The sequence below is a fragment of the Microbulbifer mixtoriginis (SeqCode) genome, assembly GCF_052467235.1.
This window is the reverse complement of sequence record NZ_CP174305.1, coordinates 4,754,201-4,811,871: the sequence shown is the minus strand read 5'-3', so window position 1 is coordinate 4,811,871 and position 57,671 is coordinate 4,754,201. Positions and strand designations below refer to the sequence as shown.

Below are 57,671 nucleotides of genomic sequence, written 5' to 3'. Positions count from 1 at the left end.
AGCGCATATTACTGTGGGGCTTGCTCAATAGGTTTCAACGCACAATTTTCCAAAAATATGGCTTATGCTCAGAGCGACGACTTTGCTAAGGCTATGGAAGCTGCAGCTATTTCAGGAATTAGTTCTGCAGCCTTTTATGGGGTTGGGAGTCTTCACTTAGAAGGCGCTGCTAATATTGTTGCTCACGGTGTGGTCGGCGGTGTAATGGCGGAGCTTCAGGGGGGGAGTTTTGGGCATGGCTTTGCCGCAGCTGGATTCTCAGCATATGCAAGCAGTAAAGGTTGGACAGGCCCAGAAGGTATAGGCCCAACCGTTGATGGCGTTGTTGTTTCTGCAGTGGTGGGGGGGACTGCCTCGGTAATAAGTGGTGGTAAGTTTGCCAATGGTGCTGTAACCGGGGCGTTTAGCTATGTATTAAATAGTAGCTTACATGCAGATGCACCAGAAACTCCTCAAGAGAGGGTTAACAGGCTCGCGGAAGAAGTTTATAAAGATTTTCCGGAACTGCGAAGAGCCAATTTAATTGCGGTTGAAGATATTTCAGGATTGTTTCATGAAAATGACGGACAATATATGGGAGGGAGCGATATCCTGATAAAGTATAAAAGCTCTAGCGATGACTGGATTAAAAGCACAATTTTCCATGAATTACTCCATATGGATGAAGCTTTAACGGTAGCTAATGGTTCTAAGTGGGGTTACGCTGCTTATGAGTTTTATACTCATAAAGGCCATGATCCATGGATTAATTCAGCTGATATGCAATACAATAGTTATTTGTACAATCCTAGAGCCGTAAAACCAGATTTATCGAGCGCGCCATGGAGGTCTCAGGAATGAAAGGTTATTTATTTGGCGGCGGGCTCATTGTTCTGACCATTGCCTCAAGCTACCTTTTTTATGGTTATCAGGAGCAAGAATTTTACAGGAAAAAAAGGGTGCATTGTGAACTCTTTGAGATTTCAAAAATCTTAAATTCTTACTACGCGGAGCACAAAGTCTACCCTTTAGATGATGACTGGATAAATGAAATAAATTCAAACTTATATTCAGTGAAGTGTGGGCGTACTGTTCCAGTGGTAAATGGTGAAGTGTTGGATCCTTGGGGTGAGGCGTATAGGTTTGACATTTTTTCAAAAGGTAGAGTTGATATCTATTCTGAAAATCTAGAGGGCCTAAAAGTTAACCTCAAAAATGGTGGCGCTATTAAAAATGGTGCCACCCGTTAGTACAATGAATTCATAAATTATTGGTGAGGGCGTTCAAAACTCTGTGCCAGCCAAATAGTCTGATGTATTTCTCCAGTCGATCTGGGAAGTGGATCGTCAGCTGTGATAGTGTCAGATTCCAATTTTGAATTGGGTGCGTCCAGCGCTCGGATGCTTTTAGTATACCGGCGTACAGAAGTTTCAGTAAGCTATTTTCATTGGCAAAGACCCCTCGTCTTGGTCAATTTGCGGAATTGCTGATGTACGGCCTCGACCGCATTAGTAGTGTAGATAGGAGTACGGACGTATTCCGGGTATTTGAAGTAAGCCGTGAGGATTGACCATTTACCCCGTCACGACTATCACCTTCGGATACTTATCACGCCACTTGGCTTCCTGCTCGTCCTAAGGCACTTTCGGCGGCATTGGCATTTTCATTGAGTGTTGCCTTCTTATAGGTGTATCTGAAATAAACCATATAGGCCTTCTGGTTTTTGAAGCCGAATATTTAAGTGAGTTGCAGATCAGGTGGATGATGCAGTGCTAGGCTTGGTCTTGGGATAGATTCTCTCTAATATCCTTAGGGAAGCTCCATTGGCCATCAATACAAGTAATTGCTTTGCCCCCATGGTTGTTGAGAGCAATCAGGGCGCTCAGCCAGTGATGTACAGCTTGCTGCCAGACTGATAGAGCCCTTAGTAACTCTTTTTTGCCTTCGAGGTAGAGCCCAAGAATAGTATTAGTGGCCTTGCTAGGAGAACGACCATCCTTGATTGGTAGGAGATAGCATTGAGCCAGACAGTGGGAAAAACAGTCTCAAGGTCGTGCTTACAACGAGCTTGAAGTTCAGGGCGTAGCTTATAAGTAACGGCGTTAATGGTACCGTTGGGGAGCCCCATTTTATGGGTAGCGTAATATGTATGCGAATATTCTGGTAGCTGTTACCAAGAACAAGCAAAGCTGTGATCTTGCGATCCAGCTCGCCGATGGGCTGCGTTTGATGCTTCTTGTTCATTTGAGACTTGAAGGTTCCGGCGCGATCTCGCGGCGTCTGTAGCTAGAAGCTATAGACGGGGTTTATGGTTTTTGACGTGGGCCATCCTTACCTTCATAGCAGCTTTAAGGAGTTGTTTATTATGGATCATCTTCTTTTAGCGAATAGTGAGGAAATGACACATAACTCTGAGCATTGCCGGATTATCAAATAGTTCGCACTGCGATCTTTCATCACACCACCCGCTTTGCGGGTGGTTACTGATGGCAAAGCTTTACCTAAAACGAAGAATTTGTACGATAAGCTTCATCTAGTAGATGTTTTAAAGGAAGCTCTGGGATTGAGAATTCACCGCCATGTTCATCTTTTACTAGAATACTAATGAAATTTTCATCCCCTTCAGGACCAGAAGTGGTAGATATGTTGAGTTTGTATGGCGCAGCAAATTTAGCTTCATTGTTAGCCATAGGGATCGGGATATATAGCTTTGCTTCCCCGTTTCCAAACCATAGTGAATCAATAACGATGACACTCTCATGGTTGTTGTTTGGGTTCGCCGCTATCTTGTCGTTTAGTGATAATCTGAGCCTGTTCCCGTCGAGAGTAAGAATTTTAATATCAGTGACTTTTCCTGGGGTTACATCAACCAATCGACCTCCTACATGAAATAATGGCTGTCCTTGGTTTCCTGGTTGATTTGCACCGATAAAACTCTCTGCTTCGGATACAAAGCCGTCAATGTAAATATTCTGATCGCTAGAATTTTGAAAATCTACACCATGCACTTCAATGTTGAGTTGGCGGTATACCCAGGTGTTGCCAACTGTGGCCCGGTGTAATCCATTAGTGGAGTTGAAATTCCTTACGGATAATTTGGACGCATTGGGGAAGTTTACATCTAGCGAGGTTATCACAGCGGGAGATGAAGGATCTGCCTGATCAATGATCAGTGTTGCAGAGTTGGCTCCATTTAGGTCGAGGCCTGGATACTGTAATGAGGCATTAGATGAAGTAATATCTTGAATTTCGTATTTGAAGGTTTTTGCTTGTGCTTCAAAGGCAAGGAAGGCTGCAGAAATAGCTGCTGTTACTAAGGCATATTTAGGAAACATATCAATCTACTGCTTAATAATTGTATTTTTTCACCAAGTGATGCTGAAGGTCTAAATAGTGAGGTTATTGGCCTGCCCACTTGATGTGTTAAATGTCACACTTTGAAATAGTGTCTCTTGAAAAAAAGAGCCTTAAATCTTGAAGTGTGAAATAAGTTGTGAGAATTTTCAGTTTTTTCAGGCGATTGATCGCTTGAGGTAAAATATCTGAATTAATTTATCCCTCCGTGATTAAAATTATCCAATAATTTATGGAGAGCTTACAGTACGGTTTTAAATAAGTAAATAAAGCTGGTTTCAAGGTGTACACTGTATTTGGTACTGTAACTCCATATTTGTTAGTCTTTTGCTCTTTTAAGGTTCAATTATGATTAGATGAGCTTGAGTGAATATGCTTCGTTATTTTGGCAGAGTAGAAACGTGTATGAATATTCATGTGAGTGAGTTTGCTTTTTACTGTGAGTGGGTTTAGGTAGGGCCTAGCAATGTGGCTACGATGAGCCCCGTCCGTGTTGGCTCGCTTTTGGGTTTACGCTGTTTCGATGGATCTTCCATTACTCAGAGAGGCTTTGAAGAAATGGCCGAGATGGATCCAGTTAGAATGTTAAAAGTTGGCGCACCGGGCTACCCAGAAGTTGATTTTTAAATCACTGGCGGCGTTATTACTTTGGCATGGTAAGTAGCTAAGATTTTTCTTTGCAACTGTTCTATCACCAACAATCTTTTTCATGTTTGGTATAGATGCCTATAAAAAATTGTCAAAACCATATATGTAGGGTTAGTCCACGCTACTAGTATCTTGATACCCTCTATACCCTTCATAGGTAAGGCAATCCTACTTCCAATCACTTCTCATTCGCACATTTACCACTTCATCTGTACTATATCCGCGTTAAAAACAGCATGCAGTGTGACTGAGTTAATAATTCAGTTCACGCTGTCAGGATTGATAAGGAAAATAATGATGAAGCGTATTCCTGAGCCATTCCGGATTAAGATGGTTGAGCCGATCAAAATGACCACTCTGGCCGATAGAGAGAAGGCTCTGGCGGAAGCTGGCTTGAACCCTTTCTTACTGCGCAGTGATGATGTCTATATTGATCTGCTAACAGATTCTGGCACTGGGGCCATGAGCGATAACCAGTGGGCCGGTTTGATGTTGGGGGATGAGTCTTACGCAGGTAGCCGCAACTATTACAACCTGTGCCAAGCAGTGGAGCACTTTTTTGGTTATAAATTAACCGTTCCCGCCCACCAGGGCCGTGGTGCTGAACAGATCCTGTTTCCCGCTCTGATTGAGCGTATGCGCCAGGTACGTGGTGGTACGACACCAGTCTTTATCTCCAACTATCACTTCGATACCACCGCGGGCCATATTGAGTTGAATGGTGGCAAAGCGGTTAATGTGTTGGACAAGCGGGCCTTTGATACCTTAACGGCTTATGACTGGAAAGGTAATTTTGACCTGGATCTTTTGGTCGAGACCATTAAGGAGCATGGGGCGAATAATATTTGTGCAATTATCACCACGGTAACTTGCAATAGCTCGGGTGGCCAGCCAGTTTCCATGGCGAATATGCGCGCAGTATATGAGATAGCCGCGAAATACGATATTCCAGTAGTGATCGATTCGGCACGTTACTGTGAGAACGCCTACTTTATCAAGCAGCGCGAAGAAGGTTATCAGGACAAGTCGATCCTGGAGATTATTCGCGAGATGTATCAATACGGCGATATGCTGACCATGTCTGCCAAGAAAGATCCGATGGTGAATATTGGTGGCCTATGTTGTATCCGTGATCATGAGGAGCTTTTCCAGGCGGTGCGTACCCGCTGCGTACCTATGGAGGGCTTTGTAACCTACGGGGGCATGGCGGGGCGTGATATGGAAGCATTGGCGCGGGGTCTTTATGAGGCCGCCGATGAAAATTTCCTGCAATACCGCATCAGCCAAGTAGCCTACTTAGGTGAGCGTTTGCGCGAGGGTGGGGTGCCCATTCAGTCTCCAACAGGTGGCCATGCGGTGTTTGTCGATGCGGCTAAGATTCTGCCGCATATCCCACCAGAGCAATTCCCCGCACAAGTTTTAACTAACGCGCTGTATCTGGAAGCGGGTATCCGTGCGGTGGAAATTGGCTCCTTATTGTTGGGGCGTGACCCGGAAACCGGTGAACAGAAGAAGGCGGATTTGGAATTGATGCGCCTGACGATTCCGCGTCGTGTATATACCAATGATCATATGGACTATATCGCTGATGCGATTATAGAGCTGCAGAATCGAGCACATGAATTGAAGGGGCTGACTTTTGAATATGAGCCGCCAGTGTTGCGACACTTTACGGCTAGATTTAAGTCTCTGTAAGTAATGGATGGCTAGGGAAATTTCTTTTAGTTTTTTCTGCTGGGTCATTTACCTCCCTAAAAGGGCCCTTCGTGGGCCTTTTTTTGTTTTTGCCTGAAGTTCTGATCTGCTACCACGCGCTGGCTTTTTCTTTCCCTGTCCGTTGGCGATAAATGTACCCAGGTGCTAAAGGCTGCTCCCCAGTTTTCTAATGAGCCAAGGGCTCCTGGAGTGACGGGGCAGTCTGGCAGTACTGTTTGTGTGAGTGCCTGGGAGAGCCCCTTTGTTTTGTGACTTGTTAGTCTGTTTTTTATCTTGTATCCCCGGCAAAAATCCAATTTAATTAATCGCGTGATTAATTAAATTGGATTTCAAGTTGACTAACACCACACCCAGTCGTGGCCGTGGACGGCCCAGGGACCCGGAGCGTGAAAGGCAGGTACGCGAGTCCCTGATGCAATCTGCCCATAGACTTCTTCGTGAGAAAGCGTTTCGTGATATCTCAATTCGCGAGATCGCTCAGGGTGCTGGGGTAAATTCCGCCATGATCAGCTATCACTTTGACGGTAAAGAAGGGCTGATTATCGAGGTTATACGCGGTCAGTTTATGCAGAGTGGCCCGGCATTTCTCACTATGAGTCTGGGGGATAAGGAGCCCAGTCTAGAAACCCTGAGGGATGCAATGGCTCGTATTATCCGCCTTTATATCCGTGAGCCCTGGATACCTCGTTTTATTGTGGGGGAGGTGGCCTCCAAGCCTGGTCGAATGCGCGATTTATTCACCGATAGGCTGGCATCTGTACTGGGCCCTATGTTGCGGGAGCTCTTACAAGCGCTTCAATGCGCCGGCCACCTACGTCCAGATTTAGATATTAATCTTATGCCGATTTCTTTTGTCAGTTTGGTTGCATTCCCCTTTATTGCGGGGGATCCCTTCAAGGAGATTTTCTCTTTTAGGTTGGATGAAGAAACCAGCGATAAGTGGATTGACCACACCGTTAAGTTGCTGCTCCATGGAGTGGCCAACAACGCTATAGCCGAGTAACACGAATATTGGGAGATTGGTGGTGATGAAAAAGGTCCAACTACAGAAACTGATGAATCGCCGCCTGGCGCTTCCTATTCTTGTTGCCGTTGGTATTTCTCTTTCAATGGCATTGGTCATGAGTAAGAGCCCGCCCAACCACGATGTGCAGGATGCACTGATCACCCCGGTAAATGTTGTGTTGGTGCAAGAGCTGCCGCTACGTGCCCAAGCAGTAGCTTACGGTGAAGTGAAACCCAGCACCTTTCTTGAAGCCAATGCTGAGGTGAGTGGTCGGATAGTCTACACGGCGCCGGAGTTAGAGAGTGGAAATATTATTCCTGCCGGCACCCTGGTATTGAAAATTGATGATACTAGCTACCAATTAGCCTTGGCGCGGGCTGAAAGTGATTTGGCAGCTAACCGTGCTAATTTGCAGGAACTCAAGGTTGAGGAGGTCAATAGCCAACGCTCTTTGGAGATTGCCGAACGTACGTTGAAGCTGGGTGAGAAAGAGTTAGAGCGCAAGCAAACGTTAGTGGCCAAGGGCACGGTTTCTCGCTCAAGTGTGGATGTCGAAGAGCAAAATGTGCTGCGCCTGCGTCAGGAAGTGCAAAACCAAACCAGTCAGCTCTCCTTATTTCCAACGCGCCGCAAGGTAATCGAGGCCCAGATTGCGCGCTCTGAGGCTCAAGTGCGCGATAGTAAATACAGTCTGGAGCGTACCCGGGTAACCTTACCCTTCGATGCGCGTATTGGTGAGGTCCATGTAGAGGAAAATCAATATGTGGCAGGCAATGCGCGCTTATTCGATGCCAGTGGTCTGGATCAGGTGGAAATTGCCGCTGAGCTTCCCATGCTTCATGTGGCGCCACTGTTGCGTAATCTCAGGCCAGGCAGTGACCTTGTGCCAGCGCCAGAAGAGCTTCCCAAAATATTATTGGGCTTGGAGGCGCTCATCACTCTGGTTGGTGGGCCTGGAGACAATGAGTGGAAGGGCCAGGTCGTACGTCTGGGAGGGGCCCTCGATAGTACCAGTCGTACGCTTTCAGTAGTGGTTGCCGTAGACGATCCCTATGGCGAAGCCCTCGCCGGAAAAAAGCCGCCGCTGTTTCGAGGCATGTATGCTCGTGTGGAATTAATAGCACCCTCCGCTCCAGCCCTAGCCATTCCCCGCCGGGCCTTGCATGAGGGTAGGGTGTATCTGGTGGAGGATGGCAAGTTACGCCTGCGGCAGGTGCAGGTGGATTACCATCAGGGGGATACTACGGTGATTCGTGCAGGCTTGTTTCCCGGTGAGCAGGTTATTGTCACCGATGTGATACCGGCGATTGATGGCATGGACGTGTCTGTGAGCAGCGGCCAGCAGGCCGTGGTGGTGAATACTGGAGGTACACTGCAGTGATTCGTTTTTTTGCCGCACACCCCACCGCAGCGAACCTGTTAATGGTTGCACTCATGTTGAGCGGACTGTTTGTCCTACCCAGTATGAAGCGCGAAACCATGCCGGAAATCGATAAATTCGAAGTGCAGGTTTCCGTCCCCTATGCCGGTGCCGCCGCTGCTGAGGTCGAAGACAGTATTTGCCTTCCTTTGGAGGAGGCCACTGACGGTATCAGCTTTATTGATGAACGCCTGTGTGAAGCTAAGGATAATCTCGGGCTGATGACCCTGAAAATGCAGGAAGCTGGAGATATGAACCAGTTTGTTGCGGATGTGGAGTCTGCGGTTGATAGCATTGATTCGCTGCCAGCAGAGAGCGAGCGCCCGGTAGTCAAGGAAATGGGGCGCACTCAAGGCGTTGTCAGTATTGCTATCAGTGCCGATCTGCCATTGCCACAATTGAATCAATTGGCGGAACACTATCGCCGCGAATTACTGCGTGACCCAGCCATCCCTATAGTGCGTATCTCGGGCTTCTCAGATCATCAGCTGCAGATCGAAATATCCGATTACAACCTGCGCCAGTACGGGCTCAGTGTGATGGAGTTGGCCAATATTATTGATCAGCAAGCCATTGATATGCCTGCCGGCAAGGTATCCACACCTGATCGTGAATATCAGCTGCGTTTTACTGAAGAGCGCCGTAACGTAGAAGAGTTGGAAAATCTTGTAGTCCTTAAAGGCGAAGATGGCGCCGAAGTGCGCCTTGGCGATATCGCGAAAATTTATGATGGCTTTGAGCTGGCGGAGGACAAGATTATTTTCGATGGTCATCGCGCAGCCTTGCTCAATGTAGAAAAAAACAGTGTGGATGATAGCCTGCGTGTACTGGAAGCTGTGCGTGCTTTTGTCGATCGTGAAAGTGCGAAGTTGCCCGAGGGGATCAAGCTAACCCTTACCCAAGACAGCGCCTCCATCGTTGCCGATCGATTGCAAATGATTATCTCCAATGCCTGGCAGGGCCTGATTCTGGTCGCCCTAGCGCTGTATCTTTTCTTTAGTGGTCGCTATGTATTCTGGGTGGTGATGGGACTGCCGGTATCCTTTCTAGGCTCCTTTGCCCTGATCACCGCCATGGGCGTATCCATCAATATGATCAGCTTGGTAGGTTTACTGATTGCTATCGGTATTTTGATGGACGATGCCATAGTACTTTCAGAAAGTATTGCCAGCGAACATCGCGATGGTCGCTCCCCGTTAGAGGCTGTAGTGAATGGGACCAAGCGCGTTGCCCGTGGAGTCCTGTCTTCTTTTGCAACCACAGTGATGGTATTTGGTGGGCTGATCTTTATTAAAGGGGATATGGGGCAGGTGCTTAAAGTGCTGCCGATTGTCCTGATTTCAGTATTAATTGTTAGCTTGTTAGAAGCCTTCTTAATTTTGCCTGCACACTTGCGCCATGCGCTTGAACACAAAAGCCGAACACCCGCTTGGAAGAAGGCTTTTGCCAAACGCTTTGAAGGCTGGCGTGAGAGTGTGGGGCGTGCGGCAGATTGGGCCGTTAAATACCGTTACGCCTTTGTTGGTGGGGTACTCGGTCTATTTTTCTTGACTGTAAGTTTGTTGCCGGCTGGGATTGTGAAGTTTCAGGGGTTTCCAACTTTGGAGGGCGATTTGCTGCAAGCTCGCATCCTAATGCCTCAGGGTACCTCCTTGCAGGATATGGAAAAACTGGTCGATAAACAGTTAGATGCTCTTGATTTAGTAGCCGCTGAATTTTCTGAAAGGGAAAGCGCTCCTCTCGTCAATCACGCAAGTGTAACCTTTGGTGTCAATGGCGATGCCTTTGAAACTGGACCCCATGTGGCAACGATTAATGTCGACTTACTGGCTGCGGAAGGGCGTAAAACCAGTTTGGATGAATTACGCCATGCTTGGCGTGAGGCTGCAGGTGAAACTCCTGGTGCGATCGCGATTCTTTATAAAGAACCAGCCTTAGGTCCCGCGGGCCGTGCTATTCACATGCGCCTCAGCGGACTGGAGTTGGATCAGCTGAAAGAGGTTTCTATTCGCTTGCAGAATTGGCTGCGAGGATACGACGGTGTAGTGAATGTGGTGGATGACCTACGTCCAGGCAAGCCGCAATTAAACATAAAAATGCGTGAGGGTGCCTACGCATCTGGCCTGGATGCCAGTAATGTTGCCAACCAGTTACGTGCGGCTTATCAAGGAATGGAGATTGATGAGATTCAGTACCGGGGAGAAACCTATGAGATCCAAGTGCGTATGGATGCGGATTCCCGTGGAGCCCTGAGCCGTTTTGATGAACTGGTCATTATCCATCCTGTTACCAAGCAGCGCGTCCCTTTGATTGCCATTGCCGATGTTGAGATGAATCGCGATTACGCACGGATTCAGCGAATAGATGGTGAACGAGTAGTAAGTGTATTTGCCGACGTCTTCACTGAGAAAGCTAATGCGGGCCAGGTGCTTGGGGATACCCAAGAGAAATTTCTCGCTGAACTTAAAAAAGAATTTCCCGGTCTTCGTGTCGGTATGCAGGGAGAGATTAAGAACAGTGAAGTCACAGGTAAGTCCATCGGCAGCGCCTTGTTGGTCGGTGCTATTGGTATCTACCTGATATTATCTTTACAATTTCGCAGCTATGTAGAGCCCTTAATTGTATTGGTCGCCATTCCACTAGCGTTGATCGGCGTTATCTGGGGCCATCTAATTATGGGGCAGAATATGTCTATGCCAAGTATGATGGGCTTTGTCTCTCTTGCCGGTATTGTGGTGAATGACTCCATCCTATTGGTGGAATTTGTAAAACGGCGTGTACGCGAGGGTATGGATGTTCATAGCGCTGCAAGCCAAGCCAGTCGCGACCGCTTCCGCGCAATCTTCTTGACCTCCCTTACAACCATCGCTGGTCTTTTGCCCCTACTGTTTGAAACAAGCTTGCAAGCCCAGGTTTTGGTACCCCTGGTAACCAGTATTGTATTTGGAATCAGTAGCTCAACGGTGTTGATCCTTTTGGTGCTGCCGGCGCTTTATGGAATTTTGGAGGACTTTGGGTTTACGGAACCTCAAGAGGAAGTTGAGGGGAGGGAGCTATCTGGGGACGGAGTACTTGCTACCGGGTAAGAAAAAAGTGAGTCGACGCTTTCTAAATTCTAACATTGAGGTAGTCATTTGGTATTGGTGCACTTTTTAATTGGTGTTAGAGAATGCTTTCTTGTTATCGATGCATTTCAGACTTTAAGCTCTTTTATCTTCTTCGAAGTTATAAGGCTAGTTTTGTGCTCTTTAGCTTGTTACATTTTTCAAGTGATAAAGATTCTGTTTAGGTTGTTAGGCTAAAATTCAACAAGAAAGCGTCCAATTCTCTGTTTGACAAATCCGAAAGTGTTTGCAAAGGATAAGAGCATTTTGAATTTTACTCTTTGCTGCCAATTTACTCCGGCTGTCATCGCACGGCCTTCTTCGGTGACTCGTATCGCTTCGGCACCTTCTTTATGACGGAGGGAAGAATAACCCTCAACAGTTCCCTCGACAATTCTTCTAGCTAATTCTGCTGCGTCAGCGATACCTAAGTTCATGCCTCTCCCCCCTACCGGGGCATGGCAGTGTGCCGCGTCTCCAGCTAAGTGAATATTAGCTTTGGAGTAGGTTTCCGCCTGGCGAATCGAGATGCGAAAGGTGCCTTTTCGATGGAGCTTAATGACATCTATTGGTAAGGGCAAGGCTGCCAAGGCGTCTTCGTGGCTTGCTACGAGTCGATAGCGAATAGCTCCCATTGGCGCAACAACAACCACTATTCCAGGTGAGACTTGAACTAATGTTATTTTTCCCGGGTGTCGCCAATTTCTAACATCGACATCGGCGATTGACCAAAGTTGATTGAGATCAGTACCTGGGTATCTGATGTTAGATGATTCTCTAACAGCGCTTTTAATGCCATCGGCCCCTATAACTTTATCGAAATTTTCTTCTGATCCATCTGAAAATATAGAAAGAACGCTGTCTCCATTGTCCTTGAGATCGTTTAACTTTAAATTATATTTAATTGAGCCTCCCAGGTTTTTAAATACATCAACCATTATCGATTCGGTTCTATCTTGGGGTAATCCTAGAATTGTTGGAAAAAATGTACGCTCAGAATGGAGAGGCATTTCTAATACTAATGAGCTATTTCTATAAATTCGTAATCCATCCATTTCTACTCCTTCCTTTATTAGTCGTTCTGAAACTCCGGATGGTGAGAGTAGTTGGAGACTTTTTGGTGTTATGCCCACTGCTCGGCTTAATGTGGAGGCGCCTTCTCGCTTGTCAATAATAGTTGGAGTTATTCCACGTCTTGCTAATTCTATCGCGGCAGTTAAACCGGTGGGGCCAGCCCCAACAATTAATATCTTCAATTCATTAACTCCTGGCGTTTTAATTTACATTTGAGTGTAAGGATGCGTCTTGGTTGAGGGCTGGTAAATATAGTTTATTGGGGGGGTGATGTGCTTGCTATCTCTGGGTGGATAACTTGATGATTTTAAAAAAAATATATTACCTGGCATTCAATCGACATACCTTCCTGTAGCTTGGTCCAACAATAATAAAAGGATCAAATTTAAATGTTGAGGGGCGTTTCAGACTATTATCATTTATTTAGAGTGCTGTAGAAAATAGCATTGTTTTTTATTGTGAGTGCTATTGGTAGGGAGGGACTGCGAGTGAGCGATCTGAAGCTACAACTAAGAATGTAAAGAGTAGGTTTATGAACAAGCTAGTCGAATAAAATTTGGAGTATGGTGCCCCGAATATAAACTAGATGCTGCCCGCCTAGTAGTAGATCAAAGCTAGTAGTAGATCAAAGCTCTTCAATCCTTGAAGCGATCCTGTTGGTACAACAGCTATCCGACGTTGGGTGAAGTAATAAGAGGCAGAGTGTGGTGGAGAGACACCTACAAGTAAAGGGCTTATCACCGAGCAACAAAAAATCAAGGGGTGAGGCAAGTTTAGTGTGGTGACATTAGCTATATCTGGGCTGTTCAAAGCCGGTGTTATCTAGCTGCCGTTATAGATTTACATGCTCGCCGTATCGTTGGGTGGGCCCTCTCAGGGGAAACAGATACAGCATTAACTATAATGGCACTGGAAATGGCCTGGAAGCAGCGAGGAAGGCCCGATGGAGTTATGTTCCAGTCGTATCAAGGCGAAACAAAATCATTACCTGATGACTTACTACAATTGGTAGGGTCCGTACCAACACAATGATGGAATACCGCCTGCGAAGTGGAAGAAAAACTTTTACTTACTGTCCGGAAATAGTAGACCACTACATAAGTGCTCTTTTAAGTCTGTCATCACTCTTTAGCACTACTCAATTTAGTCGCTGAGCTTGCGCCCCTAAATATTTCATGTGTTGTAATTTTTATTAAGGGCCCCCTCTATTACCAGTCTTGATTAAAAATCAACCAAGGTCTGATAGGTACTTGTGACAACTTTAGAATTGACCTCATGCGACTCATGTCGCATACTTGCGCCAGATGTAGCGGAAATGCGATTAGCGTCACGAGAAGATAATAAATGAGAGAAGCCAAACCCTCCCCCTCAGAGCTTACTTTGCTAAAGGCACTCTGGAAGCAGAGTCCACTAAGTGCAAGAGAATTGCATGAAGAGGTGAAATCAGAACTCTGCTGGTCCTATTCATCCACCAGGAAAACGTTGGATAGAATGCGGGATAAGTCTTTTGTGATTCAGTCTGAAGTACACGGCATTCAAGTCTATAAGGCAGCTCTTGAAAAGGTCGAAACACTTGCACAATATGCCACAGACTTCGCCTCACGGGTTCTTGAGCTGGATGGTCCGCTTCCTATAGCTATGTTTGCTAACAGTAAATTAATGAATGACCAAGACCTGGAAGAGCTACAGGAAATGTTGAATGCCTGGCCTGAAGCAGACTGAATCGGGGAGGCTGTGAGATTATATGCAGGAATTACTATCCTCGTTGTCATTCTTTACGCCCAATCTTTTTGTTACATCCATATTTTCCGTAATTTGGGCATGCTTCATTTATATCACTGTAAGAGCAATAACCTCTCTGGCCAGTTTTAAGTCTAGGCGTGTTACTAGCTGGCGTAGCTTTTGGGTGTGTGTTTTATGTGTGATTAGTCTGCCATTTTTTCTTGCGCAATTTTTGGGTTTCTTTTCAACGGGCTTGGTGCCTGAATTTAGATATGATCTTACGCCTCCAGAGGCGGCTTTTAGTTATACAGTAATTGAAAGTGCTCAGCTGGAGAATAAAACACTAACTTTGAATTATATCGACATTCTAACGGGCTCCTGGATGATTTTGTATCTTGGTGGGGTATTACTAAGCTTGATAATGATGTTTAGAAGGCATAGTCGATTGGTTAAAATGCTGGATATTGCTAATGAGGTGGGCCTCAAGCGACAAGTTGTCAGTAATCTGCTAACCAGTAAACAGTCTGATTACCTGTCTAAAAAGAATGTAAAACTAATTGTTACAAAGGCCCAGTGCTCACCTTTCGTTTTTGGTTTGCTTAACTTGAGGCTCGTTTTGCCTGGTTATCTAATGTCGATGGATGCCAAGGAAAGACAATTAATTATGGAGCACGAATTAACCCATATAAGAAGGCGAGACCCTTTGCTTATCATGGTTGCCCATGTTTTGGTGAGTTTTTTATGGTTCATTCCATTTGTTAGGTGGGCTAAAGAGCAAATGTTATGGGCTATTGAGCTATCCTGCGACCGAGAAGTATTAAAATCCTCCGAAATAGGAAGTGGAAGAGTATATGCCCAGGCAATGCTACGAACATTACAGCAGTGCTCTGGGCAAGCCAGTTGTAAGGGTGTTGCTGCCTTTTCAGTATTTGAAGAGGCTAATCAGTTATCTTTTTTTAAAAAGAGGGTGGTGAATATCAGGGAGGCTGCTTGTGAAAGTTCTGAGCTTAATAGATTGGCTTCAGGGATCTTTAGGGGAGCACTTGTATTTTTTACCATATTTCTAATATTTTTTGGAGTTTTTGTAAATTCTAGCTTCTCAATCGCTAGCTCTAAAAAAGAAACATGGGCAGCCCCGGTTGAAGGTGCACGTATAAGCAGTCAATTTGGAGGTTTAGAGGAGTTCAGAAGGAAACCTCACCTTGGTACGGATTTCGCAGCTCCGCTAGGTTCGCCAATAGTTTCTGTTGCTAGTGGAATTGTTGTTGTTTCAACTGATCACTACAAACATAGAAATTACGGAAAGATAATTATTGTTGATCATGGAGATAATACACAGACACTTTACTCGCATTTAGATTCTCGGGAGGTGAGGGTAGGTGAAAATGTGAAAGCCGGGCAAAAGATTGGAACAGTTGGTGTTACAGGGAAAGTAACAGGTCCTCATCTTCATTTTGAGTTGATTGAGCAAGGTGAAAGAGTTGATCCGGAACATTTGCTTGCATTGTGGTTTGGTTGAGATATGAAAAAGTATTTAGTTGGAAATGCTGATTCTGAGAGAATACCGTTTTCTTTTGGCAGTATTACTCTTAAATTGATTTATATTCTAATGATGGTGCTGCTATACCCAAAGGTACTGCAGGCAAAGTCTTTTGATCAGGAAGAGAGTATCTTTAAGCTTAATGAAGATGTTCTGTCTATATTTTATTCGGCAAAAACGGATAGGTTCTATTTGAGGGTGGAAAATACTCAAATTGATGAGTCTGCAATGGGTGGTGTATCCCTTGTTGCCAATAAATATGACCGAATAAAGTCCGTATCGCTTGCTAAAAATCAGGGTTTGTTATCCTTGCTTATTGAAAACTCCGTTGGTCATAAGGATGCATATAGAGTCATACAGCTTTTATCTGAGCACTTTGATGTCAATGCAATACCAGTGGGGAAGGTTTTTCAATTAACTTTTGATGAGCAATCACGGTTTCAAAGTTTTGGGGTGAAATTGACATTTGCTGAGAGTCTAGAGATTAAGAAATCTAGTCAAAAACTCATCGTTATCAGGAAGAAAAACCCAACTACTTTGCAAAAACATTATGTGGAAGGTGAGATTGCAGGTAGCTTATATAAGTCTGGTCTACAGCTTGGTCTGAATAATGCGATACTGACTAAGCTGAATGAAATTTTAAGTTACGAGATAGATTTTCAGCGTGAGATTCGTTCAGGTGATCGCTTTTCCATCTTTTATAGTACTTTGCGGGATGATATAGAGGGTGATGAAGTTTTCAATGCAATACATGTTGCTAAGATTTCTCTAGAAAGTGATTCCGTTTCCCTTTATCGCTATGAAGATCGTGAGTCAGGCGTTGTTGATTACTTGGACCCTAGTGGAAAAAGCTCAAGAAGCTTCCTTATGAAGACTCCATTAAAGAATGCACGTCTATCATCATATTACGGCAGACGTAAACATCCAGTATTGGGGTATACAAGAATGCATAATGGCCTTGACTTTGGTGCTCCATCAGGTACACCAATACTTGCCGCTGGAGATGGCACTATAGAAAGGGCCTCTTACTTTGGTAGCTTTGGAAATTATATTCGCATTGCCCACAAATCGGGCATTCAAACTATTTATGCGCACCTTAAAGGTTATGCCAAGGGTATCAAGGCCGGTATGAAAGTGAAGCAAGGGCAGGTGATAGGTTATCTCGGGGCTACAGGTAGGGTTAAGGGGCGGCATTTACATTATGAAATTCATAAAAATGGTAAAGCAATAGATCCACTTAGATTAGATCTTCCTACTTCTGATCGTTTAACAGGAAAAAGTTTGGAACGTTTTTATGAATTTGTTGAGGCGGTAGATGAAACCTTAAGGGTCTACAAGGCACTTAAAAGCTGAAAAATTATTTATTTGTTTGAGCTAGGGGCCCAGTATAAATGATAGAGCATTTTTTCTATCTTATGTGGGTGGCAGAGCTTGAGCTTAGCTGTACTGCATGTTTGGTTCCGATAGTGATCGTTTATTAATAATGAGAGTAGGAAAGCAGAGGCCTGAGATTTACCTTTGAGTGAGATAATTGTCTCGGTTGGATATAAAAATCTAAACTCCTTACTTGTTGCCAGGTAATTTCTTATTTTCGCTTCGATGCCGCATGTCTCTCATATACCTGTGGTAATTAATGCTTTTATGATCTGATTGCTATTTGGGTAGGCAAATGTTTTTAGGGTATAAAAGTAAACTCTGAGGAGTAGGGTGTGTATAAGTTAAAATGTATTGTGGTCGTGTTATTCCTATATTCCGTTCCTGTGCTGGCTGAAGAGCTTGTTGTTCCCAAGCCTGGAGCTTTTGAGCTAGATAATTCTGAGGTTTTTACAATTCATTCAAAAATATTAGGGCGAACATATGATTTATACATTAAAACACCTGCTGGGTATTATGATGATTCTCAGAGTGATCGAACTTATCCCACCCTTTATCTAAATGATGGCCCTTATACTTTCAAAGTCGCTGCAGGTGTGACACATCTGAAAAGTATGAATAAGGCGATTGTAATCGGTATCTCTTTTGCGCAAGGGGAACTGGGACAGTTTAGTCGAGTGCGGGATCTTACCCCGGTGGTTGATAAAAGTTGGAGGCGCTACAAGACCGGCGGTGCTCCAGAATATCTTAGGTTTATTGAGGGAGAGGTTATCCCGTTTGTAGAGAAAAATTATCGTGCAAATCCTCTAAAAAGAATCTTGGCTGGTCAGTCTTTAGGCGGGTCATTTGGAGCCTGGGTATTGTTGAATAAGCCGGATCTGTTTTCCAGTTATATTCTCACTAGTCCATCGCTTTGGTATAAAAATGAAATGATTTTTGATGTTGAGGAGGCGTATTCAAAAAGGAATAAATCATTAAGTGCAAATGTTTACCTTGCAACTGGTGCTCTGGAGACTAAAGAAAACGGGGGGATGAATCATGACATGGTGGGCGGTCACAAGGCCTTTGTTGGGCGTTTGCGTTCACGAAATTATCAGGGTATGTCTCTCAATGATGAGGTGGTAAGCGGGGCTGATCACTATTCAACCTTTCCAATTGGCTTGGCAAAAGGTTTAAGGTGGCTTTATCAGGATCAGTGGAAGATGCACTAATGCATCACGACATTGAATTTAGGTAAGCTCTTTGATCATCTGCTCATAGTAAATAGGTGAAACCTAAGTGGTGGAGGGTACCTTGGTGTGTATATGAAGCTAGTCTTTTTATAGCATTTCGGTATACCAAATCTTAGGTGTACCTATGACTTCAGCTTCTTTTCGGGAGTCATGTAACTCGTTACTGTTCACGAATGCTTCAGCTTTCTCCTTGGAGGTGAATTCATGAATCACGGTCACATTATTGGGGCTGCCTATTTCTTGATACACTGATGTATTTGTACTGCCCATTTGCTTTAAAATTGGCATGAAGTCTATAAGGACTCCCTGCCATTTATCAAAATCTTTCACAGAGGCCTGCATAAAGAGGTAAACCATTAGATATTCCTCAAGCAGTGGTTGTTAGGGGTGTCTGGACTAACTATAGCATCGAACACTTCTCTTCGATGTGGTCAGTTAGAGGCCCGGCAAAAGAGAGCAGAACTTGCCTAACTCTTCGCCGGGTTATAGATGCAGGTGCCTTGATAAAGAATTTATCTTATAGCCAGATATTAGTTCATCACTCCAAGCTTACAGCCCTTGTTTTTGATCTTAACCCATTTACTTATAAAGTTAACTGGTGATGTGTAGGCTTCATAGATTACCGCTTGTCCCCAGGGAGTTACTGCACCTTGCATAGGTTTTGAATAGGAGAAGGCCCCCATTACCCAGGCACTCTTGGTAACGCAGTCTCCACTTGTGGGAAAGCTGGAGGTAAGAGTTGGGTTGTGGTTATAAACAAGATTGGTGGCGTTCAAGAGCTGTTGGGCTCTATTTACAACAGTTGCTACTTCGGTATTTGTAGCAGGGTGTACATAGATAGTGATGTCATTTGCTGAGCTTGGGTAGAACATAACATCATTTACAGTCCCATGGGTTTCACCAGTGGCAGAGTTTTGTGCCCAGGTTTGCCAGCTGCTGTCGCAGACTTCGTCCCAGCTCTGCAATCCGTTGGCGTCCACAACAAATGGTGATACATGTCCACCGCCTATGGTCTTCTTAAAATTACTAAATGACGTTAGGGTTTTACCTGCTTGTATCATTACACCTATACAACGCATATTGGCTTGAGGTACTCCCAGAGCGGTGCTCAGATCGGCGAGCATGTCATTGCAACTGGTAGCAGTAGTGCGGCTCCGGACTTGATTGGGCATAGCGTATTCTCCTTCAATATAGGGGGTTGTTTCTATTGGGTTCTTTTTAAGGTGGTTTTTTTAAGGCAAAACGAATTGATGTTGATTTAAATCCGTAGTTATTTTCAAAAGGAATGTTTAAGTGGCCACTTCTTTAGCATTACTTACAGTTAAGGTAAATTAAAAGAGAGTGGATTAAATAAAATCTTCTGGGAAAAGCCTTTTTTAATTTTTGCCTACAGTATTATTTGGTAAGTCTGTAGGCAATAAAGACCTTCGATTGTTATTGGTTTGCTTGTTTGTGTCTAATAGCACTAAATGGCTTTATCGGCTCTTTTGAAAAGAGTTATTGCTTTCAGAGACATTTCTTTCAGCAGTTCGATAAAACGTGTTGCTGTCATATTTCTTTCAGGGGAAATGTAATATTGCCCAGGGCCTTGTTCAGTAATTCTTAGGCCGTTTGGAGGGGTTGTTCCGGCAGGGAAGCGACAGACCCATCCGATGAGCGTTGATTGATTAATGCTCTCTTGGTCGAAGATTCTTATTCCTTTTCCGTTTGCAATAACGATGCTGATATTATTTAGAAAGGTAGTATCCAGATTAGATGTCAGCATATTGACATCCTCCTCTCTGGAATAACCAAATTTTGGTAAGGAATTGGAGTCAATATAGATTTCTCTGAGGGACATATCTTTCTCCCTTTTAAAACCAATTTGGCCATTGGTCAATAGCTGTTGATAGTTGCTAATTCAGAAGCTTTTTATCTTCTCTGCTTTTTTGAAAGCAGAAGTATTTTTTTTAATTTTTTTGCTTCTTGACTTGAATCATAACTGTGGCTTGGTGTCTGGCGCAACAAGTACGATTGTTTAACTGTTATATTTTATAAAATTCGATAATTGGCGAGTGTAAAGTTCACACTAGTTCACATTTTGTCGCCTTTTGTAACTCTGGGGGAGTTCAGCTCGCAAGTTAATCAAAAATTCCAGCTTATGAGGGTAATGGCTTTGATGGAGGCGTTGTTGGAGAAGGTTCTCTTGGGGTTGGGATTGGAGTTCTGGGTGGAGAAAAGGCTTAGTTTGTTATAACTCATTGTGCTGACATTTTGCGATGCTCGTTTTAAAACGAGATTTTACTGGTTGCTTAAAAATATGTTCTAGATAGGCTTGAAAAGCTTTAGAGTTAAATAATTAGTATTGGTTTTTTAGATTGTATCTGTTTCATCCCTTAGCGTGCGTCGTGCAGCCTTTAAAACATTAGAGCGAATAACTAATATGGATAAGAAGAAAACGCCGGAGAAAAAAAATCATCTAGCAGGCATTGACCGAAGAACTTTTACCAAGCGCGCCCTTCAAATGGGTTTGGCAGCAGGTGCTGTTGCTTCTGGGTTTGGCTCTGCATTTTCGGGTAGTTCAAATCAGTTTTATGATGTTTATGATTACGTAATTGTTGGTTCTGGTGCGGGAGGGGGTCCATTAGCGGCAAACCTGGCAAAGGCGGGCTTTTCGGTATTGGTGCTTGAGGCGGGGGCCAATGACCCTAGTGATGACACACATAATATTCCCGCTTGGCACCCTTTTGCGTCAGAAGACCGCAAGCTGAGCTGGGATTTCTTTATTAAGCATTACGCGGATTTTAATCAACAACAGCTGGATGATAAGTATATTCCAGGTAAAGGTGTTTTATATCCGCGGGCTAGTACTATAGGGGGCTGTACGACACACCATGCGCTGATTACTGTCTATCCCCATAACAATGACTTTGACCGTATTGCTCAAGCGACAGGAGATAGTTCTTGGGGCAGCAGCAATATGCGGCGATATTTTGAGCGGCTTGAGCGATGCCAATATGTTTCCCGTCCAATTTTTTCGAACCCCTCTCGCCATGGTTTTGATGGATGGCTTCCTACTAACAGAGGTAATCCGGCTTTGCTGTTGGAAGACCCGGCAATATTAAAAATCGTCAAGGCAGCATTGGCGAAATACGGACTGGAGGGAGCCCTTGAACAGATTATTTCTGGAAACCTACGCTTAGATATCAATCACTGGGATGTGGCCTCAGGAGAGGAGGGGCCTTTTATTGCCCCGATGGCTGCAGATAGCAGAAGTCGTCGCAAGAGCGTACGGGAGCACCTTTTGGATACCCAGAGTCGCTATCCAAACCTGTTACATATTCGCACCAATGCGCTGGCAACAAGGGTGATGTTTGAAGGTAAAACGGCTATTGGGGTGGAGTTTATGGAGGGGGCGAACCTCTATAAGGCTGACCCTTATCACGATGATGCCGGCTCCATTGGTACTATGCGGCAGGTGAGGGCGAGTAGGGAGGTGATTCTTTCGGGAGGGGCATTCAATAGTCCTCAGCTGCTGAAATTATCCGGAGTGGGGCCAAGCCAAGAGCTTTTTCATCACGGAATTGATCAGATAGTTGACTTGCCGGGTGTAGGTGAAAACCTGCAGGATCGTTACGAAGTCGGCATTGTTAGTGAGATGACTGAGGATTTGGCCCTTCTCAAGGATTGTACCTGGGGCGAGCAGGGTGACCCCTGTCTGAATCGATATCGCTACGGTTGGCTGAATAAAGGCCCCTACAGTGGCAATGGTCCAGTACTGTCTTTGGTGAAGCGCTCCCACCCCGACCTACCAGATCCTGATTTGTTTATTTTTGGAGCGCCCTCTGATTTCCACGGTTATTACCCCGGTTATTCTCAGGCGCTAAGGGACTACAAAGATCGCTTCTCCTGGATCGTACTTAAAGGTCATACTAATAATACGGCTGGGCGGGTAACTTTGCGCTCTGCCAATCCGCAGGACACTCCAGAGATTAACTTTCACTATTTTAATGAGGGTAGTGGTGATTACGAAAAAGACTTACAGGCGGTAGTCGAGGGTGTAAAAATATCCCGGGATATTATGTCGGCCCCTATCGTTGGCCAGCAGGTTGCCAGGGAGTTATTGCCCGGTGGAGATGTGCAGACCGATGAGCAAATCGGTCAGTTTGTTAAAAATCAGGCATGGGGTCACCACGCTTCGTGTTCCAATAAAATGGGGCCAGCCAGTGATCCAATGGCAGTAGTGGATAGTAAATTCCGGGTACATGGCACCAATAATTTACGAGTGGTGGATGCTTCGGTATTTCCACGTATTCCGGGCTTCTTTATCGTGGTGCCGGTGTATATGATTAGTGAAAAAGCTAGCGATGATATTATTGCGGCGGCAACGGGCCAGATTGCCTGATAGGGCCTTGCTAAATCCAGGTTGAAAAAGAAAAAGCCCCGCAGAGCGGGGCTTTTTAATTAGAACGAGATGTTCTTTGGTGTGCGCGGGAAGGGGATAACATCGCGGATGTTACCCATGCCAGTTACGTAAGACACGATGCGATCGAAGCCCAGACCAAAGCCTGCGTGAGGCACTGTGCCGTAGCGGCGCAGGTCGCGGTACCAGTCGAGGTGATCTTTGGGGATGTTCATTTCATCCATGCGCTCGTCGAGCTTCTCAAGGCGTTCTTCACGCTGGGCACCGCCGATAATTTCTCCGATACCCGGTGCCAGTACATCCATGGCGGCTACAGTTTTACCGTCATCGTTCATACGCATATAGAAGGCTTTGATATCCTTCGGATAGTTCAGAACAATCACTGGCTTTTTGAAGTGTTTCTCAGCCAGGTAGCGTTCGTGCTCAGAGGCCAAGTCTATGCCCCAGGAGACGGGGAATTCGAACTTCTCTTTACAGTTTTCCAGGATTTCGATGGCATCGGAGTAGTTGATGCGAGCAAAATCATTCTCGATGATGTTCTCCAGGCGGCTGATGGCCTCTTTATCGATGCGCTGGGCGAAGAAGGCCATATCGTCGGCACGTTCCTCCAGTACGGCTTTGAAGATGTACTTCAGCATTTGCTCAGATAGATCAGCGATATCGGCCAGATCGGCAAAAGCCACTTCCGGCTCTACCATCCAGAACTCGGCTAGGTGGCGAGTGGTGTTGGAGTTCTCTGCACGGAAGGTGGGGCCAAAGGTGTAAACCTTGGATAGGGCCAGACAGTAGCTCTCAACATTCAGCTGGCCAGATACGGTAAGGAAGCTCTCCTCGCCAAAAAAGTCCTTGCTGTAATCGATAGCGCCCTGCTCGTTGCGTGGCAGGTTTTCCATATCCAGAGTGCTGACCCGGAACATTTCGCCGGCGCCTTCACAGTCAGAGGCGGTGAGAATGGGCGTGTGTACGTAGTTAAAGCCGTTCTCATGGTAGAAGCGATGAATCGCCTGAGCGATACAGTTGCGAACTCGAGCCACCGCGCCGCTGACATTAGTACGGACGCGTAGATGCGCGTGTTCGCGTAGGTGCTCCATGGTGTGGCGCTTGGGGGACATTGGGTAGGTGTCCGGGTCTTCTACCCAGCCGACCACTTGAACTTCAGAAGCTAACAACTCGATCGATTGGCCCTTGCCTTCTGAAGGCTTGACGGTTCCAACAATATCCACTGCACAGCCGGTGGTCAGGCGCTGCACTTCAGACTGGTAATTGTGCAAATGATTCTCGGCAATGACCTGAATAGGGTCAAAGCAACTGCCGTCGTGTATTGCCAGGAAAGAAAGGCCGGCTTTGGAGTCGCGACGGGTTCTGATCCAGCCCTGTACGCGAACTTCTTCGCCCTCACGGCCGGTGGATTTTAATAGGCTATCTACGGATTCGACTTTTACTGTCATTTTCTATCGGTTTCTCGCTAGTCCTGAAGGTGGTGTTCTGCCGGCTTGCCTAAAAGCTGACCACGCCACCAAGGTGAAGTTACGGCGGGCATATTGACCTGTTGCTGAGGGGAAATCCAGTCCCTTGGCAATTTGGAAGCTTGCCGGGAGAGCGGGCCTATTTGGGTGGCGCCATTGAAAAGCATCAGGATTGTGTGGGTAAAGTACTTGGCGGCTTGCGGGAAGGAGGGAGTGGGGCCTGGATTCGATACCTGCCCCAAAATCGCACGGGCCTAACCGCGCGGCTTCTTCACCGTGTGCAGTACTGTGTCTCGCTCAAAGAAGACATAGAAGTCGTTGTATTCCCAGCGGGTGATAGCGGGCTCGCCGACGGGGCCCATAATACTGAGGGGCTCACCAAGGCGCGTGCTGATATCGTTTTTCTTCATGCCGCGAGCTTCACCAAAGGACAGCTCTGCGCCCTGGGAGCCCACAGGAATCTCCAGGGTTTTTGCCTGGGCGCCAAATGCCAAAAGAAGTGCCACGGTACCAGCGATCTGGGCCACTCCGTTGCGATTTCTGCTGAACATTTATTGTTCTCCGATTTAGGTGTTCGAATACGCCGGGCCATTAAAACAGAAAAAATGCCAAAACACTTGGACTTCTTCACGTTTTTATACCGAAGAAGGCGCCTTGTAGGGGAAAAAGGTCCGGGGAAGGAGGGTATGTGTGTGCTAGGCTGACCATTGGGCTTAGTCCTGTGGGCGGGCATGGATGCGACTCTCAAAAACCTTCTCAGTTCTGGGGCTATTGCTTGGCGCTATTCTCTTTGCTCTCTCTCTTACGCCCTCTCTGATTCCACGCACTGCCCTCATGCAAGGTGTTCTCGCCGGAACCTCCTTCACTTTTGGCTATGTGATTGGCTTGTTTATGCACTGGCTGTGGAATTACTTTGAGCTTCCCGATATTCCTCTCGGTCCCGGTGTGCGCAGAGTGCTTAAACGCTTAGCGCTGGTTGCCTGCATATGCCTGATCATTATTTTTCTTTGGCAGGGGGCGCACTGGCAGAACTCGGTGCGGGCCTTGATGGGTATGCAGCCGGTTACCGGGATCGGGCCCTTTACCGTGGGGTCAGTGGCCCTGCTGGTCTTTCTCACATTCTGTGTGATGGGTAAAGGGTTTCGCCGAGTCATTCATGCTGTTACCAAGTATCTATCCGTGCATATTCCTGAAAGGGTGGCTTTGCTCATTGGGTTGCTGGTGGCAGTGGCACTTTACTGGGGCATTCTAAATGGGGTGCTCCTGAAGGTAGGGGTGCATATTGTCTCGGTCATTTGGGAAAAACATGATCAGGCAATTGCAGAAGGGCTGAAGGCACCTGAGGACCCCAACAAGGTTGGCGGTGCGGACTCTCTATTAACTTGGAAAAGTGTCGGGCATCAGGGGCGTCGCTTTTTAACCCTTGGCCCCTCTGTGGAGGATATCCGTGAGGTTGCCGGGTTAGGCAAAGAGCCGATAAGGGTCTTTGTGGGTTTGCGGGCTGCAGAAACTCCATTGCAAAGAGCCTTCCTGGCACTTGCTGAACTAAAGCGCCTCAATGCATTCGATAGAGAGATATTGCTAATTGCGACACCCACTGGCGAAGGCTGGTTAGATCCTGGGGCTATAAACTCCCTGGAATTTCTTTATCGAGGGGATGTGGCTACCGTTGCTACCCAATACTCCTTTTTGCCAAGCCCGATTGCATTATTAACAGATAATCAATATGGGCTGGATTCCGCCAGGGCTTTGTTTAAGGTGATCTACGAATACTGGGAGGAACTGCCAGTTGAAACTCGCCCAAGGCTGTACCTCTTTGGCTTGAGTCTCGGTGCTCAGTTATCAGAAGCCTCCTTTGATTTTTATGACATTATTGATGACCCTATCGATGGCGTACTCTGGGCAGGGCCGCCATTTGGCACAGGCATCTGGCGCATCATCACGGATAGTCGCGACCCCGGAACCCCAGCCTGGCTACCGCAGTTTAAGGGGGGAGAGGTTGTTCGTTTTGGTAATCAATATGGCGGTTATTTAGGGCAGGAACCCTGGGGAAGCTTTCGAATCGCCTTTTTGCAGCACGCCAGTGATCCAATAGTCTTTTTTGATCTACGTTGGATGTTTCAAATGCCGGATTGGTTGGAGCGCCCACGAGGGCCGGATGTCTCTCCAGACCTCTACTGGTTTCCCATTGTGACCATGCTGCAACTACTGGCAGACCTAAACTTGGGGATTGCGCCACTGGGGTTCGGACACCGCTATGCACCTGAAGGGTATGTCCTCGCCTGGATGGCGTTAACCGAGCCGCCCGACTGGAGTGACGAGGAGTTAAAGCGTCTACGGGAAAAGCTCAGAACTTATCCAGTGCGTTGAGTGCGGTCTGCCGTAAGAAGGTACTCTTTCAAGATCAAAAACATTTCTGGCTGTTTATTGGGTTACATGGGGCTGTTCGGTGAGAAGTTGGCACAAGCCATTTTGATCTGGGGCTCAAGCTTATCGGCGGCATGAATGCAAAAATTAACCGCTTTCTCAATTTCAGGTTTACTGTTGGGCGCGATATTCTTCGCTCTGAGCCTCACTCCTTCTTTGATTCCTCGCAATGCTTATGTGCAGGGTATTCTTTCCGGTTTTTCATTCACCGTTGGATATTCACTGTCTGTGCTGGTCCGCTATGTTTGGAAGTATTTGGGGGTTCCCGATATCCCGCTAGACCATCGGCAGCGACAAATACTGAGGGGGCTGATAATTATTTTGGGTGTCAGCCTTATTTTAGTTTTTCTTAGGCAGGGGACGGAGTGGCAGAATTCAGTGCGCTCATTGATGGGCATGCCGGCAATTTCTGGCGTCGCCCCAATTACGATTGGTGTTGTTGCGCTCTGCGTATTCCTGCTCTTTAGATGGGCAGGCAAAGGCTTTCTCAGGGTGGTTTTGCGCGTATCTGCCCGTTTAGAAAAGACTATCCCGCCAAGGGTGGCAGCCCTTACTGGGCTGCTTGTCGCGTTGCTACTTTATTGGAGTGTGTTGAATGGAGTGTTGTTGCAGTCGGGCCTCTATGCAGTCTCACTTATCTATGAAAAGCTGGATCTGATTGTTGTTGCGAACTTGCCGCCTCCGCAAGATCCCAACAAGTCAGGTGGAGCGAACTCGCTACTTGCCTGGGATAGGTTGGGACATGAGGGGCGCCGATTTTTGTCTCTTGGGCCATCTGCGAAGGATATTCGGGAGGTTGCAGGGGAGGGCATGGACCCCATTAGAGTTTATGTGGGAGTACACTCAGCAGACACGCCACAGCAGCGTGCAGTTTTGGCACTTGAAGAGTTGAAGCGCGTAAAGGCGTTTGAGCGAGAAATTTTGCTGATTGCAACCCCGGTTGGGGATGGCTGGATCGACCCAGGGGCAGTGAATTCTCTTGAATTTCTGTACCGAGGAGATGTAGCTACAGTGGCCGTACAGTACTCGTATTTACCGGGCCCCATCGTATTGTTCACAGATGCTCAGTCGATCAGAACATCCGCTCGCATTCTGTTCAAGGTGATTTACGATTACTGGGAGGAGTTACCGGTAAACACTCGCCCTAGGCTTTATCTATACGGGCTAAGTTTAGGAGCCAAGCTCTCTGAAGACTCCTTTCAGTTCTACGATGTGATTGATAGCCCCATTAATGGGGCTCTTTGGGCTGGCCCTCCGTTTAGTATGCGGTCCTGGAGAATGATTACCGATAATCGTGATCCCGGCACCCCCGCTTGGCTCCCCCAGTTTAAGGGGGGAGAGGTGGTGCGCTTTGGAAATCAGTACGGTGGTTATTTGGGGCAGAAGCCCTGGGGTAGATTCCGTATCGCCTTCCTGCAGCATGCTAGTGATCCGATTGTCTTTTTTGACTTTCGCTGGGCGTTTCGCAGACCTGACTGGCTGGAGCGCCCCAGAGGGCCCGATGTGTCTCCGGATCTTCGCTGGTTCCCTGTTGTCACTATGTTGCAGCTGTTAGCGGACTTTAATGTAGGGGTCACACCACGGGATTTCGGACACCGCTATTCGGCAGCAGGATACACGCTCGCCTGGATTGCCTTGACCGAGCCTCCGGGTTGGAGCGAGGCAGAGCTGCAGCGCCTGCGGGCTAAGCTAAAAATTTTTCCCAAGCGCTGAAGTTGTCTAAATCCTTGGATTTCTTGACTATTTTCCGTTTAAATCGGCTCTATGTTAAAACCTGTCCCCCTTTTTATTGGCCTGAGATATGTGGCTGCCCGCCGCAGGCAGCAGTTCATTTCCTTTATTAATGGCTTCTCCCTGATTGGCATGGCGTTGGGCGTTCTTGCCTTGATCGTCGTGACTTCTGTGATGAACGGCTTCGATCGTGAGCTGAAAACGCGAATATTGAGCGTGGTTCCCCACGGTTTTATCGAGCGCGAAGGCGGCTTGCAAGAGTGGCAGGGCGTGGCTCAGAAGCTTGAACAGCAGCCCCATGTGGAGGCGGTGAGTCCCTTTGTAAAAGGGTTTGCCCTGTTGAGCGCCTACGGCGATAGCCACGGGGTCGAGTTCCAAGGTGTAGACCCCAAGGCCCTACGCGATGTCTCTGAAGTTGGCGAGCATATGGTGATGGGCAGCCTGGATGAGTTACAGCCCCGCAGTTACCAAATAGTGCTCGGCCGTATTCTCGCCCAGCAGCTCAATGTGCTGCCCGGCGAGTCTGTCACTCTGACCCTGCCCGAGGTGGCAGTAACTCCCGTTGGTATCTTCCCACGCACCAAACGCTTTACCGTCGCCGGAGTTTTCTCGGTAGGCGCCCAGGTGGACCAAAATGTGGCATTGATGAATGTAGAGGATGCAGCCCGATTAATGCGCATGTCTGGCAGGGTGCAGGGATTACAGCTGCGCTTTGACGATATGGATAATGCTCTGGGTAGGGTTGAGCCCTACGCCGCGGCCCTCGGGGAGGGTTTTAGTGGTGAGGATTGGAGCCATTCCCAGGGAAGCCTGTTTCAGGCCGTGAAGATGGAGAAGACGGTGGTCACTTTAATGTTGATGATCATCGTAGCTGTAGCGGCTTTTAATATTGTCTCCGCCTTGGTGCTGATGGTGGCGGACAAGCGCTCCGATATCGCCGTGCTCAGAACCCTGGGGCTCACTTCACGCCAAATAATGGCAGTGTTCGTTGTGCAGGGCAGCGCGATCGGGCTGATAGGCGCATTTACTGGCGCCTTGCTGGGTATCCTAATCGCGCTCAATCTCACAGAGATGGTGAGCTGGATGGAAAACCTTTTGGGCGCCAAGATTTTTGATCCGCGGGTATTTTTCGTGAGCTATTTGCCATCGGAGTTTCGTGTTGGCGATGCAGTGGTAGTCTTATCCGCCGCTATCTGTATGAGTTTATTAGCGACACTGCTGCCCGCATGGCGGGCGGCCCAAATCGAGCCAGCGGAAGCTTTGCGTTACGAGTAATTGTCATATAAATCATATAGATATGATCAGTATCTAAAGTGATTTCTTAGAATTTGGAAGCGGCAAATATTGATGAATAGTCGAGTGGAAATAGACACTGAGAAGGCGAGGCCGGCAACGGCTCCCGGTGATGCTGTCCTGGCCTGCCGCCAGCTGCGCAAGAGCTATCGCCAGGGCGGCAGAGATCTTGAGGTTCTGCGTGGTGTGGAGTTGCAAGTAGAGCGGGGTGAGAAGCTTGCCATCGTGGGGGCCTCGGGCTCCGGCAAATCCACCTTGCTCAACTTACTCGGCGGGTTGGATACGCCGAGTAGTGGAGAGGTTTGGGTGGCCGGCCAGAACCTGGCGACACTCAATGCCAATGAGCGCGGCTGGTTGCGTAATAGCAGTCTCGGTTTTGTTTACCAGTTTCACCACCTGCTCAATGAATTCAGTGCCCTGGAAAATGTGGCAATGCCACTGCTGATCGGTAAGCACAGTGTGGCCAATGCCCGGACCGAGGCCAAATCCATGCTGGAAGCGGTAGGCCTGGGTGAGAGGGTTGATCATAAGCCTTCGCAGCTCTCCGGGGGAGAACGCCAGCGTGTAGCGATTGCGAGGGCACTGGTGACTCGCCCTGCCTGTGTGCTGATGGATGAGCCCACCGGCAACCTGGATAGAACCACGGCAGGGGAGATTCACAAATTGATGGACCGACTCAACCAGGAGATGGGTATCAGCTTTGTGATTGTCACCCATGACCCGGACCTTGCCGCGGCCCTGGATCGCTGCTTGCACCTAGTGGATGGCGAGCTTCTCAGTGATTGGCACCAAGGTGATCATGTTTAAGCCACTCCCAGCCTTTATCGGCCTGCGCTATGCCGGAGCCCAGCGCCGCAGCGATGACTCCGTAGGCCTGGTGTCATTTATTTCCGGCCTGTCGATGATTGGTCTGATTCTCGGCGTTGCCTTGATGATCGTGGTGATGTCGGTAATGAATGGCTTCGATCGCGAGCTGCGTGAGCGTATTCTTGGCATCATGCCCCACGCGACTATCTATAACGCCACTGTGGCGGTGGATTGGCCTGCTCTGCGCGATCAATTGGCGGCGGATGCTGAGGTGGAGTCCGCGGCGGAAGTTTGGCAGGTGAACGCACTGGCTCGTCGTGGCAGCGAGGTTACACCACTGCTGGTGCAGGGGGTAAATCCGGACACCATCGTCAATGTATCGAATATTCATGATTTCCTCAGTCCTAATGCTTTTTCAGCCATGCTCGATGATTCCGAGCCGGGAGTAATTCTCGGGCGCGGAATCGCAGAAAAACTGGGGGTGGAGCAGGGCGATTACCTGTCTTTGATAGTGCCCAATAACGATGCGGCCTCGGGTAGCCGTCGCGCCGCACGTGTGGCCGGTTACAAGGTGGCGGAGGTCTTTCATTCTGGGACAGTTCTGGATCAATCGTTGGCCCTGGTTTCCTGGGAGCAGGCCCAGGGCCTGGCTGGCCAAAAGGGTGGCGCAGGCATCCAGTTACGTATGACCGAAATGCTGGAAGCCAACTGGATTATGCGGCGGCTGTTGAAAGACCTGCCTCGCGATGGCTATTACGGAACTGATTGGAGTCGCACCCACGGTAATCTCTACCAGGCGATCCAGATGTCCCGCAATCTGGTGGGGTTGCTGGTGCTGCTGATCATTGCCATTGCCGCTTTTAATGTGGTCTCGACTTTGGTGATGGTGGTAATCGACAAGCACTCGGATATCGCCATTCTGCGCACAATGGGCGCTAGCACACGGCAGATTCTCCTCACCTTTGTCAGTCAGGGGGCGTTAGTGGGATTAGTTGGCGCACTCGTTGGCGGTGTATTGGGGGTCCTGGCTTCACTGGCGGTCACCGATCTGGTGGCGGGCCTTGAATCCACATTAGGCATTCAGTTCCTTAAGTCCGATGTGTATCCGGTGGATTATCTGCCATCAGAACTATCTTGGGCAGATGTGGCTTTGGTAGTTGGTGCGGGCTTCCTGCTCAGTCTGCTGGCCACCCTCTATCCTGCGTTCCAGGCCAGTCGTGTGCAGCCTGCCGCGGCGCTGCGAAACGAATAGGCGGTTTTGATTGGTGCCGAGCAAGGCTTTCCATGTTTTGCGCAAACTGCTGCCGCTACCGGCGGCACTTACTGCCTGGGTCCTCGTTCTTGTGGCGAGCCTGAAATTTGAAAGCTGGCGGGTAATGACCTTCTGCCCGGATGGTATGCGCGAAGGATCTGTGTGCTATGCCGCAGGTTGGCAGGTCTTACCTCTATGGTTGATCTGCCTGGGCGCCATGATCTCTGCCTTTGTGGTGGTTTGGGTGGTGGCCTTAACCGCCGCAGGAAGTCGGGTTAAGGCTGCATCCATATCTTTTTTGCTAGGGACTTTTGTAGCCCTGGCATTGGGGGCTGTCACCGATTATGCCCTGCCAGCACTGCTGGCCATAGCAGCAGGCACTGCGGCTTTGGGTTGGGTCGACAAGTGTTTTGGAAGTGAGACTAGCTGCTGACCGCAGAGCGGCGCTCAATACGTAGCTTCCAGCGTTTTACTACATGCCAGCGCCATAAGGCGCGCATAGAAAAATAGGCAACAGTGGCAAAGAAAACCCCCGCCAGCACTGAGCCAAAAAACAGCGGCATCCAGATTTTCCCTACTTCTTCCGTCAACCACTCCCAAGAGAGCTCGATATCAAAGTCCACCGGGGGCGTGCCCAGAATCCATGCGCCCAGTTTGTAGGTGCTATAGAAGATTGCGGGCATGGTCACCGGATTACTGATCCACACCAAAATAATCGACAGCGGAAGATTGCAGCGCAGCCATAGAGCGAGCAGTGCGGCAATAATCATCTGTCCTGGCAAGGGCAGGAAGCTGGTGAACACGCCAACGGCAAAGGCGACTGAAACTGAGTGTCGGTTCAGGTGAAATAGGTTGGGGTCGTGGAGAAGAGTCCCCAGAAACTTGAGCCCATTCTTGGCTCGGATTTCTTCGGGGCTTGGCAGCCATCGCCTGATAATACTCTTCGGCATAACTCTATCTGAAACCTGGGTGCTGGCAGCCTTGTTAATGAGTGCTGTACCGGGGTTTGGAAAATTCGTTCGTCGGGATTTTTTCCCTACCCCAGATAAGCATAGAGCGCCCAGGGTGGTAGGGCATGCCGTATCTGGCGCGGGCGCTATTATGCCCACTTAGTGATGGCAAAACTACTACCGTGATAGAAGTCATTTTGCGCCATTAATTGTCAACAATTAGTCATAGGGATTCGAGTTGACGCCCAGGTCGGACTCATTTATGGTCTGCAATCCCAAAGAATTGTCGACAATGTTAAAGTCATATGGGTGTCACTGGAGCCAACAGCCCCTTGCGGGAGCCACATCAGAGCCTGGCTGAGCGCCTGTTTTTGACCTTGCGCGGTGAAATTGTGGAAGGTCGCATACCTGCAGGCAGCAAGATTAGTGAGCCGGAATTGGCCCGCCGCTTCAATGCCAGTCGCGGCAGTTTGCGTGAAGCCCTGATGCGTTTGGAGTCTCTGGGTTTGCTGGAGCGCCGGGTAAACATAGGTGCCCGTGTGGTGGAGCTGAGTGAGCGTGGTCTGCTGGAACTCTACGAAGTGCGCGAAGCTTTGGAGGGCATGGCCTGCCGCCTTGCCGCTGAGCAGCGCAACGAGGAAGACCTGTTGGAACTGCGCCAGATGTTGTCGCGCCACGAACAGCAGGAAGAGCTGCAAGCCGGTAAGGCGTATTTTCAGCCGGAGGGAGACTTCGACTTCCATTTCCGTATTGTGCAGGCCTCGAAGAATGATCTGCTGATCGACACCCTGTGCAACCGTCTTTATTACCGTGTTCGTATGTATCGCTACCAGCTGGGCATGGCCAGCCCCAGGGCACAGCGCGCTTTTCGCGAACACAGCCACATTATCGAAGCCATAGAAGCGGGGGATGGTGAATTGGCGGAGCTGTTGATGCGCCGACATATCCGTGCTTCCAGGCAGAATATTGAAAATAAACTGAGGTAGAGCATGAGCCAAAAGCCTTCCGCCGGCGCGCGTTTCCGCAGCGCCCTTGCCGAGAACCAACCGCTTCAAGTGGTTGGCACCATAAACGCCTATTCCGCCATTATGGCCGAGCGTATTGGCCACAAGGCGATTTACCTTTCCGGTGCTGGTGTTGCCAATGCCTCCTACGGCCTGCCGGATCTGGGTATGACCAGCCTAGACAATGTGCTAGAGGATGTGCGTCGTATTACTGCAGCCAGTGAGCTGCCGTTGCTGGTGGATATCGATACCGGCTGGGGTGGCGCTTTTAACATCGCCCGTACTGTCAAAGAAATGATTCGCGCCGGTGCCGCAGCGGTGCATATCGAAGATCAGGTGGCACAGAAGCGCTGTGGCCACCGCCCGAATAAAGAGATTGTTTCCAAGCAGGAGATGGTGGATCGCATCAAAGCTGCCGTGGATGCACGCACCGATGATGACTTCTTTATCATGGCCCGCACTGATGCCTTCGCCCAAGAAGGTTTGGATGCCGCTGTTGAACGCGCTCAGGCCTGTATCGAAGCTGGCGCAGACGGTATTTTTGCCGAAGCTGTCACCAAGTTGGAGCACTATCGCGCATTTAAAGACGCGCTGAACGTGCCGATTCTGGCGAATATCACCGAATTTGGTAAAACCGAGCTCTATAACGCCAAAGAGTTGGGCGAAGCCGGCGCAGATATCGTACTGTATCCGCTGTCGGCGTTCCGAGCTATGAACCGTGCGGCGGAGAATGTGTATACCAGCATTCTGCAAAATGGTGACCAGAAAGCGGTAGTGGATACCATGCAGACCCGCGAGGAGCTTTACGACTACCTCAATTATCACGTATTCGAGCAGAAGCTCGATGAGCTGTTCAAGAAGTAATTCACTTTATAAACCGTGTGAGATGCCGGGTTAGGTTGCTTGCATGGCGGTTTTCGGACGAACACAGAAACTGTGCCTACAAAGGGGAGATAAGGAAGATGGCAGAAAAAGCATTGAGTGGCGCCGGCTTGCGTGGCCAGGTAGCGGGTAAAACTGCGTTGTCCACGGTAGGTAAATCCGGCTCTGGCCTCACTTACCGCGGTTACGATATCAAAGACCTGGCCCAACACTGCGAGTTTGAAGAAGTTGCCTACCTGATTTTCTACGGAGAGCTGCCCACCAGCGACCAGTTGGCGGAATACAAGGCCTTATTAAAAGGTATGCGCGGTTTGCCGCAAGCACTGAAAGAAGTGCTGGAGCGTATTCCCGCCGATGCCCATCCGATGGACGTAATGCGTACTGGATGCTCCATGCTGGGCAACCTGGAAGGGGAAGAGTCCTTCGCGCAGCAGCTGGAAAAAGCCAACCGCTTACTGGCTGCTTTTCCCTCCATCATTTGCTACTGGTATCGTTTCACCCACGACAACGTGCGCATTGAAACGGATACCGACGATGACAGCATCGGCGGCCACTTCCTGCATATGCTGCGCGGTGAGAAACCCAATGCCCTGCATGAGCAGGTGATGAATGTTTCCCTGATCCTCTACGCAGAGCACGAGTTTAATGCGTCCACTTTCACTGCGCGTGTTTGTGCCTCTACTCTGTCTGATCTGTTTAGCTGCATTACCGGTGCCATCGGCACTCTGCGTGGCCCGCTGCATGGCGGCGCCAACGAGGCGGCAATGGAAATGATCGAGCGTTTTGCCAACCCGGATGAAGCAGAGAAAGAGCTGCTGGGTATGCTGGAGCGCAAAGAGAAAATCATGGGCTTCGGCCATGCGATTTATCGCGAATCCGATCCACGCAACGAGATCATCAAAGCCTGGTCTGAGAAACTGTCTGAAGATGTGGGCGATAAGGTCTTGTACCCGGTTTCCGTACGCTGCGAAGAAGTCATGTGGCGCGAGAAAAAGTTGTTCTGTAATGCCGACTTTTTCCATGCATCCGCTTATCACTTTATGGGAATTCCCACCAAATTGTTCACGCCGATTTTTGTAATGTCGCGTGTTACTGGCTGGGCTGCCCACGTATTTGAACAGCGTGCAGACAACCGCATTATTCGCCCGAGCGCTGAATATGTAGGTGTCGAACCGCGCGAAGTACCGCCTATCGCCGAGCGCGGTTAATTTTCATTTCACTATTGAAATGAGGCACACCCAGTGTGCCGGCTTCAGGTTGCCTTTTGGGGTAATCTGGAGCCGCTCTCGGAAGAGATACGATTTTAAAAAGATTCGACTGAACTGATTTACCTGCTATGAATACTGATTACCGCAAATCACTGCCCGGTACAGACCTCGATTATTTCGATACCCGCGCCGCGGTTGACGCGATCCAGCCCGGAGCCTATGCCAAACTGCCGTATACATCACGTATTTTGGCGGAAAACCTGGTGCGTCGCTGTGAGCCGGAAAAACTGACCGACTCCCTGAAGCAGATTATCGAGCGCAAACGCGAGCTGGACTTCCCCTGGTTCCCGGCGCGAGTGGTGTGCCACGATATTCTTGGTCAAACTGCGCTGGTAGACCTGGCCGGTCTGCGCGATGCCATTGCCGATAAAGGCGGTGATCCCGCCAAGGTAAATCCAGTTGTTCCCACCCAGTTGATTGTGGACCACTCCCTCGCGGTAGAGCACCCCGGATTTGAGAAGGATGCTTTTGAAAAAAATCGTGCGGTAGAGGAGCGTCGTAACGAAGACCGCTTCCACTTTATCAACTGGACCAAAACCGCATTTGAAAACGTCGATGTGATTCCCCCCGGCAACGGCATCATGCACCAGATCAACTTGGAGAAAATGTCTCCGGTGGTGCAGGTGCGTGAAGGCGTGGCCTTCCCGGATACTTGTGTTGGTACCGATAGTCACACGCCGATGGTCGATGCTCTGGGTGTGATTTCTGTGGGCGTTGGCGGCCTGGAAGCTGAAAGCGTAATGCTCGGCCGTGCCTCTTATATGCGTCTGCCGCATATTGTTGGAGTGGAACTCACCGGAAAGTTGCAGCCGGGTATTACCGGTACCGATTTGGTACTGGCTCTCACTGAATTCCTGCGCCGCGAGCGCGTGGTCGGAGCCTACCTGGAATTCTACGGTGAAGGGGCTTCCAACCTAACCCTGGGGGATCGCGCCACTATTTCCAATATGACTCCGGAGTATGGCGCGACTGCGGCCATGTTCTCTATCGATGAGCAAACCATCGACTATCTCAAACTCACCGGCCGCGATGATGAGCAGGTAGCTTTGGTAGAGAAGTTTGCCAAGGAAACGGGCCTCTGGTCCGATACCTTGAAGGATGCCGAATACGAGCGCGTACTTAAGTTCGACCTGGATACAGTGGGCCGTAACCTTGCTGGCCCCTCCAACCCTCACGCGCTGCTGCCGGCCTCGGAACTGGCAAATCGCGGTATCGCTAAGGCCTGGGAAGAGAAAGCTGGTGAGATGCCCGATGGTGCTGTGATTATCGCGGCGATTACCAGCTGCACCAATACCAGTAACCCGCGCAATATGATTGCCGCAGGCCTGATTGCCCGTAATGCGAACAAGCTCGGCCTGACCCGCAAGCCCTGGGTCAAGTCCTCCCTGGCACCGGGTTCCAAAACGGTAAAAATGTATCTGGAAGAGGCCGACCTGCTACCGGATCTGGAGCAGATGGGCTTCGGCGTAGTGGCTTTCGCCTGCACTACCTGTAACGGCATGAGCGGTGCCCTGGACCCGAAAATCCAGCAGGAAGTGATTGATCGCGATCTGTATGCTACTGCAGTCCTGTCAGGTAACCGCAACTTCGACGGTCGTATCCACCCCTATGCCAAACAGGCTTTCCTGGCTTCACCGCCGCTGGTCGTTGCCTACGCTATTGCCGGCACCATCCGTTTTGATATCGAAAAAGATGCGCTGGGATACGATGCCGATGGTAACCCGATTACCCTGAAAGATATCTGGCCCAGCGACGAAGAGATTGATGCGATCGTACGTCAGAGCGTGAAGCCACAGCAGTTCCGCGATGTGTATATTCCCATGTTCGAAGAGCGGGATGCCGCAGAAGAGCAGGGCCACGCACTCTACGACTGGCGCCCGATGAGTACCTATATTCGCCGTCCACCTTATTGGGAAGGTGCCCTGGCAGGCGAGCGCAGCTTGAAGGGCATGCGCCCGCTGGCGGTGCTGGGTGACAATATCACTACCGACCACTTGTCGCCGTCCAATGCCATTCTGGCCAGCAGTGCTGCCGGTGAATACTTGGCGAAGATGGGATTGCCGGAAGAGGACTTTAACTCCTACGCAACCCATCGTGGTGACCACCTCACTGCCCAGCGTGCAACTTTCGCCAACCCGAAGCTGCTCAACGAAATGGTTCGCGATGATAACGGCGAGATTCGCCAGGGCTCTCTGGCTCGTGTTGAGCCGGAAGGGCAGGTTACCCGTATGTGGGAGGCGATCGAGACTTATATGGATCGCAAGCAGCCGCTGATTATCATTGCTGGTGCCGACTATGGGCAGGGCTCTTCCCGTGATTGGGCCGCGAAAGGTGTGCGCCTGGCCGGCGTAGAAGCGATTGTGGCCGAAGGCTTCGAGCGTATTCACCGCACTAACCTGATCGGTATGGGCGTGTTGCCGCTAGAGTTTAAGCCGGGAACTACTCGCGAAACCCTGGGTATCGACGGTACCGAAAGTTTCGACGTAATCGGTGAGCGTACCCCCCATGCCACGCTGACTCTACTGATCCACCGCGCCAACGGTGAGACAGTTGAAGCTCCGGTAACCTGCCGCTTGGATACTGCAGAAGAGGTTTCCATTTATGAGGCTGGGGGTGTTTTGCAGCGCTTTGCGAAAGACTTCCTCGAAGCAGAGGCGACGGCTTAAATGTTGAAATTTGCTCCTCAAGTCAAAATCCCCGCGACTTATATGCGCGGGGGCACCAGTAAGGGCGTTTTCTTCCGTTTACAGGATCTACCCGAAGTTGCGCAGGTTCCAGGAGAGGCCCGTGATAATTTGCTGTTGAGGGTAATTGGCAGCCCGGACCCTTACGGAAAGCATACCGATGGGATGGGTGGAGCCACTTCGAGCACCAGCAAAACGGTGATCCTGTCTGCCTGTGATAAGTCCGATCACGATGTGAACTACCTGTTTGGCCAGGTTTCCATCGATAAGCCCATGGTCGATTGGAGTGGTAACTGCGGTAATCTCACTGCGGCTGTTGGAGCTTTTGCGATTAATAGCGGTTTTGTTGATGCTGCGCGAATTCCAGAAAATGGTATTTGTACAGTGCGCATTTGGCAGGCCAATATTGGCCAAACCATTATTGCCCGTGTGCCTATTACCAACGGTGAAGTGCAGGAAACCGGAGATTTCGAGCTGGATGGTGTAACTTTCCCGGCAGCCGAAGTGGAAATTGAGTTTATGGACCCCTCGGACGGCGAGGGTGCCATGCTTCCCACCGGTAATCCTGTCGATGATCTCGAAGTGCCCGGGATTGGTGTGCTCAAGGCGACCATGATCAATGCCGGTATCCCCACGATCTTCGTCAATGCGGAAGATATTGGCTATACCGGCACCGAGCTGCAGGATGCCATTAATGGCGATAGCAAGGCACTCGCCATGTTCGAGACCATCCGTGCCTACGGTGCAGTGAAGATGGGCCTGATTTCCTCTGTGGAGGAGGCCGCTGCCCGGCAACACACGCCGAAGATTGCCTTTGTCGCCAAGCCGCAGGACTACATTGCCTCCAGTGGAAAAAAGGTAGCGGCGCAAGATATTGATTTGCTCGTGCGAGCCCTCTCCATGGGTAAGCTGCACCACGCGATGATGGGTACTGCCGCCGTGGCTATAGGAACTGCAGCGGCTATTCCCGGCACCTTGGTAAACCTTGCCGCCGGTGGGGGGGATCGCAATTCCATCTGCTTTGGCCACCCTTCAGGCACATTGCGGGTTGGAGCCCATGCGAAAGTGGTTGATGGCCAGTGGGTTGCCACCAAAGCCATTATGAGCCGTAGTGCGCGCATCCTGATGGAAGGCTGGGTACGGGTGCCGGCTGGTTGTTTTTAAATATATGATTTTCCTCTTTACCGGGGTCTCCTTTTGAGGCTCCCGTATATCTCTATGTTTGTTTTTGAGTTGTTGGATAAGTGTTAAAACTGGTTGGTGTTGTTTTAATTTCTATATTTTTATGTCTATTATTAGCTTGTTCTCTCTCGGCTAGAAAAAGTCTCAGCCCGAAGGCGTTTCCTATTGGCGCAAATTATGAAAAATATCGGCACTTATGGGATAAGCCCGCGAAACCTCTTAAGCCTATTACTATTATTGAGTCTTTGGATAACCTGCCTGTCTATATAAAACATCCTGCGGAAAGCAACTCCCCTGATACTTATGTTGGTGTCCTTTGGGGAGCACATCCGATGGGTCAGTATCTTTATTACCTTGCTGGAGATATGTCGAAAACGAGTGACGGGCACTTAAATCTCAATGATAAAGAATTTACAACGCTTTCTTTAGTCGAAACCTCATTTGAAGATGATGTTATTAGGGTATACTTACATGATGGCATAGAGGCCCAAAAGCGTGCTGATGAAAACCCTATTACTGAGGGCAAGTTGCAAAACGGTAAGTGGCATAAAATAGAAGATTTATTTAATAGTTATACAGATAATGGTTATTTTAGAGCTGGGGATGCTTCTCTTAATGATATCTTCTCAGATGATATTCCTGGTGTCTCAAGGCTCGAATTCTATCGTTCCAATAGAGGTTATAAAATTGATCTAATTTATAACTATCTTCGAGAGCCAAAAAAAACTAGTGAATTTCGTAGGCTTTTGACTGTAAGAGTTGAACACTCTAGTAAAGAACCAAATTTCCGAGCTTTGGTCGCCCATTTTGAAACGATTGTGCATGAATATGGAAATATGCCGTATGTTCCTGTGTCAGGAAGCGTCCGAATGTAACTGCCAGGCATCGTAATATATGTAAGTTATGATTTGAACGAAGAATAATTACTCCTGGCGTTTGCAATAGCAATATGCCAACCATGTTTGAGGTCTTTCAATATACGTAAATAGTAAATGGTGCCTATTTATCTTTGCAAGACTGATTTTAACTTAACAGCCATATCTAGGTCTCACTAGATATCGGCTTTATTGCTCAGGGTTCGTACATTTAAGGCCTTCTTTTGATGTATGAATTCAGTGAGTAAGAAGGCATGATTGAAAATGAGTTCACAGTATTCGTAGAAATCAGGAGTCTGGTGAATAAGTCCTAAGGTGTTGTTACCTTCTTAATTTACAGGTCTTAGCTGCTGACAACTAATTGTGAATTAGTCCTCCTTATCCTAATCGCGATCCGCCCCATCGTATCTCAGTTTCACAGAACTCTCCTTTTTGAGATTTTAACCTAGCCGACGTACAGCCGACGGCCCGTAGGTAAGCCACGCATAACAATCAAACCGGCTTTCCTGTTGCAGCAGATTGGAGAGACATCAATGACAATTAAAAAACCACTTACCCTTGCGATTGCAATGGCCAATATAGCGGTGGCCTCAGCCTGGGCACAGGAAGCTAGTAATCAAGAAGATGACTGGGCGTTGGAAGAAGTCACTGTTACTGCGACGAAGCGCGAAACCAACCTGATGGAAACTCCAGTAGCCATTTCCGCTTTCACCCAGGAAGAGTTAGATCGTCAGGGTATTAAGAATGTAAAAGATCTGGGCAGTACAATTCCCAATGTGGATATCGGCTATGATGCTTCTCAGTCTTCACCAGTGATTTCTATGCGTGGTGTTCGCTCTACCAATACTACTGAGTTTGGTGATCCAGCTGTTGGCTTACACTTCGACGGTATTTATTCTTCGCGCCCCCAGTCTGCAATGGCAATGATGTTTGACTCTGAAAGGGTAGAAGCCATGCGTGGGCCTCAAGGTACTCTTTACGGGCGTAATTCTACTGTTGGTGCCATTAATGTTATTTCAAAAAGACCGGTAATTAATGAGTTCGAAGGTTCCGTGGGCGTTGAGCTTGGTCGCTGGAATCAAGAGCTGGTCAAAGGCGTTATCAATATTCCGGTTTCAGATACCTTTGCTCTGCGTGCGTCCTTTATGGATGAGACACGGGATTCCTACCTTACCGGGTTTTATGACGTTAACCAGTGGGATAATCGCTATATTGATGCTGACTCTGTAGGTGCGAGCGTTTTATCTGATGACGCTTCAAGAACCTTTATTCAAGCGAATAACGCTGAAGGAGCCACAGACTATCAGCTGGTTAGGGCGGATGCTGAAGATTTTTATGGGAATGTTGATCAGCAAGCGGTGCGTATAGGTGCGTTATGGGAACCGACTAACGATATTTCTTGGTATGCCGTAGCGGAACACTATCAGGATAGTAGTGCAGGCGGCATCAACACTATTGACTGTGAAAAGGCTGAGCAGCGCGAAGATGGAACAACTTGTGAAACCTACTACGGCTCCGGTGCTGATGAGTACACCGTAGCGGTGAATGTACCAGGTGAACTTGATCTCACCATGACTTCATTCCGTTCTAACTTCCGCTGGGATTTCAGCGATACCATGGCGTTTGTGTATAACACCGGGTATGCAGTTCAGGAACGAAGCAACCTGATTGATATTGATGCTGGTCGCAATACCTGGGATATGAGTATGAGCATTACAGACTCAGAAAATGTCTCTTACTCCCATGAGTTACAGTTGCAATCTACAGGTGATGGTCCCCTACAGTGGATTACAGGTTTGTTTTATTTCCACGAGACCACTGATCTGAATGGTTACTTCCTGGCCTCATTAGATAATGCCGTATTCTGGAGGCAGCCAGATAGAACTATAGAAGCCAGCGCAGTATTTGCTCAGGCTACCTATGACCTTACTGATACCCTCCACCTAACTGTTGGTGGTCGATATACGGAAGATGAGAAGAGTGATGTAGGTGGTAACAACCTGAGTTGCACTCGAGACTGGTCCACTGAATCAGATGAAGAGTATGGCTGCTTCCCTGCCTATTTACAGGGCACCTTTAATAGCTTCTCTACCAACCACTTTGCTGACAGCTCAATTTATACAATTGATACTTACAATGATGCCAGCAAGAGCTGGGATTCATCCGACTTTCGAATTGGTCTCGATTATGACCTGACAGATGAAGTCATGCTGTATGCATATGTTGCAAGTGGATTTAAGTCCGGTGGTTTGGGTGATGTTGTCATCCAATATGAGCAAGACCCGGACACGGCTGAGTACATCTACGATGATGAGGGAAATCGGGTTGTTCAACAGGTAATTGACACTAGCTATGATGAGGAGAAGGTCATTACTTGGGAGCTAGGAGCAAAAGGTACCTTCTTGGATGGTCGGCTAAATCTGGCTAGTACCTTCTTTTTCTCCGACTATAAGGATATGCAGCTAGCTGCACCTGATACTGCATACTCGTACTATGCGGTAGAGCGAGAAGGTGAGAACGCAGGTGAAATTACGACCGAGCCCGTCGTCATTTACCTTACTAAGAATGCTGCTAGCGCAGAGATTATGGGGCTAGAGTTAGAGTTTGACTGGGCCCCCTATCCGAATGGCCGAATCAGTGGTTTTGCTACCTGGATGCAAACAGAAATCACCTCTGATTTTCAGAACCGCTGGAATTTCAATAACCAAGCGTTATTCGAAATTTCGGATTACGGTTTAGCTCATGACAATACTAATGAAGAGCTCTTCCGAAATTTGAAGGGTAATGAGTTGCCTGTATCACCTGAATTCAGCTTCACAATCAATTATGATCACACCTTTGAGTTGGCCCACGGCGGTGCAATTATTCCGTTTATCGGTATCCACTGGGAAGATGAGTCTTACCTGACCTACTGGAATGTTGACAAGCACGACTTCCCCACTGGTGATGCTTCTGCTTTTGATGACAGTCGTGATTCCTTCTGGATGGTAAATGTTTCCGTGAAGTATGTAAGCCCGGACGATCAGTGGAACGTTGAAGCCTTTGGTAATAACCTGACTGATGAGATTGTTCCCTACTACGCTGATGGAAGTGATGGCCTCGTATCTGGGCCATTCTCCACTCCAATGAGCTACGGTGTACGCTTTAACTACAACTTCTAAGTAGCTACTGTTACTCCATAGTAAAAAGCCGGGTCAACTTAGATGGTCCGGCTTTTTTTATGGCTCGTGAGTGAAGTCAAAACTTCTCACGAGTACTTTAGCCCACATCAAGACATGCGTGTATCTTGGGGCTATGTAAACTGCTAGGTTCTGGTTTTACGCCAAATTATGCGAGTCAGATAAAATACCAATAGGGCGATAAGCATCCAGGGTAAAAGGTAGGCGATTGCAGTGATTGCTTCAGATAGCCCATCAGACAAATTTTCACCAAAATGAGATAGGGAGTCTAATATGGGACTCCAGAAAGAAGTATAAGATTTTGAGTGTAACTCAATTTCAACCACATCCATCTGAATTCGCTTGAGCAGTTTAGCTTTTTTACCTTGTGAATACTCAATATCAGATTGTACCGATGCTAACTTTTCAGCAACCTTTATTAGAGTATCAATGTCACTCGCAGATTTTTGTTCCAGTTCTATAAGTCTCGATTGATACTGGAGTAACATTTCAAGTCGTTTTTGGCTGTCGATAATGACATCCTGTAAATCTTCTGCTTTGGTTTCCCGCTGTATCACTCCTCCTTGCTTTGATGCCAGATCAATGATTTTATCGACTCCGGTGGGGTGTATTCTAAGGTGAATCCTTCCGTAGGGCTTTTCATCATTGCGGAGACTAGAATGCAATATAGTGCATTTTTTCTCCATCTCCTGTTGGCAAAGTAATTGGAGTTTGTGGAATACAGGTTCAACTTCTTCAGCAGGTAGTTCAGCTGTCAGGAAATGTTCGTAAGCAATATACTGATCTTGTCCACCTCGATTGCCCGCTGTGATAGGTTCCGAGAACCGGATATCTGCAACCCTGTTGCTGGTGGTATGGGCATTGGGACTGTATGAAGTTGTTGATCTATCACTGCTTGATTCTGAGCAGCCAGAGCTACTGCCCAATATAAGCAGGGCAAAGACGTAGTTAAAGAGTCTCATTTTGATCCCGTTTTTTTAGTTAATCCGAATAAATTCGAATCTAACATTGTCCGGTTTGCTTATAAAGATATGCGCCGCTGTACATGTTGTTTACTTGGAGTCATGCATTTGGGATTCATTAAGGGTCTCAACATTTATGTTATTCTCATATGGGGCTGAGTGTTTGTTCTAAATTTGTGTATTGATGGAAAATAGGTGATGTCGACAATAGAATTGGAAGAAAGGCGAAAGTTAGAGCTAATCGAAAAGATTAGGGGTTATTTGTCTAAAGAATTTGAGTTGGAGATTGGCAGTTTTGAAGCGGAGTTCTTTATTGATTTTCTTGCAAAGGAGATGGGGGCAGGGTTTTATAATCAAGGTCTACATGATGCTCAGGTAATAGTGTCCTCTAAATTGGAAGATATTTCTGATGCAATTTATGAAATAGAAAAGACTGTCGACTAGAAATATTGCCCCTATTGATGGCAATTTGATTCTATTGTTCTTGAGTTGTTCAGGGGTATTTTTTCTTGGGTTTTTCTGCTTGGATAAATAACATGGCTGCAAATACTAAGATTATTCCAGGTATAAAGTTGATAGAGAATTTCGTCATTTCCAATGCTGTAGCCAATGCCAGTACAAATACCGGATTCAAGAAGCTGTATGCTGCAACTTTGGTCGCCCCGATTCTTATTGTGCTAAATTGCAGTAGGAAAAAACTGATTAATGTTGTGAATAAGGCTAAATAGAATAGCCCTCCGTAAGTTTCGATAGGTATATTCCGCCATTCTATTTGGCTTAAACTTGGGAATGAAAGCAGTAATAACCAGAGGGCGCCAAATAGAATAACCCAGAATGTCATAACCTCTGTAGGCTCCCCTGAGTGGACTCTCTTGATCAGTGGATTATACAAGCTGAGCGATATAGCACCTAAGGTGAATATCCAATCCCCTCTATTTAGATCCAGCGTTATCGCTGTTGTAATACTCCCTTCAAATACAATCCAGGCCGCACCCAATGTTCCAAGGGTAAGACCGATGACTTTGCGGGCGCTGCTACGCTCACCATTGATGATCAAGGCAAAGACGGCAGTCATTGCAGGAACGGTTGTAAAAAGGGCGCCGGTATTTACTGCTGTGGTGTATTTGAGCGCTTCAAACATACACCAGAAAAAGATAACCAATGGGATGCTGAGTAGCGCATAACCCAGTAGCTTTTGGGGGTGTGGAAGCTGAAATCCATGCTTTAAGAATATGAAGGGCGCAAATAGCCCTGTTGCAATTAAGAACCGAATCATCATCAAGCAATCTGCCGGTAACGAATCGGCGATTAACGCACCAACAGGAAATGAGCCAGCGACAAGTAATGTGCAGGCTATCATCAAGCCGTGAACCCACCACAATGATGTGCCGCTGCTTGCCGTTGCTGTAGGGTGGATACCCCTTGAAAGTTCACGCATGACTCTTCCCTCAATAAAAGCGAGATCAGAGTAACTCGTTTCTGATAAACTGATAATCCATCAATTAAGATACATACTGTTGAGAAAAAGGAAACAGTAGTTTATGGAAAGTTTTGCAGCCATACCGGTATTTGTCACAGTGGCCGAAACCGGTGGCTTTTCACCGGCCGCCAAGTTGCTGGGGATATCCAAGTCTGCAGTTAGTAAACGGGTCAGTCAGCTGGAGGAGCAACTTGGGGTAAAACTATTGCATCGCACCACCCGCAAGCTGAGCTTGACAGAGGCGGGCGAGCATTTTTTTCAGCATGCCCGAATCGCTTATCAGGCCGCACAGGACGCTCAGGATGCAGTGACTCAGCTTCAAGGTGAGCCTCAGGGGCGCTTGCGAATCAATGCCCCAATGTCCTTTGGCAGGTTGCATTTGGCACCGCTTATCCCAGTGTTTCTCAAGCGCTATCCAAAAATCACGATTGATCTGGTGATGGACGATAAGGTGGTAGACCTGATTGGAGAGGGGTTTGATATCGCTATCCGTGGTGGTGACCTGCCTGATACCAGTTTGATTGCCCGCAAGCTGGCGCCTCTGCAAAGCGTGCTCTGTGCCTCTCCCGCGTACTTGGAAGAGTTCGGCAAACCGATAGAGCTTGAACAGTTAACAGAGCACAATTGTTTGATGTTTACTTATTCCAGGGATGTAAAAGAGTGGAATTTTATTCAGGATAACCATCTGCACACCATAGAAGTCAGGGGTAACTACCAGGTCAATAACAGTGAAGCGCTGCGGGAAGCCATTCTCCAGGGGCTTGGCATCGGCCGTCTGCCGACTTTTGTCGCAGGAGCAGATATCAAGAGTGGTCTCCTGGTGCCGTTGTTTGAAGAATATCAAATGCCGGCCAAGACTATTTATGCCGTATTTCCTGAGCGGCAGTATATGCCTGCCAAGGTACGGGCCTTTATAGACTTTGCCATTGAGTATTTTGGTGGCGACATTCCCTATTGGGATTGCTAGTTTGTTAACTTTTTCTCAACAATCATTTAACAAAAGAGCCCATTATCAAGCCAGGAGAAACCCAATAAGCTTTCTCTCATCGACATACACAAGATGATTAATTGTCAGAGGGAAATTATGGACCTGTTCACTGCTGTTGAAACTCGCCGTTCGGTAAAGCATTACGATGTATCTGAAAAGATGACATCAAGTGAGTTTAACCAGCTTATCCAAGCCACAATGTTATCGCCAACATCCTATAACATTCAGCATTGGAGATTCCTGCGAGTAACAGATTCCAGGCTTCGAAGCAGACTTAAGGATGCTGCCTGGGGTCAACAGCAAGTGGAAGATGCGTCTGAGCTGATTATTCTTTGTGCAGATATAAACGCTTGGAAAGATCGACCAGAACGCTATTGGGCTGATGCATCCAGAGAGGCGAGGGAACTTTTAGTCCCGATGCTAACTGATTTCTATAGAGATAAACCTCAATTGCAGCGAGATGAAGCAATAAGGAGCTGTGGCTTAGCGGCGCAAACCATGATGCTTGCGGCAAAAGCACTGGGCTATGACACCGGCGCACTGGTTGGGTTTGACTCAGATAAAGTGGCCGAGCTTATAAACCTGCCAGAAGGTTATCTGATCGGAATGATGATAGTCGTGGGTAAGGCTAGCAAAGCAGCGAATGGACGTGGTGGCCAGTTAGCATTGGGTGAAGTGTTATTTGAAAACCAATTTTGAGCATAACTTACATACCGTAGTTTAGTATTTATGCTTGCAATCTGTAGGCTGTTCTTGTGATCAATTATCCATATCTCCGCTAGTGGGATAATTGATCACAAGTGGATTAGAGCACAAAGTCAATTGGCGGTTATTGGGTGGGTAAAAAATGAATCGGGTAGTGAATTGTTATTCTTCGTGTGTCACTGGCACCGAAGTTAAATTCCTGAATCTTTGCCATTAACTGATCGGTAAACGGCTTGGAATCGAAGCTGGAGCTGGCCAATGCGATATTGGCGACTTCGCCACTAGGTTCAATATCGATAATAAATTCCGCGCCGCCTTCAAGGTCAGGGTCTTGTTTGCGCGCACTCAAGTATAAACGATAAAGCTGGCCTTTGTGTTTATCAAATACCTGCTGAATTTCTACTCTGCTACGCTCTCGCTTTTTCTTAACGGTTTTTTTAAGGGTGGCATCTGCTATGGCTGGTGGTTTTTTATCAGAGAAGCTGGCGTTTCCGCTTTGATCGACCCACTGATAAATTTCCGCGCTTGCAAGATTACTGGAGAGTGTGAGACTGATACAGAATAAGCTTTGATAAGTAAATCGGTTCATTTTTCCATTCATACTTCGATATTCTTGACCAAGTACTTAGTCTACTTTAGATGCTACCTCTAGGGGGAGATTAGCGTATTAATTGGTTAAACCTAAGGTTCGTGAATTTTCTGTAACAATTAATCGCCAGGCTTTACAAGGTATCTTTGTACAATTTTCCCATCTGCTTCGATCTCAGAATCCAATAATCCACCACATGCCTTAATTGTATTGGCAGAGGCGGGGTTGTCTTTGTGACAGTGAATGTGAATTGTCCCGGCTTTCATTTCCTGAAGCCACTGGATCGAGAGCTCCATCAGGCGTTTACCGTACCCTTTACCTCTATACTTGGGTCTGATCCCCAAACCAATGTGCCCACCGCAGTGGGTAACTCTATCGTTCAGGTAGTGGCGAATATTGGTGACGCCTACGATTTCAGTTTCATCAATAAGCCATAGTGTAGAACTTGGGACAAAGCCTTCCGGTAGGTTTTTACCCTGTGCAAAGTTAATGAGCTTTTGGATGAGAGCTTCGAAGTCCGCATGATCAAAATCCATAGGAAAGGGATAGCGCTCTTCATCACCCAACTCTTTTATATATTGCTGATAACTAGCCTCATAGATAGCTGAAGGGGGTACTAATTTCAAAGCAATGCCTGGGAATTCGAGTAATGAATAGGGTGAAAGCAAAATTTAGCCTATAAAAATTAGCTGTGTAATCTCTAAAGTATTCTTAAAACATTTGAGTTGGCAGAAGGGAGGATAGAGGGACGGATGTAAATGACTGCATCCCGGGCGCCCTATGCCAGGAATAGGACCCCAAGACGGTAAAAAAAAATTTTAAGCTGCCTGAAATTTCAACAAGACAGTACATCCTGTTTCTGACTGGGGAATATGTGCTGAGCCAATGGGGTTGTGAATAAATGATCCCTCGGGATGATCGTCTCTGCCATCATTAAAGATCCCTGAAATCACAAAAATTTGTTCTGCACCGTCAATATGTGTTTCCACACCTGGGTATCTGGCTCCAGGTAGAAACTCGAAGACAGACACCCAGCTTCCTGCTTCCTCTCTCCAAAGACTTCTCTCGAATATGCCGGGAGCAACCTCCCTGGCTTCAATATTCTTCCAGTGACTAGACGTGATGCCAGAAAAATTCACTTGATTCATAGCAGTACTCTTCCATCTTAAATAATAATATTTTGCGCGCAAAGTATTGTTGTTTAAGTTCGGGTTTACCGTCAAGTACTTTGCGCGCATAATATATAGATCTGTTCAGTGAGTAATCAAGATGACTCCAAAAGAGTTCAATCTCCAAGAGTTGGTGTGTTTTGCCTTATATTCGACAGCGAACTCTATGGTGCGTGAATACAGGCCGGAGCTTGATCAGTTTGATCTTACCTACCCGCAGTTTCTGGTGATGATGAGCCTTTGGAATGAAGACTCTGTTTTTATCAAAGAGCTAAGCCATCAGACTTACCTGGATGCAGGCACCTTGACTCAAGTTCTGAAACGCCTAGAGGCTAAAGGGTTTATCAAGAGGCAAAAGTCCAGCGTGGACGAGCGGGCAAAAGTGATTGTCCTCACCCCAAAAGGGCGCAATCTAAAGCAGAAAACCTCTCATATACTTGAAGATATGGCCTGCAAAGTTAGATTAACGACTGAAGAGCAACAGGACTTGACCTCACTGTGTCATAAAATTTTATCCCGGCTGAAAAAATAGGGTTGGACCTTATTCAATCGTCCATCACTTTGGCTTTGTTTGGAGCTGACTCATAACTTGGGTATTCAGGAGCCCTTGATGCACAAAGACTCGGTAGCGTTATCGCTTCCTTTTTCTGATTGACTTTAAGGTAAGCTATCGCCAGAAAAAGTTGTGCATCTGGTAGGCAGTAGTGGGGCTTTAGATCAATGGCTCTTTTTAAAACCGCTGTAGATTGTTTCCAATGATTTAATTCTTGGAGGCACATACCATAAGCGATGTAATATCTTGGGTCATTAGATGAGGCCGTTAACTGTGCATAAAGCTGAAGAGCTTGAGAAAGCTTCCCAGAAGTTTGGAGCTCACAAGCCCTGCGATAGCTTTTATCTCTGTCCATATTGATAGTGCTAAATTTAATCGTTAATTCCTACATATATTTCAATCCGATCCACATTCCCGCTCTCATCCAACACTGCAATTTGATGCTGACCACTCTGTGGTGAGAGTGCAAAATTTTGAGTGCCCAATGTTTCATCCTTGGGTTCGCCGTTGATAAACCAGTAGCGTTTCCCTTGTCCTCCTATCGCGCTGAGATTTATACGTGGTAAAGGAGCGCTGTTACCGGTAGGAAGGTATTGGTTACCATTGCTGGCACCGACAATTTTCAGTGGGGTACCTGTAGTTGCGGTTGGGGCGTTACATTCGGGCGCTGTCGGTGGGATTTGTTGGTTCCGAGTTTGGTTGGTGGGCAACCAGGACTCCAGCTCCTTTGGCCACAGGGCAAGGCTTCTCTTTGTAGCAGAGGAGTCCATACAGCTGGGTTTTACCCGCAAGCCCTGTTGGTTGGCAAAGAAGTGGTAAGTTTGTGCAGCACGTAAAGGTTCTCCTTTTGGGGGGAGGGTTCGGGGCGCCCGGCCCAGGATAAGCCAGGCATTGCGCTGTTGGTGGCAGAGTTCATCTTCGGTTAACGACTTCTGGCCCCCTAACGGCCAGCAGATTTCTGTTTGGATTATTGATTCGGGTCTTGCCAGGCGTTGCTGCTTGTTACCTGGTAGAGATGAAATCACTGCATTTAACAATGGCGTTGCACTGATGGAGCCGTAGTAGCCGGGGAGGGGGGTGCCGTCTGGGCGGCCTACCCAAATTCCTACGGTATAGCTGGGGGTTACACCGATCGCCCAAGCATCGCGGTAGCCGTAACTAGTGCCTGTTTTCCAGGCAATATCTGCTTTGCCTTACCAGATTGCGCCAGCGTCGTGAGCCACCACTGTTGGAAGCCAGTATTTCGAATGTGATCCAGGCGGCCTCTGCAGACATCAGGTACCGCTCTCGCAGTGGAGTTTCGGGTAAATAGCGGGGTGCTGCGGATAGCCCGCCGCGCGCTAGGGCTGCATAAAGTCCGGTGAGTTGGTCCAGGCGGGTGCCAACGCCACCTAAAATCATGGCTAGATTAGGTTTGCCGCCGCTGGGGAATTGCAGTGAGAGGCCGGCATTTTCCAGTGTTGCTGCAAATCGGCCGGGGCCGTAGTGCTCCAGCAATTGCACGGCTGGGACATTGAGAGAGCGCTGCAAAGCGGCAGTAGCACTGACCGGGCCGGAAAAACCACGGTGGAAATTCTCTGGGCGGTAATCTCCATAAATTCGCGGTGCATCACTGAGCAAGGAGGCGCTGTGGATCAGGTCTCCATCGATTGCCAGTCCATACAGAAATGGTTTGAGAGTAGAGCCGGGCGAGCGCGTGGCTCTCGCCATATCCACATAGCCATATCGACGTTTGTCACCGAAATGAGAGGCTCCCACATAGGCGCGGACAGATAAGTCGGAATTCTCCAACACTATAACGGCGGCAGAAGTTTTCTGCGGATAGCTCTCCATATAATCGCGCAGATAGTCCTCCAGTCCACGCTGAATATTGCCGTCAATGGTGGTGTTAATCACCTCTTGATCACTGATGCTTTCTACCAGCCAGCGGGATAAATGAGGGGCATTCTGTGGAAATTCCAGACGCTCCGCATAGACGTTTTCTAGCTGCGCGCGCTCGACCTCGTTTGCGCTCCAAACGCCGTAGACCTGTAACCGGGTCAGAACTTTATCCCGAGCTTTTTGTGCTCGATTTGGGTACCTGTCCGGTCGCAAGCGACTGGGCGCTTGGGGTAATACTGCCAGGAGTGCCGCTTCGGCGTGGGTGAGATCGGCGGAGGATTTACGCAGGTATAAACGGCTGGCGGCTTCCACGCCTTCAATATTGCCGCCGTAAGGTGCCAGATTGAGGTAGAGATCGAGAATTTCCCGCTTGCTGAAATGCCATTCCAATTGCAGGGCGCGCAACATTTGTTTGGTCTTACCGATTAAAGTCCTGTGATGTGGATCTAGCAGGCGCGCTACCTGCATGGTCAGGGTGGAGCCACCGGAGACCACATGTCCATTGCGAAGGTATTGGCTGGCCGCCCGAACGAGCGCAAAGGGATTTATGCCTGGGTGCTGATAAAAATGGCGATCCTCATAGGTGAGTAGTGCCTCGATAAATCGTGGCGCTACTTCATCTTGCGTGATGGGGTAACGCCACACGCCGCGATTATCAGCGAAGAAACGCAGTGGCTTACCATGGCGATCAGCCACTACCCGCGCAAAACCATGTGTTTCAGGCAAAGGTGGGGGGAAAATAGTATCCAGGGCCAACAATGTGACTAAAAGAAAGAAAGGTGAGATCAGCAGCACACGAAACATGCGGCTGCTGTTTTTCCATCGAGCTATTAGTGTGGCTAACAGTTTCAATGCTTGCCGATTACCTGTACTTGCGCCATTGGGTTCTTGCCAATGGAAAAGCGTTCAGGGTTATACATATCCTCCACAAAGGGAGGTGGTACCTGGTAGTGACCGGGAGTTACTGCTCGGGCGATATAAAAGAGATTGGTGGGTTTCCACTCAGATTGATCCAATGCTGCCACAAATCGATCATCGCGGAATTCCATGTGTTGTATATTGTCCTGGTCGTTCTGCCATTGGGCGATACTCTTACCGTCGAATTCAAGTTCATCCACTTTGACACTATCGGCGAGGTTCTGGTTTTCCAGCTCAAACCCTGCGGGTAGCAGGTCTACTGCGAGAAGATCGGGCAGGCGTCGGTCCGCGTCGATTTGCAGGCGCACCAGATAGAGTTCACCTTCCCGCACCTGAGTTGGTACTACACTTGAACCGTCTAGTTTGTGGTAGCTGCGCGTGATTTTAACGCCCTTATCCATCACCGCTGTAGGTGCCTGTTTGCTGTAACCATTAATGGTAATAGCAGCGAAGAGTTTTTCTATTTGGCTGGTTACCTCAAATACCTCTGCGGCTTCACGACCACGGAAGAGAGTATTGTGCGGATTATCATCATTCACTTCCCGTAAACCATCAATGGTTTTTAGTAAAGCAGACCAATTTTCACCGCCATTAAGCTGTAACTGAACGCCGGCCATAAATATACTGCCTCGTTCCTGCGTGCTTAGGTACTCCCATTCACGGAGCAGATTCACCATTTCAAACAGCATCTCTTCGGCTTTGTCGGTAGCCAAATTATGCTCCAGCAATAGGGAGATCATCTGTGCAGTATCGCGCAGGTTAGAGCCATAATCGCCGTAGTAACTAAGGCGCTTGCGCTCAATGGAAAGGGCTTTTTGTAAGGCCTCTTGAGACAGGGTGTTATCGCCCATGGCCTGGAGAGCAATTGCCATATGTAACTGTGGTAGAGGGGATCGGGTTAAGTCAGCACCGCTTTCGTAAAGGCTGCGCAATTGGCTGAGCGAGATTTTTTGCACTCGGGATAGCACATAGGCGGCATAGGAGCGGGCAGCATAAGCGTAAAAGTCAGGGTCACTACTGTAGCGCTGTTGATAAAAGCTACCGCGCTCGCGGGCATATTCCTGCAGGCGCTTGAGGGTGGACTCCAGGCGTGTGTTATCGAACACAATACCTTGATCACGAGCGCGCAGAAGTAAGTCGGCCACATAAGCGGTGAGCCATTGGTTCTCTGCTGATTCCGCACTCCACAGGCCAAAACCGCCGTTGCCTTTTTGCATACTGAAGATACGTTCGATACCTGCATCGATACGTCTCGCACGCTCGATTTCGTCCAGGGGTTCGATGCCCAATTTTTGTTGCTGTAGCGGCGTTGCCATCACCAGTGGATAAACACGGCTGGAAGTTTGCTCCAAGCAGCCATAGGGATAGCGAAGCAAATTTGCTAGGTGGTCCTGAAGTTGCAATTGCGGGCGGCTATCCAGGGATACTAATGTTTGTACCGTGTCCGGCATCAGGGAATCCAGAAAAGCCTTATCCGGGCTGAAACTCTCATCCTGCTCTAGAAGACGGCGCTGGGTATGCGTGGTGGCGGGCCAGGCTGGGCGAACACCCAGGCGCCACTGGCGTTCGATGGTGATACCCTGGCTATCTTCATCTAACGCACCATTTACTCTCAGTTGGAATTCGGCTTCACCAGTGGCCTCTTTAGCGGTAATGGGGAAGCGCAAAGTCTTGCGCTCGCCATCGGCCAGCTCTAACAGACGCTTTCCCATTTCCATATCCACAGCGCCCACAGACCGCATTTCCACAGTCAGTTTTTGCGTGCGGCCGCTCAGGTTGTTCAGGTCAAGCGCCAGTGTGCTGCGATCTCCGGGAGACATAAAACGGGGCAGGGCTGCTTGGGTGACTAATGGGGAGGCTACTATCAGTTCTCCTTCAGTACTGCCAAACCCCTCTTTACTGAATGACACCGCCATTAGGCGCAGGCTGCCATTGAATTCCGGCAGCTGAAGGGAAACTTTCGCTTTGCCTTGCTGATCGAATTTCACTGGCCCGGAAAATAGCGAAACGATCTGCACATCGGAATTGGGCTCTTCTCCACCACGCGCCAGTTCAGCATCTCCACCGAAACGTTGCTCCAACAGCTTGCCATTACCAGACTCAATAATTCGGTGATAGATATCGCGGACATCAACACTGTAGCGGCGCTGGCCGAAAAAGGCTTCAAAGGGATCTGGTGTTTCAAAGTGGGTGATATTGAGCACGCCCACATCTACCGCTGCCAAGGTGGTCCAGGCTGCGCCGCCATTTTTGCCGATGGAGTCCAGGTCCGTGATTACGGTGACTTCTATCTCTGAGCCGGGCAGGGCGCGTGCCGGGGCTTCCAGGCGCACAGGCAAGCGTCGGGCTTCCCGGTCCAGTGGCAAATGAGCCAGTCCGAAAGCGCGATTAGGGGCGATACGCTCATTCTTATCGGCCGGGCGTAGTGCAGTTACGGAAATATAGGTATCGTGACTGTCCCAGTCTGCTGAAATGGGAATTTCAACTTTGGTGCCCGATTTCTCTACCGATACACGCTCGGACCACAGCAATCGATCGCTCTCTACCAACACCAGCGCTTCACCGTCTGCCGGAGGCACTATAGTGAGCTGCGCTAAATCTCCAGGTGCGTATCTGGGTTTATCTAAAGATAAAGCCACGGTATCCGGGCGAGCCGCCTGGCCTTTCGCTACTTGGTCCTTACGCCACCAGTAATACCTGTCGCGCCCAGCATGGAAGCGCAGGCTGCTGGTGGATCCGCTATTAGTATCGGTAATTTCCAAACGGTAGTGGCCATATTCCACAGGCACCGTGAGTTTCAGGGGAGTCTCTTCATTAAATTGCAGTTGGCGGCTGAAAGATTCGAACTCGGCAGTGGAGTATTCATAGTGCCAACCCTGGCTAGCGGAGCACTCCCAAAAATATTGGCGATCCTCTGAGATTAATACCGCACTGAGATTGCGGCTTGTGACCGGTTCACCTAGTGCATCGGCTACAACAATTTCGAATTCCGGTCGGCTATTGGCCGAGGGATTCTCCTTGCCAAAGTTAGGGCGAATGCCGACTACTGGATGCTCGGGCCAAACCAGAACGGGATGTTGCCGAGTTACGGGGCGGCCGCCGGACTCGAACAGGCTCGAAACCAGATTAATTTTCAGCGGGCTCTTCGCGTGATTCCAACGGGATCGCAGCGGTAATTTGCCAAGCCCTTCAGCATCCAGCTCAATGGTGGACGCATTAAACTGGCGCGCGGGCAATCGCTCAGTGGCGTCCCCAAACAAAAACCCTTCCCATTGAGGGAAGGGTTCCCGGTAGTGGCTGACTTGTACCAGAGTTTCCAAGCGGTTGTTTGCGGCCGGAGCACCGTACAGATAGCTACCTTCAACTTCCAGTTCCAAGGCTTTATCGTGCCCCTGAACCAGGCTGCGCTCTTCACCATCCTGTAGTACCAACTTCATACGTTCCGGTAGAAACTCCTCCACCTTGAACGGGTAGCGCACTTTGCGTCCATCGGCCAACTCGACTTCCAGGCGCCAATCACCCGTCGAAGCATTTTGAGGTAGGGGAAGCAGCTTCTCGTAGTATCCCGGCGCGCTGGCGTGCCAAGTGAAAGTACGGGCACTGGTGTTATCGGGTTTAATCAAGTCCGCCTTGATCGGTAAGTCTTTTAAATAGCGCCCGTCGTAATTGCGTAGCAGGCCGCTAACTTGTATGGATTCTGTGGGACGGTACAAATCCCGGGGACCGTACATAAAGAACTCCATCGGCCTGGAAGGGCGTTGGCCCAGCTTGAAGTCCGATAGGTCCAGCGCCGGTTCGCGCAAATCTAACAGAGAGAAATGGCCTGTATCTGGGTCTCGCGCAACAAAGAAGCGCTGGGAGTCCTCCTGCTCCTGGCTGAGCAGAAAACGAACATGCCCTTCTTTGGAGGTCGTCTGCTGCTTGATCAGTCCTCCTTTGTTATCCAGTAGCTCCACCTGGATGCCTTTCAATGCTTGACCCTCATCCAGAGAGGAAACATAGAGGTCAATGCTTTCCGGGTAGTAACGGGCATGTAAGCCCAAGTTGGAAATAGAAAAGTGGGTGACATCGAAAAGATTGGTGTTGTATACACCGGCCGGCTGCATGACAGCAACATAAATGCCTGGCTGCTTTAATGGTTCAATATGGCCTATGGAGAGATCGAAGTCTCGCTGAACATATTTTTCTTGGGTTAGATCAAAATGTGCACTGTAGACTAACTCAGCAACATTGTTCAGAGCCCTTAACTGGTAGTAGTACTTCAGAGACTGATTGTTGACCAGACTAAGGAAGGCGGAATAGTGTTCAGGCTTCACTCTGTGAAAATGGATTTGCACCGCTTCAATGCTGACGGCAGTCACTGGTAAGCCAGGTGTTACCGTAACTGGAAATATACTGCCATTACTGGAGAAACTGATACTGGGTTCGATACGCCGAGTGTGAACTGTGTCCTTCTTTAACTTTCGTAACTCGAATCCATCCTTACTGGGCAGGCCGGGGTATATCGCTACACTGTAGCGTGTATTCGGCTTGATGTTGGTGAAGTAAAGGATCTTCTGGTTGTCAGATAAAACCCAGCCCCCATCGACATCTTCACCATTTTCCTGGGTGAGGGTTAGGTAGGAACCAAAATGGGCATTCCCCAGCAGTGGCTCAGAAAAGATCACCGTAATAGCTCGCGCATCTTTGTAGACCCGCTCACCTATATGGAGCACCGTAAGAGCACTTTCCGTTGAATCCGCAACCAGCGGCATCGTGTCGTTGTTGGAAGTAGCAGCCTGCGAAGGAGCTTCTTCACTGGACTTGCTTAGGGGTTTGGTATCGGAAGTTGTTGATCCAGTCTCACTACTAGCCT

Annotated in this window: 45 protein-coding genes and 2 pseudogenes (2 of these 47 running past the window's edge); 29 read left to right on the top strand and 18 right to left on the bottom strand. The window is 48.3% G+C overall.

The window, feature by feature from the left end:
* Positions 1-840, top strand: partial view of an RHS repeat-associated core domain-containing protein gene (locus ACJJIO_RS21020; RefSeq protein ID WP_444909726.1) — the 3' portion only. The gene continues 189 nt to the left of window position 1, outside the view; the window shows 840 of its 1,029 coding nt (coding positions 190-1,029); its start codon lies beyond the left edge, outside the window; its stop codon occupies positions 838-840.
* Positions 837-1,229: a hypothetical protein gene (locus tag ACJJIO_RS21015; RefSeq protein WP_444909725.1), complete on the top strand. Its 393-nt coding sequence runs from the start codon at positions 837-839 to the stop codon at positions 1,227-1,229. The genes ACJJIO_RS21020 and ACJJIO_RS21015 overlap by 4 nt, the downstream gene beginning before the upstream one ends.
* Before the next feature lie 10 nt (positions 1,230-1,239).
* On the opposite strand, the pseudogene ACJJIO_RS21010 reads toward ACJJIO_RS21015, so the two are convergent.
* Together ACJJIO_RS21010 and ACJJIO_RS21005 are read right to left on the bottom strand one after the other, a co-directional pair.
* Positions 1,240-2,265, bottom strand: a pseudogene (locus ACJJIO_RS21010) (IS256 family transposase); the annotation flags it as partial.
* Positions 2,266-2,480: 215 nt separating this feature from the next.
* Positions 2,481-3,314: a hypothetical protein gene (locus ACJJIO_RS21005; protein ID WP_444909724.1), complete on the bottom strand. Its 834-nt coding sequence runs from the start codon at positions 3,312-3,314 to the stop codon at positions 2,481-2,483.
* Positions 3,315-4,278: 964 nt separating this feature from the next.
* Between ACJJIO_RS21005 and ACJJIO_RS21000 the strand changes: the two genes are divergently transcribed.
* From ACJJIO_RS21000 to ACJJIO_RS20985, 4 genes are all read left to right on the top strand, one after another.
* Complete coding sequence (locus tag ACJJIO_RS21000) at positions 4,279-5,676, top strand: tryptophanase (RefSeq protein WP_252085756.1); 1,398 nt, start codon at positions 4,279-4,281, stop codon at positions 5,674-5,676.
* 355 nt (positions 5,677-6,031) lie between these two features.
* Entirely contained in the window at positions 6,032-6,700 is a 669-nt protein-coding gene (locus ACJJIO_RS20995) for a TetR/AcrR family transcriptional regulator (RefSeq protein WP_444885096.1), read from the top strand.
* A gap of 25 nt (positions 6,701-6,725) precedes the next feature.
* Positions 6,726-8,084 (top strand): efflux RND transporter periplasmic adaptor subunit, encoded by a 1,359-nt coding sequence (locus tag ACJJIO_RS20990; protein ID WP_507014968.1) that lies wholly within the window; start codon positions 6,726-6,728, stop codon positions 8,082-8,084.
* The gene (locus ACJJIO_RS20985) at positions 8,081-11,209 is read left to right on the top strand and encodes an efflux RND transporter permease subunit (protein ID WP_444909722.1); all 3,129 of its coding nucleotides are present in this window, start codon (positions 8,081-8,083) and stop codon (positions 11,207-11,209) included. The genes ACJJIO_RS20990 and ACJJIO_RS20985 overlap by 4 nt, the downstream gene beginning before the upstream one ends.
* A gap of 212 nt (positions 11,210-11,421) precedes the next feature.
* Here ACJJIO_RS20985 and ACJJIO_RS20980 read toward each other — a convergent pair whose 3' ends face one another.
* Positions 11,422-12,483, bottom strand: coding sequence for an FAD-dependent oxidoreductase (locus tag ACJJIO_RS20980; RefSeq protein ID WP_444909721.1), 1,062 nt, complete (start codon positions 12,481-12,483; stop codon positions 11,422-11,424).
* A 595-nt stretch (positions 12,484-13,078) separates the two neighbouring features.
* On the opposite strand from ACJJIO_RS20980, the pseudogene ACJJIO_RS20975 reads away from it, so the two are divergent.
* From ACJJIO_RS20975 to ACJJIO_RS20955, 5 genes and pseudogenes are all read left to right on the top strand, one after another.
* Positions 13,079-13,273: pseudogene (locus ACJJIO_RS20975) on the top strand (DDE-type integrase/transposase/recombinase); the annotation flags it as partial.
* A 372-nt stretch (positions 13,274-13,645) separates the two neighbouring features.
* On the top strand, positions 13,646-14,023 hold the full coding sequence (locus ACJJIO_RS20970) for a BlaI/MecI/CopY family transcriptional regulator (RefSeq protein WP_444890429.1): 378 nt from the start codon (positions 13,646-13,648) through the stop codon (positions 14,021-14,023).
* Positions 14,024-14,045: 22 nt separating this feature from the next.
* Positions 14,046-15,542 (top strand): peptidoglycan DD-metalloendopeptidase family protein, encoded by a 1,497-nt coding sequence (locus tag ACJJIO_RS20965; protein ID WP_444909720.1) that lies wholly within the window; start codon positions 14,046-14,048, stop codon positions 15,540-15,542.
* A gap of 3 nt (positions 15,543-15,545) precedes the next feature.
* Positions 15,546-16,916, top strand: a complete 1,371-nt coding sequence (locus ACJJIO_RS20960) for a M23 family metallopeptidase (protein ID WP_444909719.1) — start codon at positions 15,546-15,548, stop codon at positions 16,914-16,916.
* A 356-nt stretch (positions 16,917-17,272) separates the two neighbouring features.
* Positions 17,273-18,148: an alpha/beta hydrolase gene (locus tag ACJJIO_RS20955; protein WP_444909718.1), complete on the top strand. Its 876-nt coding sequence runs from the start codon at positions 17,273-17,275 to the stop codon at positions 18,146-18,148.
* Positions 18,149-18,256: 108 nt separating this feature from the next.
* Here the strand turns inward: ACJJIO_RS20955 and ACJJIO_RS20950 are convergent, their stop codons facing one another.
* The 3 genes from ACJJIO_RS20950 to ACJJIO_RS20940 all read right to left on the bottom strand — a co-directional run bounded on the left by ACJJIO_RS20950 (position 18,257) and on the right by ACJJIO_RS20940 (position 20,009).
* On the bottom strand, positions 18,257-18,526 hold the full coding sequence (locus ACJJIO_RS20950) for a hypothetical protein (protein WP_444909717.1): 270 nt from the start codon (positions 18,524-18,526) through the stop codon (positions 18,257-18,259).
* 173 nt (positions 18,527-18,699) lie between these two features.
* On the bottom strand, positions 18,700-19,341 hold the full coding sequence (locus ACJJIO_RS20945; protein WP_444909716.1) for a hypothetical protein: 642 nt from the start codon (positions 19,339-19,341) through the stop codon (positions 18,700-18,702).
* A 293-nt stretch (positions 19,342-19,634) separates the two neighbouring features.
* Positions 19,635-20,009, bottom strand: a complete 375-nt coding sequence (locus ACJJIO_RS20940; RefSeq protein WP_444909715.1) for a hypothetical protein — start codon at positions 20,007-20,009, stop codon at positions 19,635-19,637.
* Between the two features lie 582 nt (positions 20,010-20,591).
* On the opposite strand from ACJJIO_RS20940, the gene ACJJIO_RS20935 reads away from it, so the two are divergent.
* On the top strand, positions 20,592-22,553 hold the full coding sequence (locus ACJJIO_RS20935; RefSeq protein ID WP_444909714.1) for a GMC family oxidoreductase: 1,962 nt from the start codon (positions 20,592-20,594) through the stop codon (positions 22,551-22,553).
* Between the two features lie 59 nt (positions 22,554-22,612).
* Here ACJJIO_RS20935 and asnS read toward each other — a convergent pair whose 3' ends face one another.
* Together asnS and ACJJIO_RS20925 are read right to left on the bottom strand one after the other, a co-directional pair.
* A complete protein-coding gene (gene asnS, locus ACJJIO_RS20930) occupies positions 22,613-24,019 on the bottom strand; it encodes an asparagine--tRNA ligase (RefSeq protein ID WP_444909713.1) in 1,407 nt (468 codons plus the stop codon).
* A 272-nt stretch (positions 24,020-24,291) separates the two neighbouring features.
* Complete coding sequence (locus tag ACJJIO_RS20925) at positions 24,292-24,588, bottom strand: hypothetical protein (protein ID WP_252085769.1); 297 nt, start codon at positions 24,586-24,588, stop codon at positions 24,292-24,294.
* Positions 24,589-24,772: 184 nt separating this feature from the next.
* Here ACJJIO_RS20925 and ACJJIO_RS20920 point away from each other — a divergent pair, with 184 nt between their 5' ends.
* The 6 genes from ACJJIO_RS20920 to ACJJIO_RS20895 all read left to right on the top strand — a co-directional run bounded on the left by ACJJIO_RS20920 (position 24,773) and on the right by ACJJIO_RS20895 (position 31,980).
* A complete protein-coding gene (locus ACJJIO_RS20920; protein ID WP_444909712.1) occupies positions 24,773-26,407 on the top strand; it encodes an alpha/beta hydrolase in 1,635 nt (544 codons plus the stop codon).
* A gap of 135 nt (positions 26,408-26,542) precedes the next feature.
* Positions 26,543-28,177 (top strand): alpha/beta hydrolase, encoded by a 1,635-nt coding sequence (locus ACJJIO_RS20915; RefSeq protein ID WP_444909711.1) that lies wholly within the window; start codon positions 26,543-26,545, stop codon positions 28,175-28,177.
* A gap of 51 nt (positions 28,178-28,228) precedes the next feature.
* Positions 28,229-29,470, top strand: coding sequence for a lipoprotein-releasing ABC transporter permease subunit (locus tag ACJJIO_RS20910; protein ID WP_444909710.1), 1,242 nt, complete (start codon positions 28,229-28,231; stop codon positions 29,468-29,470).
* A 72-nt stretch (positions 29,471-29,542) separates the two neighbouring features.
* A complete protein-coding gene (gene lolD / locus ACJJIO_RS20905) occupies positions 29,543-30,295 on the top strand; it encodes a lipoprotein-releasing ABC transporter ATP-binding protein LolD (protein WP_444886076.1) in 753 nt (250 codons plus the stop codon).
* On the top strand, positions 30,288-31,547 hold the full coding sequence (locus ACJJIO_RS20900) for a lipoprotein-releasing ABC transporter permease subunit (RefSeq protein WP_444909709.1): 1,260 nt from the start codon (positions 30,288-30,290) through the stop codon (positions 31,545-31,547). Before lolD ends, ACJJIO_RS20900 begins: the two co-directional genes overlap by 8 nt.
* Positions 31,548-31,557: 10 nt before the next feature.
* On the top strand, positions 31,558-31,980 hold the full coding sequence (locus tag ACJJIO_RS20895; RefSeq protein WP_444909708.1) for a hypothetical protein: 423 nt from the start codon (positions 31,558-31,560) through the stop codon (positions 31,978-31,980).
* On the opposite strand, the gene ACJJIO_RS20890 is transcribed toward ACJJIO_RS20895, so the two are convergent.
* A complete protein-coding gene (locus tag ACJJIO_RS20890; RefSeq protein ID WP_444885079.1) occupies positions 31,970-32,497 on the bottom strand; it encodes a DUF2062 domain-containing protein in 528 nt (175 codons plus the stop codon). The genes ACJJIO_RS20895 and ACJJIO_RS20890 overlap by 11 nt on opposite strands.
* A gap of 332 nt (positions 32,498-32,829) precedes the next feature.
* Here ACJJIO_RS20890 and ACJJIO_RS20885 point away from each other — a divergent pair, with 332 nt between their 5' ends.
* The 7 genes from ACJJIO_RS20885 (at position 32,830) to ACJJIO_RS20855 (ending at position 43,553) form a co-directional block, all read left to right on the top strand.
* On the top strand, positions 32,830-33,483 hold the full coding sequence (locus tag ACJJIO_RS20885) for a GntR family transcriptional regulator (RefSeq protein WP_444909707.1): 654 nt from the start codon (positions 32,830-32,832) through the stop codon (positions 33,481-33,483).
* 3 nt (positions 33,484-33,486) lie between these two features.
* On the top strand, positions 33,487-34,365 hold the full coding sequence (gene prpB, locus ACJJIO_RS20880) for a methylisocitrate lyase (RefSeq protein ID WP_252085778.1): 879 nt from the start codon (positions 33,487-33,489) through the stop codon (positions 34,363-34,365).
* A gap of 98 nt (positions 34,366-34,463) precedes the next feature.
* On the top strand, positions 34,464-35,591 hold the full coding sequence (gene prpC / locus ACJJIO_RS20875) for a bifunctional 2-methylcitrate synthase/citrate synthase (protein WP_444885078.1): 1,128 nt from the start codon (positions 34,464-34,466) through the stop codon (positions 35,589-35,591).
* Between the two features lie 128 nt (positions 35,592-35,719).
* Positions 35,720-38,317, top strand: a complete 2,598-nt coding sequence (gene acnD / locus ACJJIO_RS20870; protein ID WP_444909706.1) for a Fe/S-dependent 2-methylisocitrate dehydratase AcnD — start codon at positions 35,720-35,722, stop codon at positions 38,315-38,317.
* Positions 38,318-39,499, top strand: coding sequence for a 2-methylaconitate cis-trans isomerase PrpF (gene prpF, locus ACJJIO_RS20865; RefSeq protein WP_444909705.1), 1,182 nt, complete (start codon positions 38,318-38,320; stop codon positions 39,497-39,499).
* 80 nt (positions 39,500-39,579) lie between these two features.
* Positions 39,580-40,392, top strand: coding sequence for a hypothetical protein (locus tag ACJJIO_RS20860; RefSeq protein WP_444909704.1), 813 nt, complete (start codon positions 39,580-39,582; stop codon positions 40,390-40,392).
* Positions 40,393-40,925: 533 nt separating this feature from the next.
* Positions 40,926-43,553 (top strand): TonB-dependent receptor, encoded by a 2,628-nt coding sequence (locus tag ACJJIO_RS20855; RefSeq protein WP_444909703.1) that lies wholly within the window; start codon positions 40,926-40,928, stop codon positions 43,551-43,553.
* A gap of 143 nt (positions 43,554-43,696) precedes the next feature.
* Here the strand turns inward: ACJJIO_RS20855 and ACJJIO_RS20850 are convergent, their stop codons facing one another.
* On the bottom strand, positions 43,697-44,533 hold the full coding sequence (locus ACJJIO_RS20850) for a DUF4349 domain-containing protein (RefSeq protein WP_444909702.1): 837 nt from the start codon (positions 44,531-44,533) through the stop codon (positions 43,697-43,699).
* 198 nt (positions 44,534-44,731) lie between these two features.
* Here ACJJIO_RS20850 and ACJJIO_RS20845 point away from each other — a divergent pair, with 198 nt between their 5' ends.
* Positions 44,732-44,977, top strand: coding sequence for a DUF2164 domain-containing protein (locus tag ACJJIO_RS20845; protein WP_152453703.1), 246 nt, complete (start codon positions 44,732-44,734; stop codon positions 44,975-44,977).
* A gap of 49 nt (positions 44,978-45,026) precedes the next feature.
* Here the strand turns inward: ACJJIO_RS20845 and ACJJIO_RS20840 are convergent, their stop codons facing one another.
* Positions 45,027-45,971: a DMT family transporter gene (locus tag ACJJIO_RS20840; protein WP_444909701.1), complete on the bottom strand. Its 945-nt coding sequence runs from the start codon at positions 45,969-45,971 to the stop codon at positions 45,027-45,029.
* A 103-nt stretch (positions 45,972-46,074) separates the two neighbouring features.
* On the opposite strand from ACJJIO_RS20840, the gene ACJJIO_RS20835 reads away from it, so the two are divergent.
* Entirely contained in the window at positions 46,075-46,980 is a 906-nt protein-coding gene (locus tag ACJJIO_RS20835) for a LysR family transcriptional regulator (protein ID WP_444885071.1), read from the top strand.
* Between the two features lie 117 nt (positions 46,981-47,097).
* A complete protein-coding gene (locus ACJJIO_RS20830; RefSeq protein WP_444909700.1) occupies positions 47,098-47,700 on the top strand; it encodes a nitroreductase family protein in 603 nt (200 codons plus the stop codon).
* A 130-nt stretch (positions 47,701-47,830) separates the two neighbouring features.
* On the opposite strand, the gene ACJJIO_RS20825 is transcribed toward ACJJIO_RS20830, so the two are convergent.
* The 3 genes from ACJJIO_RS20825 to ACJJIO_RS20815 form a co-directional block, all read right to left on the bottom strand.
* A complete protein-coding gene (locus ACJJIO_RS20825) occupies positions 47,831-48,295 on the bottom strand; it encodes an AgmX/PglI C-terminal domain-containing protein (protein WP_444909699.1) in 465 nt (154 codons plus the stop codon).
* 119 nt (positions 48,296-48,414) lie between these two features.
* A complete protein-coding gene (locus tag ACJJIO_RS20820) occupies positions 48,415-48,963 on the bottom strand; it encodes a GNAT family N-acetyltransferase (RefSeq protein ID WP_444909698.1) in 549 nt (182 codons plus the stop codon).
* 150 nt (positions 48,964-49,113) lie between these two features.
* Positions 49,114-49,443: a cupin domain-containing protein gene (locus tag ACJJIO_RS20815; RefSeq protein ID WP_444890406.1), complete on the bottom strand. Its 330-nt coding sequence runs from the start codon at positions 49,441-49,443 to the stop codon at positions 49,114-49,116.
* Positions 49,444-49,564: 121 nt separating this feature from the next.
* On the opposite strand from ACJJIO_RS20815, the gene ACJJIO_RS20810 reads away from it, so the two are divergent.
* Positions 49,565-49,996, top strand: a complete 432-nt coding sequence (locus ACJJIO_RS20810; RefSeq protein WP_444909697.1) for a MarR family winged helix-turn-helix transcriptional regulator — start codon at positions 49,565-49,567, stop codon at positions 49,994-49,996.
* A gap of 13 nt (positions 49,997-50,009) precedes the next feature.
* Here ACJJIO_RS20810 and ACJJIO_RS20805 read toward each other — a convergent pair whose 3' ends face one another.
* The 4 genes from ACJJIO_RS20805 to ACJJIO_RS20790 form a co-directional block, all read right to left on the bottom strand.
* Positions 50,010-50,372, bottom strand: a complete 363-nt coding sequence (locus tag ACJJIO_RS20805; protein ID WP_444909696.1) for a hypothetical protein — start codon at positions 50,370-50,372, stop codon at positions 50,010-50,012.
* A gap of 16 nt (positions 50,373-50,388) precedes the next feature.
* The gene (locus ACJJIO_RS20800; protein ID WP_444909695.1) at positions 50,389-51,042 is read right to left on the bottom strand and encodes a penicillin-binding protein 1C; all 654 of its coding nucleotides are present in this window, start codon (positions 51,040-51,042) and stop codon (positions 50,389-50,391) included.
* Between the two features lie 133 nt (positions 51,043-51,175).
* Positions 51,176-52,702: a penicillin-binding protein 1C gene (gene pbpC, locus ACJJIO_RS20795; RefSeq protein ID WP_444909694.1), complete on the bottom strand. Its 1,527-nt coding sequence runs from the start codon at positions 52,700-52,702 to the stop codon at positions 51,176-51,178.
* Between the two features lie 44 nt (positions 52,703-52,746).
* Positions 52,747-57,671: the 3' portion of an alpha-2-macroglobulin family protein gene (locus ACJJIO_RS20790; protein WP_444909693.1), read on the bottom strand. The gene runs 202 nt beyond the window's last position; only the last 4,925 of its 5,127 coding nucleotides appear in the window; its start codon lies off the right edge, out of view; the stop codon is at positions 52,747-52,749.

Bases quoted from the DNA above. Each gene is read 5' to 3' on its own strand.
- prpB (WP_252085778.1), top strand. From the start codon at position 33,487: ATGAGCCAAAAGCCTTCCGCCGGCGCGCGTTTCCGCAGCGCCCTTGCC.
- ACJJIO_RS20825 (WP_444909699.1), bottom strand. From the start codon at position 48,295: ATGAACCGATTTACTTATCAAAGCTTATTCTGTATCAGTCTCACACTC.
- prpF (WP_444909705.1), top strand. From the start codon at position 38,318: ATGTTGAAATTTGCTCCTCAAGTCAAAATCCCCGCGACTTATATGCGC.
- ACJJIO_RS20925 (WP_252085769.1), bottom strand. From the start codon at position 24,588: ATGTTCAGCAGAAATCGCAACGGAGTGGCCCAGATCGCTGGTACCGTG.
- ACJJIO_RS20945 (WP_444909716.1), bottom strand. From the start codon at position 19,341: ATGCCCAATCAAGTCCGGAGCCGCACTACTGCTACCAGTTGCAATGAC.
- ACJJIO_RS20850 (WP_444909702.1), bottom strand. From the start codon at position 44,533: ATGAGACTCTTTAACTACGTCTTTGCCCTGCTTATATTGGGCAGTAGC.
- ACJJIO_RS20915 (WP_444909711.1), top strand. From the start codon at position 26,543: ATGCAAAAATTAACCGCTTTCTCAATTTCAGGTTTACTGTTGGGCGCG.
- ACJJIO_RS20805 (WP_444909696.1), bottom strand. From the start codon at position 50,372: ATGGACAGAGATAAAAGCTATCGCAGGGCTTGTGAGCTCCAAACTTCT.
- ACJJIO_RS21005 (WP_444909724.1), bottom strand. From the start codon at position 3,314: ATGTTTCCTAAATATGCCTTAGTAACAGCAGCTATTTCTGCAGCCTTC.
- ACJJIO_RS21015 (WP_444909725.1), top strand. From the start codon at position 837: ATGAAAGGTTATTTATTTGGCGGCGGGCTCATTGTTCTGACCATTGCC.
- pbpC (WP_444909694.1), bottom strand. From the start codon at position 52,702: ATGTTTCGTGTGCTGCTGATCTCACCTTTCTTTCTTTTAGTCACATTG.
- ACJJIO_RS20835 (WP_444885071.1), top strand. From the start codon at position 46,075: ATGGAAAGTTTTGCAGCCATACCGGTATTTGTCACAGTGGCCGAAACC.
- ACJJIO_RS20890 (WP_444885079.1), bottom strand. From the start codon at position 32,497: ATGCCGAAGAGTATTATCAGGCGATGGCTGCCAAGCCCCGAAGAAATC.
- ACJJIO_RS20990 (WP_507014968.1), top strand. From the start codon at position 6,726: ATGAAAAAGGTCCAACTACAGAAACTGATGAATCGCCGCCTGGCGCTT.
- ACJJIO_RS20940 (WP_444909715.1), bottom strand. From the start codon at position 20,009: ATGTCCCTCAGAGAAATCTATATTGACTCCAATTCCTTACCAAAATTT.
- ACJJIO_RS20815 (WP_444890406.1), bottom strand. From the start codon at position 49,443: ATGAATCAAGTGAATTTTTCTGGCATCACGTCTAGTCACTGGAAGAAT.
- ACJJIO_RS20830 (WP_444909700.1), top strand. From the start codon at position 47,098: ATGGACCTGTTCACTGCTGTTGAAACTCGCCGTTCGGTAAAGCATTAC.
- ACJJIO_RS20920 (WP_444909712.1), top strand. From the start codon at position 24,773: ATGCGACTCTCAAAAACCTTCTCAGTTCTGGGGCTATTGCTTGGCGCT.
- ACJJIO_RS20935 (WP_444909714.1), top strand. From the start codon at position 20,592: ATGGATAAGAAGAAAACGCCGGAGAAAAAAAATCATCTAGCAGGCATT.
- ACJJIO_RS20960 (WP_444909719.1), top strand. From the start codon at position 15,546: ATGAAAAAGTATTTAGTTGGAAATGCTGATTCTGAGAGAATACCGTTT.
- ACJJIO_RS20910 (WP_444909710.1), top strand. From the start codon at position 28,229: ATGTTAAAACCTGTCCCCCTTTTTATTGGCCTGAGATATGTGGCTGCC.
- ACJJIO_RS20855 (WP_444909703.1), top strand. From the start codon at position 40,926: ATGACAATTAAAAAACCACTTACCCTTGCGATTGCAATGGCCAATATA.
- ACJJIO_RS20900 (WP_444909709.1), top strand. From the start codon at position 30,288: ATGTTTAAGCCACTCCCAGCCTTTATCGGCCTGCGCTATGCCGGAGCC.
- ACJJIO_RS20840 (WP_444909701.1), bottom strand. From the start codon at position 45,971: ATGCGTGAACTTTCAAGGGGTATCCACCCTACAGCAACGGCAAGCAGC.
- lolD (WP_444886076.1), top strand. From the start codon at position 29,543: ATGAATAGTCGAGTGGAAATAGACACTGAGAAGGCGAGGCCGGCAACG.
- ACJJIO_RS20810 (WP_444909697.1), top strand. From the start codon at position 49,565: ATGACTCCAAAAGAGTTCAATCTCCAAGAGTTGGTGTGTTTTGCCTTA.
- ACJJIO_RS20845 (WP_152453703.1), top strand. From the start codon at position 44,732: ATGTCGACAATAGAATTGGAAGAAAGGCGAAAGTTAGAGCTAATCGAA.
- ACJJIO_RS20970 (WP_444890429.1), top strand. From the start codon at position 13,646: ATGAGAGAAGCCAAACCCTCCCCCTCAGAGCTTACTTTGCTAAAGGCA.
- asnS (WP_444909713.1), bottom strand. From the start codon at position 24,019: ATGACAGTAAAAGTCGAATCCGTAGATAGCCTATTAAAATCCACCGGC.
- acnD (WP_444909706.1), top strand. From the start codon at position 35,720: ATGAATACTGATTACCGCAAATCACTGCCCGGTACAGACCTCGATTAT.
- ACJJIO_RS20950 (WP_444909717.1), bottom strand. From the start codon at position 18,526: ATGGTTTACCTCTTTATGCAGGCCTCTGTGAAAGATTTTGATAAATGG.
- ACJJIO_RS21000 (WP_252085756.1), top strand. From the start codon at position 4,279: ATGAAGCGTATTCCTGAGCCATTCCGGATTAAGATGGTTGAGCCGATC.
- prpC (WP_444885078.1), top strand. From the start codon at position 34,464: ATGGCAGAAAAAGCATTGAGTGGCGCCGGCTTGCGTGGCCAGGTAGCG.
- ACJJIO_RS20965 (WP_444909720.1), top strand. From the start codon at position 14,046: ATGCAGGAATTACTATCCTCGTTGTCATTCTTTACGCCCAATCTTTTT.